Genomic DNA, 57,671 nt, shown 5'->3' with positions numbered 1-57,671 from the left:
TCCTTGGCTTTTAGTGATTTTCATTCGGTACATGCAGGCTACTGATAACGCTCAATGCGCTCGTGCTCTGGCGTGCAGGACCCTTCGCTGGACCGTGAAGGTGACCGCGTAGTAGAGCAACATCGTCGATGCACCCACGTCGCCGACGGCATTGCCGCCGGCCAGCTTGTCGTAGCCCAAGTGCATCGCCGCGGGAACGATCCACAGCAGCACGGTGAGCGCAGTGCCCTGTCTCATGACCGTGCCGTCTTGGGTCCAGATCCGGACCGTCGGCGCTCGCGCGGCTCCGGAGACCGCGGCGAGGACCAGGCTTCCGCCCAGCGCGGATGCGATCGCGGCCGGATGCCCGCGGTGGCTGCGCAGATACTGGCTGAACTCCACGATGCCGACAACCGTGAGGATGAGCGGGACCCGGTGGCCTTCACGGAGCGGGCGGACCGAGACCTGGCGGAAGATCAGCAGAGCGAGTACCGCGGCGCCGATGATGAGGCTGACCATGACGTCTCCTGTGCGGGGTTGGGATTCGCGCGCCGTGAGCGCAAGAGGTCCGCGTAGACGGCTACCGGCAGCACACCAGCGTCCGCGGGAGCGGTCCAACAGAATGTCGTCCCCGGCATCAACGAACAGTTGTCGACCAAGGTGGGCGCGCTATCTGGACTTGACGTTCGGCCTTGACCGCCGGATCGTTGACGCGTGGATTTGGACCTCGCGCAAGTGCGCGCGTTCGCCGCCGTGGCCGAGCACCGCCACTTCGGCCGCGCTGCGGCGGAGCTGAACTTGTCTCAGCAAGCGCTGTCCAAGCGGATTCAGCGGCTTGAGCGGATCATCGGCGAGGTGCTGCTCGAACGTGCGCCAACCGGTGTATCGCTGACCGAGGCGGGGGAGCTGTTCCTCCCGCACGCGCAGCAGTCACTCGCGGCTGCCGACGCCGCCACGGCGGCGATGCGGGGGACCCGCCGCCCGGTCAGAGTGGATACGTGGGGCCAGCCGCACCCGCCGATGACCCGGCTCGCGGAGACGATGGCGGCCATACCAGAGGTCAACATCGAGGTCAGCAACCGGCGGAGCCTACCGCTGGCATTGCGAGCCCTGCTGCACGGCGAGCTCGATCTCGCCTTCGGCCGGGTACACGACCTCGAGCGAGCCTGGCCGCCGGAACTGTCCCGGCAGCTTGTCGAACTGAGCCGGATGGGCGTGCTCCTCAGCGGCCGCAGTCCTCTCGCCGACCGTCAGGCCCTGCGCCCGGCCGACCTGGTCGGGCATCGAGTCTGGGCGCCGGCGCAGGGTAGCTCGCCGGAGTTCGCCGGCTGGTGGCGCCGGGCCGCCGAATTTCTCGACATGGAGCGGGAGACCGGCGGCCGCAACATCGGCCTCGCCCAGGCGATCGCCGACATCAACTCCGATCCGGCCAGGGTGGCCCTGCTGCCGGTCCAGATGGTGCTGACCGAGGAGCCGGGTGTGGCCGCGATCATTCCGCTGACCGATCCAGCCCTCCTGTTCGGTTGGTCGATGATCTGGCGGGCGGGTGAGCGCAACCGCGACGTCATGTACCTGATCCGCAAGCTCGCCGAGATGAGCCGAGGGCGGGCATGGGCGTCGTTCCGCCCTGGGCTCGACTGGTTACCGCAACCCGATCTCGAGGACCTCGACGGGGAGTGAACGCGTGCTTGTGGCATCGAGGTTGTCGTCGAGCTGCGCCCGCGCGGTCGCATCGCGCGGCCGCACCGCCGGCCCGCCCGTCTTCAGGGCTACCAGGATGCGATGGTATGAGCCTTGATATAGTCGAGGTCGAAGTCGTCGCCCAGTCCCGGCTGCGGCGGCAGCGTCACGAAGCCGTCGTCATCCATGGCGTCGACGATCGTGTGCAGGTGCGGCGGAGGCTCGTCGAAGTCGACGTGCGGGTGCAGCAGTCCACGTTCGTACCAGCGGTAGTTGAGGCAGGAGCCCGCCAGCGCGAGGTTGGCGGAGCCGTTGCCGTGGACCTCGCAGTCCATGTTGAACGCTTCGGCCAAGTGCAGCGTCCGCACGGCGGGCGTGATGCCGCCGACGTCGGTCACTCCGGTGCGCAGGATGTCGCAGGCTCCGGTGCTGGCCCACTCGGCGCGGGTGAAGTTCTTTCCCCCGCTGGTCTCCGGCCCGATGACGGGGATCTCGAGTCGGTCGGCGAGCCAGCGGTAGGAGGCGATGGAAGCTTCGTCCATCGGCTCCTCGAACCAGTAGTAGTCGAGCTCTTGCAGGGCGCGCCCCAGCCGGAGCGCTTCGGTGCGCGAGTACCAGTGGTAGGCGTCCAGCATGAGGTCGACGCCCGGGCCGACCGCGTCGCGCACTGCGGCGCAGGCTTCGATGTCCCGGTCGACCGAGGGCGCCCGGGGGATCGGCGGCATCCACGTGTGCAGTTTGACGGCGCGGTAGCCGCGATCGACCAGGGCCCGGGCGAACGCGGCGAAGTCGTCGGGGGTCGCCAGGCCGCCCGGGATCTCGTCGCCGCACATGGTGGACCCGTAGGCGGAGATCCGCTCGCGCGCTCCGCCGAGCAGCTTCCACACCGGCAGCCCCAGGCGGCGGCCGGCGAGGTCCCACAGGGCGCAGTCGGCGAGGCCGAGCGCGCGGTCGGTCAGGCTGCCGCCGGCGCCGCGCTGCCTGCGGGCGAGAGCGGCCCAGAGGCGTTCGCGCGCGAACGGGTCCTGGCCCAGCAACGCGGGCCGGAGGTACCGGTCCAGCACGCTTTCGCGCACGTGGTCCGGCTGGCCGAGTACCCGCCCGGCCGCGCCGTCGGTATCCGTGATGGTCAGCAGGGCTTCGTGGACTTCGTGCGCGCCGCTCGGATGGCGATGGCCGTGGGAGTCGACGGCGGTCTTCGCGACGGTGGTGAAGACCGCCACTTCGATGCTCAAGATGGTCGCGGACAAGGCTTCTCCTCCCGGCCCGGTGTCGGTTCCGGTGTCAGTGCTTCGATTTCCACTGCTTCTCGGCGGTCGTGAGCGCGTCCGCGATGGTCTTGGCGAAGTCGGCTGCGCTCATCCGACCGAGCAGCACCTTCTGGAAGTCCGGTTCGGCCAGGGTCTTGGTGATCTGCGAGTACTGCGGCAGGTAGACCGGCGGCTGCACGATCGTGGTGGACGAGCTGTTGAGCAGGTCGCCGGCCTGCTTGGTGATGCCGGAGCTCTGATACCAGGCGTCCGCGTAGGCCTGGGTGTTGGCCGGGATCTGGCCCACCTGCTGATTCCAGTAGCTGTCCGCGGCGTGCGAGTCGAGGAACTGGATGAACTGCCACGCCGCCGCCTGGTGCGCGCTGTTCTTGAAGATGCCGAAGCCTGAGACCGGGTTGGCCAGGATGGTGTGCCGGCCGCTGGGGCCGACCGGCAGCATCATGCCCGCCACCTTCGTGCCGAGCGCCTTCTTCACCTGGCCGGTGGTGCCGAGGTTGTGGTGCACCATGTCCACTTCGCCGCCGGTGAACTGCGCGACCATTGCCGGATAGGCGTTGTCCACGTCGGCCTCGGGCGTGGTCTTCTTGTACTGCTGCGCGACCATCTGGATGAACGCCACGTTCGCCGGCGAGTCGACCGTGGAGTTGCCGTTCGCGTCGAACATCTGGGTGACGCCGGAGTACGCGTAGGCCTCGGCCAGGATCTGGAAGCCCGAGCCGGACCCGCCGCGGATGGTCCAGCCGTACTGGTCCTTGCCCGGATCGGTGAGCTTGGCCGCGTCCGCGAACAGGTCGCTCCAGGTCGCCGGCGCGCTCAGCCCGGCGGCCTGGAAGCGGTCGGTGCGGTACCAGATGACGTCCTGGTTGCCCGAGGTCGGCATCATGTAGAGATTCCCGCCGCCGCCGGCCGATTTCGCCGTGGCCAGGAACGCCGGGGATATCTGGCCCTTGATCGTGCTGCCCGCGTACGGGGAGTCGAGCGGGATCAGGGCGCCCTGGGCGACGATCGTGCTCATCACGGAGGTGGAGAAGCGGCCGACGTCGGGGGTGACGCCGCCGGCGATGGCCGTGTTGTACTTCTGCGCTACGTCGGCGCTGGGGATTCCGGTGTACTGGACCGTGATGCTCGGGTTCGCGGCTTCGAACTCGGTGATCAGCTTCTGGTAGTAGGGGGTGCTGGTCGGTCCGGCGTTGTCGTCCCAGAACGTCAGCGCGATGTGGCCGCCGGTCTGTTGGGCGGTCGCGCCGGACGAGGAGCCGCAGGCATCGGCGCACAGGAGCGCGGCGGCGACCGCGGCGCCGAGGGCGGCCGAGCGCAGGAGGCGGGTTGATCGGGGCACGGGGTCCTACCTTTCGGGGGGAGGCGGGCGAGGCGGGCGCGGGACCGGCGGGCTCAGCCCTTGACGGCGCCGGCGGACAGGCCCTGCACCAGGAAGCGCTGGACGACGGCGAAGACGAGCACGACGGGGACGGCCGCGACCACGCCGCCCGCGGCCAGCGCGCCGAAGTCGACGGTGTTCTCGCCGATGGTGCTGGACAGGCCGACCGGAATGGTCTGCTTCGTCGGGTCGTCCAGGAACATCAGCGCGAACAGGAAGTTGTTCCAGGCACCGATGAAGGCGAACGAGCCGACCGCGACGATGCCGGGGCGCAGCAGCGGCAGCACGACCGCGAGGAAGGCGCGGATCCGGCCGCAGCCGTCGACCATCGCCGACTCCTCCAGCTCCATCGGCACGTTCCGGATGAAACCGCTCATCAGGATCATCGCCAGCGGCAGCTGGAAGGTGGTCTCGGCGATGATCACGCTCCAGCGCGAGTCGATCAGGCCGAGCGACTTGAAGACGGTGAACAAGGGGATCAGCATCATCGCGCCGGGCACGAACTGCGTGCACAGCAGCATGAGGATGAACGCCTTGCGGCCGGCGAACCGGAAGCGGGCGAGGGCGTAGCCGCCCATGAGCGCGACCACGGTGACGAACAGCAGGGTGATGACGGCGATCAGGACACTGTTGCGGACGAACACCGAGTAGCCCAGCGTGTCCCAGACCGTGACGAAGTTGCGCCGCGTGAGCGGCCAGGGCACCAGCGAGGTCGAGCCGTCGGGCCGCACTGCGAACAGCAGCATCCAGTAGAACGGCACGATCGTGAAGAGCGTGTACGCGGCGAGCGGGACGAACAGGCGCAGCATCCGCCCGTCGGAGCGTCGCCGGCGGGTGGTGCGCACGGCGGCGGCGCTCATCGTTCCTCGCCGAATTTACTCAGCCTCAGATAGACGATGCAGAAGAACAAGAGGATGACGAAAGCCGCGGTTGTGAGGGCGGATCCGTACCCGAAGTCGTACGAATTGCGCGCGGTCTGAGCGACGTAGAGCGGCAGGGTGGTGGTCTGGCCCGCCGGGCCTCCGCCGGTGAGCGTGTAGAGCAGGTCGACGTTGTTGAACTCCCACACTCCGCGGAGCAGGGTGGCGAGCACGACGGCGTCGCGCAGGTGGGGGAGCGTCACGTGGACGAATCGCCGGGTGCGCCCGGCGCCGTCCACGGATGAGGCCTCGTACAGCTCCTTCGGGATGGACTGCAGATCGGCCAGCAGGAGGATCGCGAAGAACGGGACCCCGCGCCACAGCTCGGCCAGGACCGCGGCCCATACGACGGTCGAGGGATCGCTGAGCACCGCGGTGCTCGGGCTGCCGACGCCGAGCCGGGAGAGATAGTGCAGGACGCCGGTCGCGGGGTTGTAGAGCAGCAGCCAGATACTGGTGGTCAGCACGCCGGAGACGGCCCAGGGCGAGAAGACCAGCGCTCGGGCGACGGACCGCCCGACGAAGGTCTCGTTGAGCATCAACGCGAGGGCCAGCCCGAGGGCGAGCTGCAGCGCGACCTCCAGCACGACCCACTTTCCGGTGAAGGCCAGGCTGCTCCAGAACGTCGAGTCGTGCAGCAGGCGGCGGAAGTTGTCCAGCCCGGCGAATCCGTTGTCCCAGGGCTCGGTGGGGTTGTCGTGCCGAAGGCTGTCGTAGAGGACGGTGCCGATCGGGAAGAGCAGGAAGGTGCCGAGCAGCGCCAGGGTGGGGGCGATCAGCGTGTAGGGCGCGAGCCGTCGGCGCAGCAGCCGAGCGCCGCCGCGGCGAGGGCGGCCCGGCTCGTTCGGCGGCGTGTCCGCGGGGGCGGTCGTCATGCCGGTATCGGCAAGAGCCACGGCCGGCTGCCTCCCTTCTCACCGAGCACGCGAACGAACAACATAGCTATGAACAGCGTTCATATATGTGGACACGGTAAGCAGCTCCTGACGGGGTGTCAACCCCTCGCGCCGCGTCCGCGGCGAGATTCGTGGACTGAGACGCTCGCGCCCGCCGGGCTGTTGACGACCGCCGGATGCGTCTCTAACCTCGCAGCCACATGCTCGTCCACGCATATGATCCTTGTTCAGTTACCTGAACATGCGACCGAGGGAGGCACTGAGTGTGACCACCGCGCCATCTTCACCCGCCCGCCGCGGGAGGATTCGCCGCCGCGCCATCGCCGTCCTCGCCGTCTGCGCCACGCTGGCCACGGCCGTCGTGCCCGCCGCTGTGGCCTCCCAACCAGCGGGCTCAGGTCACCTACCGACGGCGCCCCGCGGGGTGCGGATTCCGGCGCTGGCCTTCGACGATCACAGCGTGAGCCTGGTGTGGAACGCGCCGGACGACCGTGCCGATGTCGCCGGCTACCACGTCTACGAAAATGACGCTTACATCGGAACCGCGGGCCAGGACTCGGTTTCCGCGGCGCAGCCTTTCATCGACGCCTTCTACGCGGACCCGGCCGACGGCGGGCAGACCCGCACCCTCCCGCACGCCTACACCGTCGAGGGGCTCAACCCGAGCACGCGCTACCGGTTCACGGTCCGCGCGGTGGACGCGGCCGGGCACGAGTCGGCGGACAGCGCCGTCGTGGTTCAGACGACGACCGCCTCGCCGCGCGTCTTCGACGTGCGCGATTACGGCGCCGTGGGCGACGGCACCACCCTGGACACCAAGGCCATCCAGGCCGCGATCGACGCCGCCACGCCGGGCAGCGAGGTCCTGCTCGCCGACGGGGTGTACAAGAGCGGCGCGCTCTGGCTCAAGAGCGACCTCACCTTCGACGTCGCGACCGGCGCCACGCTGCTGGGCTCCGAGAACGCGGCCGACTACCCCTTCGGCTTCCAGCTGTACGAGTACTCCACCGACCCCCGCTACCACAGCCTGCTGAACGCGCAGACCTGGGACTACGGCTCCCTGCACGACATCCGGATCACCGGCGGCGGCACCATCGACGGAAACGGCTGGGTGCAGCAGGGCCTTGACGCGCAGGGCTTCCCGATCTCGGCGCCCAGCAGCTCCGCCACGGTGAGCACGAACGGCATCCTGGCGAAGTCCGAGGTGGCCGCGGCCACCGCGATCGGCGACGCCGGCGCCTACAGCACCCGCTCGAACCTGATCACGCTGCGCGGTGTGCACAACGCCTACATCGGCGGCATCAACGCGATCGATCCGGCCTTCCACACCATCGCCAGCCTGCACAGCTCCAACGTAACGCTCGCGAACGACCGGCTGACCACGTACAACATCAACAACGGCGACGGCATCGACTTCGCCCACGGCAGCGGCCTGACCATCTTCGGCACCGTCTTCGACACCGGCGACGACGCGGTGAACTTCGCCGCCGGCCTCGGCGCCCAGGCCCCGCCGGACGGTCCGACCGGCGGCGCCTGGATCTTCGACGACTACTTCCGCAACGCCCACGGCGCCGTCGCCTTCGGCAGCCACACCGGAGCCTGGATCCAGAACGTCCTCGCGGAGGATGACGTCATCGACGGCTCCCAGTACGGACTGCGGATGAAGACCGTCCCGCAGAACGGCGGGGGAGTGCGCGAGGTGACCTTCCGCGACAACGCGCTCAGGAACATCACCGTGCAAGCCTTCTCGTTCACTGCAAATTACAACGACCCGAACGCCTTCATCACCGTCGAACCGGCGAGCGACCCGGCGTACTTCACCGAAGTCGACGTCGACCACGTGACCGTGGACGGGGCCGGTACGCAGTCGATCGAGGTGCTCGGACTTCCGGGCGACCAGGACACCCGGCTGCACTTCTCGGACGTGACGTTCCTCAACGCCACGCCCGCGTCGCTGAGCTATCTCAAGGACAGCAGCTTCCAGAACGTCGTGTACCGGAACACGCTCGACCCCTGGCAGATCACGAATTCCAGTGGTCTGGCATTCACCGGCACCACCACGGCGACGACCACGACGCAGGACGCCGGCGGCGTTCCGGTCTGGCCGCGCGGGGCGAGCTTGACCGCCGCGGCGTCCGCCACGTCGGTGGACCTGGCCTGGCCCGCGGCGAGCGACAACGTCGGGATATCGAACTACGGCGCGTACGTCGACGGAGCCCTCGCGGCCACGTATCCGGGGACGGCCACCAGCGGTGAGGTCACCGGCCTCGCTCCGGACCGGGTGCACAGCATCAGGATCACGGCACTCGACGCGACCGGGAACGCCGTCGGCGGACCCGCCACGACGGTGCGCACCACCGGCGCTCCCGACACGACGGCGCCGACGGCTCCGGCCGGGACCACCGCCTTCGCGGCGGTCTCCGGCGACACCGGCGCCACCTGGGCCGAGGTCGCGTGGACCGCGGCGACGGACGATTACGGCATCGGCCGTTACGAGCTCTACCAGGACGGCCGCCTGATAGCCAGGCTCGCGCGCGCCACGTCGCAGTACACGCCGACGGGCCTGTCGCCCGGCACCGCCTACACCTTCCGTCTCAAGGCCGTCGACACCTCTGGCAACGCGGCCTGGTACCCGGTCACGGTGACGCTCACCACCGCGCCCGCGGTCACGATCAATCCCATTCCCACGGCCTGTTGCGTCACGTGAGGTCGGGGACACACCCGTGACCCCTTGGCCACCCCGGCCTATACTCACCAGATGTTGACCGTGCGTGACGTGCTCGGGCTCGACCTGGTCGCGTCCTTCGGCCCGGAGGCGGTCGCGGGGGCTGCGGGTCTGGACCGGCCGGTGCGCTGGGTGCACGTGGCAGAGGCGCTGGACGTCGGTGTGATGCTCTCCGGCGGCGAGATCGTGCTGACCACCGGCCTGCTGCTGGCGGACGATCCGAAGGCACAGGTCGGCTACGTCGAGGCGATGCACGGGGCCGACGTCGCCGCCGTCGTGCTCGGCCTGGGCCGCGCGTTCTCCACCACACCGCCCACGATGCGCCGCGCTGCCGAGCAGCGCGGCGTGCCGCTGATCGTGCTGCACCGGCCCGCGCCCTTCGCCAGGTTCACCGAGGAGGTGAACGCGCGGCTGCTCAACGAGCGCTTCGCCGCCGTGGACCTGTCCGACCGGCTGCGCTCGGCGCTGGCCGCGCTGAACCTCTCCGGCGCCTCACTGCAAGGCCTGCTCGACGAGGTCGCGGCGTTCGCGGGCTGCCCGGTCATGTTGGTGAACCTGGCGCAGCGGGTGCTGGCCACGGCCGGAGACCGTGGCGCACTCGGCGAGCTGATGCGTGACTGGGGACGGGTGTCCCGGCAGGTCGCCGCACTCGCCGTGCCTTCCGCGCAGGCCCCGGCAGCCTCGCCCACCTCAAGGGCGGGCGCCGGGGCGACGACGGCCGGTCCGGACGGCTGGATCATCGCGCCGCTCCAGGCACGGGGCACGCAGTGGGCCAGGCTGCTGCTTTTCGGCTACCCGGGCACGCCGGCCGAGGGCCGGATGATCGCCGACCGCGCGGCCGAGGCGCTCGCCGTGCACCGGCTCGTCGGCGGCGGCGTGCACCTCGCGCACGATGGGCTCGAGGGCGAAGCGGCGCAGGCCATACTCGCCGACCTGGCGTCCGGCTCCGTGCGCCCGGACCAGCTCCTTCCCCGTGTCCGCGCCCTCGGCCTGCCGGTGAACCGCCGCACCTTCGTCCCGCTGATCATCAGGTCGCTGACCGGTGGCGGCGAAGCAATGGACCTGCTCTTCCGCCGCGCGCTCGCCGAGGAGGGCCTCGCCGGACTGGCCGGCTGGTACGCCGCCGACGACCTGGCCGTGCTCGTCAGCCTGCCGCGTGATCAGAACACGAGCACGGCAGTGGATCGACTGGTGCTCAAGGCCGGCGAGCACGCCGCGGGACGGGGCCGCAAGTTCGTGGTCGGCGCCGGGGCGGACTGCGCCACCCTGGACGAATTGCCGCGCTCGTTCGCCGAGGCGCTGCACGTCGCCGACGCCGCGATGGCAGATCCGCCCGCCGGTCCGGTCGCCCGGCTACGGGACGTGCGCCTGCGTGGCCTCGTCCGTCTGCTGCGCGACGAACCCGAACTCCAGGCCTTCATCGAACGCGAACTCGGCCTGCTCTTCGCCGAGACGGAGCTCCTGGACGTGCTGCGCAGTTACCTGCGTTCCGGCCGCAACAAGTCCCTCGCCGCGCAGGAGCACCACTTCTCGCGCCCCGCGCTCTACCGCAGGCTGCACAGCATCGAGACGCTGCTCGGCGTGGATCTCGACGACTGGGACCAGATCGTCTCACTCTACGTGGCGATCCTGGCCTACGACGCCCAGCAGACTTCCGGCGCCGGTCAGGAGGAGTAAGCCTTCGGCGGAGCCAGCTTGGTCAGCGCGATGTAGAGCACGAACGCCGCCCCGAGGCCGACCGCCCAGCCGTAGTCGGCCAGCGGCTGCAGGAACGGGATCAGGCCCTTTGCGGGGAACGGGCCCTGCTTCACCCCGTCGACCACCGACGAGTACGAACCGCCGACCGCGAGCAGGCCGCCGACCACGAACGACACGACCGCGCGCCAGTTCCAGCCCCCGTTGTACCAGTACCTGCCCGAGGGTCGGTAGAGCTCATCGAGTGCGAGCCGGGTGCGGCGCAGCACCCAGTAGTCCGCGATGAGAATGCCCGCGACCGTGCCGAGCAGGCCGCCGACGGTGCCCAGCCAGGTGAAGATGTACGTGTTCGGGTTCGAGTACAGCTTCCACGGCAGGATCACCACGCCGATCACGCCGGTGATCAGCGCGCCGGTGCGGAAACCGACCAGCTTCGGCAGCAGGTTGGAGAAGTCGTAGGCCGGACTGACCACGTTCGCGGCGATGTTCACCGAGAGCGTCGCGATCAGTACGACGAAGAGGCCGATCAGCGTGCCCGCGACGTTGTCCAGTCTGGTCAGCAGCTGGACCGGATCCCAGATCGGCGTACCGAACAGGGCCTGCGATCCGGAGGTGACCAGGACCGCGAGCAGCGAGAAGAGCGTCATCGTGGTCGGCAGGCCGAGCGCCTGGCCACGCGCCTGGGCGCGCTGGCTGCCGCCGAAGCGGGTGAAGTCCGGGATGTTCAGCGAGAGCGTGGACCAGAACCCGATCATGCCCATCAGCGAGGGGAAGAAGATCTTCCAGAAGCCCGAGCCCCAGCCCAGCTTCGAGGGCTGGCTCAGCAGCGGGCCCATCCCGCCCGCCTTGATGCCGACCCAGGCGAGCAGGCCGATCGCGCCGACGAGCACGAGCGGCGCGGCCCAGTTCTCGAAGCGCCGTAGCGTGTCCATGCCGCGCACGATCACGATGACCTGGATGATCCAGAACACCGCGAATGAGAGCCACTCGGTCCACGGCTGGCCGCCGACCACGCTCGCGTCGGCCCACCAGTGGCCGAAGGCCTTGCCGCCCAGTGCGAAGATGGCGCCGCCGCCGATCCAGGTCTGGATGCCGAACCACACGCACGCCACCAGCGCGCGGATGACCGCCGGCAGGTTGGCGCCGCGCAGGCCGAACGAGGCACGCGCGAACACCGGGAAGGGGATGCCGTAGCGGGTGCCCGCGTGTCCGTTGAGGATCACCGGAGCGAGCACGATCAGGTTGGCGAGGGCGATGGTGAGCACGGACTGCTTCCAGTCCATGCCGAGCGCGACCAGCCCGGAGGCGAGCGTCCAGGTCGCGATGTTGTGCGACATGCCGACCCAGAGCGCGAGGAAGTTGTACGTGTTCCAGCGGCGCTTGGCGACGGGGACCGGTATCAGGTCGGGATTGGCGAAGCGGGCGTCGTCCAGCACGACTCCCTCGGCCAGGTCTATTCGGCCTTGTTCACCCGGGGTAGCGGTGGGCGGGGCGGTTGCGGACATGGGGAGGGCCACCTCGTCTCTAAGAGTTCTGATCAGCTCAGTGCCGGTATCACTTCGTCCGCGTAGCGCTCGACGACCTCGTCGATGGCGTCGTGCATGGCATAGATCGCTACCTGGTCCACGCCGAGCGACTTGAGCTGCTCGAGTTTCTCGACGTGTGCCTCGACCGGACCGACGAGGCAGAACCGCTGGACGATCTCGTCCGGCACGAACGCCGTGTCCGGGTTCCCGGCGCGGCCGTGATGGGAGTAGTCGTACTTCTCCCGGGCCTTGATATAGGCGGTCAGCTCGACCGGAACCATGTCGGAGGTCTCGCCGTAGCGGGAGACGAGGTCGGCGACGTGGTTGCCGACCATGCCGCCGAACCACCGGCACTGGTCGAGGGCGTGCGCGTACGTCTCGGGACCCCCGTCGCTCACGTAGGCGGGCGCCGCGACGCAGATCTTGACGCTCGCCGGATCGCGGCCCGCGTCCGCGGCGGCCTGGCGCACGGCCTTGATCATCCACTCCGTCAGGAACGGATCGGCCAGTTGGAGGATGTAGCCGTCGGCCTGGCGGCCCGTCAGTTCCAGCGCTTTCGGGCCGTAGGCGGCCATCCAGATCGGCAGGCTGCCGTCCCCGACCCACGGGATGCGCATGCTGGTGCCGCCGAACTCGGCCTCGCGTCCCTCGGCGAGGTCCTTGATGACACGCATCGCCTCGCCGAGTTGCGCGAGCGTGGCGGGCCTGCGGCCGGCGACGCGCATCGCCGAGTCACCCCGGCCGATTCCGCAGATCGTCCGATTGCCGTACATCTCGTTGAGTGTCGCGAAGGTCGAGGCGGTGACCTCCCAGGTGCGCGTGCCCGGGTTGGTCACCATCGGCCCGACGACCAGCCGCTCGGTGTGCTGCAGGACGCGGCTGTAGATGACGAACGGCTCCTGCCACAGCACGGCCGAGTCGAAGGTCCAGCCGTGGGTGAACCCGAGCCGTTCGGCTCGCACCATCCGGTCCACGAGCAGCTTGGCGGGCGGGTCGTTCTGCAGCACCAGACCGAAATCCATGTTCGTTCCCTCCGTGACGTCAGGTCAGGTACTGGCAGGTCGAGCGCGACGTGTAGCGGCCGTGGCCGGTCTGCCCGAGGAACTTCTCGTCGTCGATGACCACCCGGCCTCGGCTGAGCACGGTCTTGGAGTGTCCGGCGACGGTCTTCCCCTCGTACGCGGAGTAGTCCACGTTCATGTGGTGTGTGGCGGCGGACATCGTGTAGGAGCCGCGCGGGTCGTAGAGCACGATGTCGGCATCCGCGCCGGGCGCGATCGTCCCCTTCTTCGGGTAGAGCCCGAACATCCGGGCCGGGGTCGCGCAGGCGAGCTCGATCCAGCGGCGGCGGCTGATGTGGCCGTCGACGACCGCCTGATGCAGCAGATCCATGCGGTTCTCGACGCCGGGCATTCCGTTGGGGATCTTGGAGAAGTCGCCGCGGCCGAGTTCCTTCTGCCCGACGAAGCAGAACGGGCAGTGGTCGGTGGAGATGACGGACAGGTCGTCTCCGCGCAGCGCCCGCCACAGCGACTCCTGGTGCTCGTCCGGCCGCAGCGGCGTGGAGCAGACGTACTTCGCGCCCTCGAAGCCGGGCTTCGCGAGGTCGTCGGTCGAACAGAACAGATACTGCGGACAGGTCTCGCCGAACACGTTGAGCCCCAAGTCACGAGCCCTGGTCAGCTCGGCCACGGCTTCCGCCGCCGAGACGTGCACGACGTACAGCGGCGCGCCCGCGACCCGGGCGAGCTGAATCGCGCGGTAGGTGGCCTCGGATTCGAGCAGGGCCTTGCGGACCTCGCCGTGGTAGCGAGGATCGGTCTTGCCCTGCGCGAGCGCCTGCTCGACGAGCACGTCGATCGCGATGCCGTTCTCGGCGTGCATCATGATCAGGCCGCCGTTCTCGGCGCCGCGCTGCATGGCGCGCAGGATCTTGCCGTCGTCGCTGTAGAAGACGCCGGGGTAGGCCATGAACAGCTTGAAGCTGGACACGCCTTCGTCGACGAGGGCGTCCATCTCCTTGAGCGAGTCCTCGGTGACGTCGGCCATGATCATGTGGAAGGCGTAGTCGATGGCGCACTGGCCCTCGGCCTTCGCGTGCCAGGTGTCCAGCCCCTCGCGCAGCGACTTGCCGACGGACTGGACCGCGAAGTCCACGATCGTCGTCGTGCCGCCCCATGCCGCGGCGCGCGATCCGGTCTCGAAGGTGTCGGACGCAGCCGTGCCGCCGAACGGCAGCTCCATGTGCGTGTGCGCGTCGACACCGCCCGGAATGACGTACAGCCCGGCCGCATCGAGCACCGTGTCGGCGGTCCAGCCCTCGGCCACCGCGCTACCCGTCGCCGCGACCGCGGCCACTTTCTCGTCCTCGATCAGCACATCCGCGTTCAGCTCGTCCGACGCGGTGATGACCAGGCCGTTCTTTATCAATGTACGCATGATCGGATCAGGCCTCCGTCAGCGGCCCGTAGGCCTCCGGGCGCCGGTCGCGGTAGAAGGCCCATTGCCGGCGCACCTCCTCGATCAGACCCATGTCGAGATCGCGCACGACGAGCTCCTCGACCTTGTCCGAGGCCACGTCGCCGACGAACTGCCCGCGCGGGTCCACGAAGTAGCTGCTGCCGTAGAAGTCGTTGTCGCCGTACTCCTCGACACCGACGCGGTTGATCGCGGCCACGAAGTACTCGTTGGCCACGGCCGCAGAGGGCTGCTCCAGCTGCCACAGGTACGCCGAGAGTCCACGGCTCGTGGCGGAGGGGTTGTAGACGATCTCCGCGCCGTGCAGGCCGAGCGCGCGCCAGCCCTCGGGGAAGTGACGGTCGTAGCAGATATAGACGCCGACCCGGCCGACCGCGGTGTCGAACACCGGCCAACCGAGGTTCCCCGGCTTGAAGTAGTACTTCTCCCAGAAACCCTTGACCTGCGGAATGTGGTGCTTGCGGTACTTGCCGAGGTAGCTGCCGTCCGCGTCGATCACGGCCGCGGTGTTGTAGTAGAACCCTGCCGACTCGAGCTCGTAGAGCGGCAGCACGATGACGATGCCGAGTTCCTTGGCCAGCGCCTGGAACCGCTTCGTCGTCGGGCCGTCCGGGATCGCCTCGGCCCACTTGTGGTGCTCCGCCTCTTGCACCTGGCAGAAGTACGGAGCGTTGAACACCTCCTGGAAGCCGATGATCTGCGCCCCCTGCGCGGCCGCCTCCCGCGCCGCCTTCTCGTGTGCCGAGATCATCGTCTCGACCTCACCGGTCCACGTCGTCTGGAACAGGGCTGCTCGTATCACTCGGCTCATCGCGTCAGCACTCCTTGGAACTCGGGAGCGGGCTTTGGAATGCTTGAACCATAGGAGAGCGTCGAAGGCGTATCGAGTGCCGCGCTGTAACGCCCTGAGCTCTCGGCCGTTCCACGATGTCACGACCGGTGCCCGCATGATTACCTGTGTCACCGGCGGGAAAACCGCCATCGTGGCCGCCGCGTCGGACAGCGCTGCGGCCTGGGAGTGTGACTCAGCTCCCTTGTTTGAGGCGCTCCGTCCGGGCTCCCGGAAGCATCTTCGTCAGTGGTGGCGATCCGCGTCTCGCGCGGCCCTGAGGCCTCGGGCCCGTCGCGATCGAGGGAGGGTTCTGATCAAGCCGGCCGGCTGGCCCGCTGAGCTGGCCGGTTGCGGTCGTGCGGGGCCGTGTGGCGCGGCTGGTTGTCGCACCTGACAGGTGTAGCGCGCTCGGGGTGTGGGAGACTGCCGGGCCATGAGCGCTGAGCGTCCCGCCAGTATCCCGCAGGGCCTGGTGGTGGAGTTGTCTCGAGCCAAGGTGAAGCCCGGTGCCGAGGCTGAGGCCGACCGGTGGATGCGGATGCTCAACGACCGGCTCGACGAGTGTGTCGCGACACTCGATAGCGAACGGATGGCGATCGAGATCGTGTTCCGTCTGCGCGAGGACGGTGCGGAGTACCTGTACTGGGTGACGGTCAAGGGGCAGGACGGTGCGGGGCTGGATACCGACCGGCCGATCGATCGCGATCATGTCGAGGCGGCCCTGCGGGTGAAGGAGCCGGGCTGGGTGGAGGCGCAGCCGCAGGTTCTGATGCTTCCGGATCCGGTGCGCGAGGCGGTGCTGGCGTGGGCGCTGCGCGGTACCGAGGAGACTGCTGCGGCCCCGCCATCGGATGGATGACCAGTCCAGATCGCGGTCCGTGTACACGAAGATGCCGCCCGCGTCGGCACCTCGCCATGCCCTCGAACCAACCACACCAACCAGCCACGACAAGCCGACTCAGAGCGCTAACTCACACGTCTACTGAAAGACGGAGGCTAGGACTGGAGCGCCAAGACGCCGCGCTCGCCCTCCCGACCGTCCGAGTGGGCTGACACGTCGATCGCCGCCGTCTGTGAGTGCGGGATAGGCGTTGAGTCGTTACCGGTATGACTCCTGTACTTTCCGAATCAGGTCGGCGCTCGCATCCTGCCCAAGCGCCTTCGACTCGAGTCGTTGGAAGACGGCGTTGTAGGTCTCACGTCTCAGCGCGTCGTCGTGGCTGATCACGTCATCTTCAGCGCCTTCGAGAAAGACGACGTCGTTATCCTCGTCGGCGAGTTGCAGGAGGACGACCGATCCGCTCAACGCGGGGTGTGCGCCTGCGGTGTACGGAAGAACGCGCACGGTGGTCTGCGGGGACTGCATGCACTGGAGCAGGTGGCCGAGTTGTTCGGTCATCACCGCTGGCCCCCCGACCTGCAGGTGGAGTGCTGCTTCGGCAACGATGAAGTGAGTGACGACTTCATTGTCTTCGCGAAGCAGAGCCTGCCGTTTGACGAGCAGATCCACGAGGCGGTCGCGCTTGGCCTGGTCCACTATGGTTTCGGCGCGCAGGGCGCGCGCGTAGCCATCCGTCTGCAATAGCGCCGTGATGATCGTCGGGCTGAAAGCACGGATCGATCTAGCACCTGCCTCATGGGAGAGCAGCTCGGCGAACTGGGGACGGATCAACTCGTGGAACTCGTACCACCAAGGCTTCCTCCGACTTGCGCGGGCTGCGGCGACCAGGCCGGCAACCGTGTTCGCATCGTCGACTCCGTACAGCGAAAGCATCGCCTTGAGATCAGTGATCGAGATGGTGTTGGTGCCGTTCTCGATGCGAATGACCTTGGATAGCGACCAGTCCAGTTGGTCGGCGACGTCCTGCTGCGTCCGGCCGGCTTGTGCCCGTGCATCCTTCAGTCCGTTACGCACCTGCCGACGGTGCAGTCCTGGGTCGTCCTTGAGCACCATTCGCGCCATCCTCTGCCCGTTTATCAGAGTGCCATGTGTCAGATCGCTCATGGCTGAAGGCCATATTACTACCAGCCAGTAGCTATCTGCTGCATGCGCTCATCCATGTGGCATCACCATGCTAGCCTGGATCCTCGGCAGCCGAGACTGGCCTCCCCACAGTCAACCACTGCCGGCCTGTGCAGGGGCTTTTCCGTACCCACAGCGCACGTCCACGGGATAGCGAAGTCAGTTGGCACAGCTCCGAAGGGGCGCTTGATGTCGCCGATGCGGGACAGTTGGAAAAACTTCATACCCCAAAGCGCCGCAGCCGGGAACCAGGTTGCGGCGCCCGGCGCATCGGCCGCTGGTACTGGCGGACGCCCCTGGGCCGATATGGCGACGATCTTGAAAGCCATCAAGAGCGACGAGGAGAAGTCCCGTGTGCTTGAGCTCTGGAAGGCAGCGGCAGAACACGAGGTCAAGCTGATACAGGCCCGGAACGAGGCGGATGCAAGGCTCATCAGGGTCGCCGGCCAGGTGCTCGCCCAGGTTCTCCGGATGCTCGCCCTGGTTCTCGCGGTCGGTGCGGCGGCGAGCCTGGCGGTTCTGTACATCGTCCACAGCAGCCACGTGAGCCTGAACCTCAAGTCCTCCGGCCCGTGGGTGCAGCTCGGCGGCTACGGATGCTCGGCTGTGCTCGTCTGCTACGGGTGCTTCAGAGCCCTCTACAAGCGGCTCGCCAAGGGTCGATCGTCACAGAGCGCTAACCCCTGATACCGCGGGCGCCTGAGCGGTGCTGCTGTGCCCGGCGCCGCTCGAGGCGCAGCGTGGCCGGCACCGCCAGCACTCCTCCGAGAGCCGCCAGCACAAGAGTGGCGAAGAACCACACTCCGCCTGGCGATTGCGGCTGAACCAGCGCTGCGACAGCCAAGCCGCCGACCGTGGCCATCCCGCCGACGCAGATGGAGTAGGCGGCGAATCGTGGCCCTCCGTCGGTCGAATCGCTTCCCGCGATCTCGCCACGAGGCTGTTCGGCGGGCACGAGCGTTTCGAGTGGAACAGTCTTCTGGGATACATGCGCCGACCGAGCTGGACGGCTCGCGGGTTGGCCGTTTAACCGCGCCTCCACGGGAATGCTCACTGTCCGTCACCCCACCTCTCCGCTGGGCAGCCTTGTCGACGTCACGCCGACACTGGATGCGGTCAGACGTACGGCATCGAACTCGCCGAGCAGGGCACCGCAGAGGAACTGGGTCCATTCGCTCAGGGTGAAGTACAACGGCGCGCGTTCGGGATCCTTCGAGTCGCGCACCTGGATCCGTCCATCACTGAAACGAACCTCGACGCAATTATCGCTACTATTGCAAAGCGATGACTTCCGCCACGCTTCACGCTCCGCTGTCCGCTCTCCCACCCCGAGCTCCCTAAAGGTGCTAACGCGGGCTCCATTCCTGATGCCCCACCTTGGCAGAATCCTCATTTGCAAATGCAATGTGCTGGACTTAGGTTGTTCGTGGTTCAGCCAAGTTTCCAGAGACTCAGTATACGAGCATCGACTGCCCGCCACCAGAGGGTTATTGTGATCCGCGCCACGGTTGCGTGGCCGCCAGTTCTGGCGGTGACTACTCCAGGTCCCTTGCCGCGCTCTCACACCACTACCGTACCCGATGCGGTGTCAAGCACGCTCCCATGTCCCGAAAAAAGGAGCATGAGCCGGTAGCGCACCCTGGCGTACGCCTCATGAGCGTCTCTGAGTCTGGCGTGAAGCCACAGCTCAGCGTACCCGAAAACCATGCCCAGTCGAAGCTGAAGCGTACGTCGATTGAAATCATGCCAGTGACAATTGGCGTTGCCGAGTTAAGTAGTTTACATAAACAATGTATAAATCTCGGCCTCTTCCGTCGGGGCGGTATCGGCAACCCTGGTCCGCACGTGCGCATGCAATTTGCATATTCACATGCGGAGGCAATTACGACTGGTGTGCATCTCTTCGCGGCTTCGATCTTCTTCGATCATCCTGGAACTCAAGCGAGTAAATCAACGGAGGTCCCATCTGCTGACATCACATCGGGTCGAGATCGCTGGCCTGATCGCCTTGGGTATCAGGGTCAAGGTCGACAGAGGAAGGCTGCAGCGGTCCGATATTCGAGCATGCCGGCGGCGGGCGGCGTCCGTCATCCAAGCACTGCTGGCGGCGCCGAAACCGCCGAAGCCGGCGGGGCCACGACTCCTGTACGCGTCGCGGCCCCGCCGACCTCCTATCCCGGACCCCTCATGTTCCCCGCAGGACCATCAGGGTCCTACATCAGGCGTGCCGGGCTCACAGCCCCGGGTAGGAGGGGAAGCTGCAGCTCGGCACGCTCCCGCTACCGGAGACGCTGCTCACGCTCACGCCGGTGCCCGAGGCCGTGATGTTCGAGTCGTACGTCTTGATGCCGGCGTACTGGGCCGAGGTGGTCGTCTTGTCGAGCTTGATGTTCTCCAGCGTCAGGTTGAGCGGATCGGCGGAGCTGTATCCGTCGAGCAGCGAACTCGCTCCGGAGACCGAGTTGGTCGCGACCACGCCGTTCAGCGTGATCCCGGCGAAGTTCGGGATCGCCGAGCCGTTGCCGCTGGAGTAGTTCGGGTCGATGTCGATCAGGGCTTTGATGCCAGTCATGCAGATGTTCTGGTAGGTGACGCCGGTGACGGTGCCGCCGGCGCTGGAGTCGGACTTGACCCGGATGCCGTTGTCGCTGGTGCTGGTGATGCCACCGCTGTCGGTGCCGGCCAGGGTGTCGTTCAGGAACGTCACCGAGTTGACGCCGCCGGCGGTCTGGCTGCCGATGGACAGGCCGTGGGTGCCGTAGCAGTGCGAGTTCTCCACGGTGATGTGCGAGGCCGCGGAGCCGGAGTCGGACTTGACCGCGATGCAGTCGTCGCCGTCCTGGATGTAGCTGTCGTCGATCAGGACGTTGCTGGTGTTCTCCGGGTCGATGCCGTCGGTGTTGCGGGAGTTGGCCGGGGTCTTGATCCGCACGCCCCACACCGTCATCCCGCTGCCGTTCTTGAACAGTACGTGGTACATCGGCGAGTTGAGCAGGTCGATGTCGTAGAGCGTCAGGTTGCTTGCGCCGTCGCTCTCCACCAGCTTGGGGTTGTTCTGGCTGCCGCCGCTCTTCGCGGCCGTCGCCAGCGCCCACCAGGTCTCGCTGGTGTTGAGCATGTCCTGCCCGCCGCGCCCGTCGATGGCGCCCTGGCTTCCGGAGGAGCTCTGGGTGCCCATGATTCCGCCACCGCTGCCGGACATCGTGATGAAGGGCTTGCAGCCGTTGTCGCTGGAGGCGATCGTGCCACAGGTGGCGCCGCCGGAGATCTGGTAGCTGGCCGGGTTGCGCGACGCGTACAGGGTCACGCCGGAGTCGACCAGTAGGACCTCGTTGGCACCGATGCTGAGCGGACCGCTGAGGAACGCGGCGTTGCTCCCGCTCGCCTTCAACTCGACCGCCTTACCCGAGCCCGCGCAGCTGTTGAGCGCCGACTGGATCCGCGAAGTGTCCGGCGGCGCAGATTCGGCGCTGCTGCTGAACAACTCGTTGCTCGTGGACAGCGTCGCGCTGAGCGAGGTGCAAGTGGACGGAATGGAGGGCTGCCCGGAGCCCGACGACGAGGACGACGACGGGGATGGGGAAGCCGACGCGGACGGGCTCGCCGACGCGGACGGGCGCGCCGACGGCGAAGCGGACGCGCTCGGGGTGCTGGACCCGCTCGACGCCGTGGTGTTGCAGGCCGCGCCGTTGAGCGTGAACGAGGTCGGGCTCGGGTTCGTACCGCTGGTGTAGGCGCCGTTGAAGCCGATCGAGGTGCTGGCGCCGGTGGCCAGCGCGCCGTTGTAGCTCTCGGACGTCACGGTCACGTTCGAACCGCTCTGGGTGAAGGTGCCGTTCCAACCGGAACTCACCGTCTGCCCGCCGCTGAAGCTGAAGGCGAGCGTCCACGTGGTGATCGCGGCGCCCTCGTTGGTGATGGAGATGTTCGTGCTGAAGCCGCCGGGCCAGCTGCTGGTGACCGCGTACGAGACCTGGCATGCAGGGCTCGCGGCCTGCGCGCTGGGCATCGTGAGCGCCGCCACGCCGGTGCCGAGCAGCGCGGTGACGGCCGCGACTGAGAACACGGCGAGGCGTCGGTGCGGCAGGTGTGACGGGTGCGGGGATCGCGCGACTGGTGATCGCATCGCGTTCCTTTGCGTCGAAGGGATTCGTCGGCCGTCACCCTCAAAACGGCTGGCCGCAATGTAGGCGGCCTGCGCCAGTCGGGCAACGAACCGCGTAGAGCCGGGCGCGCACCGCGGTCCGCCGAGGCTGCGTCAGGTCCGAAACACCCGGCCAGGAAGGCGTTGTGAGCGTGAACACAGAGACTGCCTCCATCGAAAATTTCACCCCTGCCTCGGTCTTCCGCCATCGCGGCCCACACATCAGGACTCATCTTGCTCAGCTTGTCGGGTGGGCCGGCGGGGCTGAGAACGGATCATCGAGTACGCATACCCAGCCTGACATGCGGGAGGGGTGGCAGCGCCCTACCGCTGGTCAAGTGCGACCGTGCCTTGTGGCGATGCAGGGCTTTGTCGGCTGCCTCCGCCGTGCTTTCAGCGCGCGCTGAGGACACCGTCGACTGCCCGGTTCCGTGCCGGTGACGAACCGCGATCTCGTTGCTCAGCGCCCTCCCATTCCTCGGCAATCATCCGACCGCCAGTCAACGCCGTCATCCAACCCGCCGGCCGACAGCGGGGGAGTGGCGACCCGGGTCCTGGCCGGAAGCCGGGTGTTCCGGTGCGTCGCCGGCTACTACAACCGCAGGAGGCTTTGCTTGGCTGGAGGAGATCAATCTCAAGGTCGAGGCAGCGCCCTACGGCGGCTTTCCGTGGACGGTCCTTCCGGGCGCTGTGTTCGAGTCCTGGCCCAACGGCCACAACGGTTACGGCGCGGGCGTTGTCATTCGCAGACCCGTGGCGTCGACCGCGGGGACGCCGCGGGTGTAAGGGCTCTGGGACGCCGTACGCGTTGAATCTTTCACCGTGTCCGCGCTGCTGACCAGTGCGTCGCACCAGGGGCCGTTGCCGCCGTGCGGCCGGGTTTTTAACATCCCACTTGGCACGTATCCGATTCGGAGCGTTATGGGAGGCCACGTTGCGTTTTGTCATCTTCCGCCGGGCGGCGGTCGCCCTACTCGCGGTATCCGGGGCGGTGACGGCCGGCGTCCTGCCCGCGGTGAGCGCGGGGGCAGCCACGTCCGGCCCGGTCTGCAGCTACCAGGTGAACAGCGACTGGGGAACCGGATTCACCGTCCAGGTCTCGATTACGAACAACGGCCCGGCGCTCTCGGGGTGGACGCTGCAGTACGCCTACGCGGGCAATCAGCAGCTGACGAACGGGTGGAACGGGACCTGGTCCGAGTCCGGGCAGAGCGTCACCGTGACGAACGCGTCATGGAACGGCACGCTGGCCACCGGCGCGTCCACGACGGCCGGAGCGCAGTTCTCCTACCGCGGCACCAACACCCCGCCGCAGGTCGTGACCCTCAACGGGACCGCCTGCTACGGCGCCGCCACCGCATCGCCCTCCGCGTCTGGATCCGCGTCTGCATCCGCATCGCCCTCCGCGTCTGGATCCGCACCACCCTCCGGGTCGGCATCCGCCTCCGCATCCGCGTCCCCGCCGCCGCCGGGCACCCCGATGGCGACGATCACGAGTCCGGCGTCCGGCAGCGTGATCCCGGTCGGCTCGAGCGTGACGGTCTCGGCCACTGCGAGCATCGTCGGAGGTGTCGGACTCGTCGACTCCGTGACGTTCTACGCGACCGACTACTGCTCGAAAGCGGCCGTGGAGCTGGGCGTGGCGAGCGCGGCGCCGTACAGCGTGCAGTGGATGAACGTGCCCTCGGGCCCGTTCGGCATCAGCGCGGTGGTCGCCACCAGCCGGGGCCTGAGCGCCATGTCGCCCGCCATCCCGATGAGCACCACCGGCGGAACCACCCCGCCCTGCGGGGCGGCCGAGCCGAACGGCAACCCGGCCGTGGCGATCGTCGCCCCGAGCCCGAACACGATCGTGAACAGCGACACCACGGTCTCGCTGACGGCCGTGGCCAGCTCCGAGAGCGGATACCCGATCGACTCGATCACCTTCTACGCGGTCGACACCTGCGGCACCACGACCACGACCGTCCTCGGCTCGGTGACCAGCGCACCGTACACGCTGCATTGGGTCGACCCCACGCCCGGAAACTACACGCTGACCGCGGTCGTCAACGCCGGCAGCGCCCCGGTGACCTCGGCCCCTGTCCAAATCGCCGCCGGGCCGAACGGCTTCCCGCCCCCCTGCCCCACCTTCCCCTCGGCATCCTCGTCCCCGTCGCCCTAAGGCGCTGACTTCTGACCTCAGACCTCTGACCCGTGCGGCCGGACGCGCCCCCGCGTCCGGCCACACGGCAATTGCCGCAGCGCCCGGCCGAGCCGCCCGAGCTCGTCAGGGGGCTCAGGCTGTGAATCAATACTCTTCTGGGTGCTTCCTGATCCCGGCGCACAGTGCCCAGATGATGAAGATGTCGATGGCGATCAACACGACGGCCCATACGGGGTAATAGGGCAGCCAGAGGAAGTTGGCGATCAATCCGAGCCCGGTGAGGCCGATGCCGATGACGCGCGCCCACATGGCCCCGCTGAAAAGGCCCAGACCCGTCAGGGCGATGAGGAAGCCCAGGATGAGGTGGATCCAGCCCCAGCTGGTGAGGCTCAGCGTATAGGCGTAGTTGCGCGTGACGACGAGCAGGTCGTCCTTGGCGATGGCGGTGATCCCCTGGAATACCGCCATGACGCCGCCGAAGAACATCAGGACCGCGGCGAAGATCGTCCAACCTGTGGCGAACGGCCGCAGGGAGGTGTCGGTGCTCCTCGGCGGCCCGGTGGCGTTGCTGGTCATGCTCGAACTCCTTCGCCTCGAATCGGGCAGTATGACCGGAACATTCCACTTCCAGGTTCACACGGCGGGAACGGGGCCGCACTCGCGCCGCGCCACGACGCGTGTCTCCCGGCCGAAGAAGAGCCACATCAGGAGCACGCCCGCCGGCATGAGCCACCGCTGGTGAAACGCCGGGCCAGGCAGGCGCTGCTGGCTTCGGCAACGCGTCAAAGCAGGATGTCGACCTGACAACGTCTTACAGCGATGTGTCGGCCGCGTTCGACCAGTTCGCCGAGTACCCAGGCGACACCTGGCCCGTGATCGAGTTTCGTACGCTGGGGAATGCGTCAACTTCGTGCGCCGTTCCCGGCGCCTGACACGCAGAATGTGAGCGCTTCTTCCCAGCTCAAGGCATGCAGGAACCTGCGAGGTGGGCTTCCTTCGCCGGCATTGTCCGGATCAGGTGTTGGAGGTCGCCATCCGGCTTGCCGCCCGATCGGCCTACTGACCGTCGGCTCTGCACGCCCTTGGCCTCTCAGCCCGCCTCAACTACTCGCCGGGCTCCCTCGCTCGCCCCACAGGTCCATTACTTACTTTAGTCGTGATCATGCTGGAGCGCACCCGCTTGCTCGGCCTTGCCGCTCTGGCTGCGGCCTGCGGCATCCGCATCGTCGTGGATCTCGCCGCGTCGAGTGCCCGGTGTCAGGTCGAGTGTCCGGTGTCAGACTGGGAGGGTGCGTGCATGGAATCGCATGCGGCCGGATGTCGATCCGGACTGCGCGCGCGATCCGATCATTCGCTCGACGAACCAAGGCCTGCTCATCGGGCGGGTTCAGGGGTGACGAGCCGGCATTCGTCTACCCCTGACCACGCTGCGGCAGGTGGATGTGGATCTGCGCGAGCATGCCCGTGCCGGATACGCACACGGTGCCGGGCTGATCCCGGAGCACCGTGTCCAGTCGGCTGAGGGTGATTGCGTCGACGGCTGCCTCGGCGTCGGCCGGCTGGAGGACCAGGCCGTCGGACAGGGCCACCAGGACGAGCACGCAGCCGGTGTCTACAGGGATCCGGCACGGTGCGGCGGCGTCCACCGGGATCGCGCGCATCGTTCCGGTCGTCTGTCCCCGGCGGGTCATCAGGTTCAGATCCCGGGTCGGGCCGGCGGGGATGCGCCCGACGGTCGCGGCGTCTCCGGGAAAGGCGAGTGGGGAGAACGGGGCGAGCCGGTGCTCGGCACCGTTGACGTCGAGGATCATCGCGGCGCCGTCGATCAGCATGATCCGTCGATCGACCCCGGGGAACGCGGAGAACGGCCCGTCGTTTTCGACCTCTGCGATGCTGACCCGCCAGGCGAAGTCGGCGAGGCTCGCCCCGGCCGGGCCGTCGGCGATCTCGCGGGTGCGGCCGCCGCCGTTCTTCCATGGCGTGACGCTGAGATCAGCCCAGCGAAGCACTCTTGTCGCGCCCACGTCGCCTCCTGGTCTTCGCACGGTCGGCCGCGCCGACACCGGCCGCAACCACGGGGAATCCGGAAGGAGCTGATTCCGGTCAACTTCTCAGTTGACTGAGGATCATCGAGGCCCGGGCCTCGGCGGCGTTCTCGTCGACGCCGAGGTACCCGGGGCAGGGTACGTCATCGCGCTCGGCCCCGGCGGTCGCCGCCTTGAGCGCGGCGGCGACCTCGGCGGCGAGCTCGGGCAGTTGCGCGGCGCCGAGTCGGTGCGCGCGGTACTCGAGCAGTTCGCCGAAGCGGAACAGGACCTGCTCGTTCAGATCGAAGTGGTAGTCGGCGTATCCGGCGAGCGCACCGCCGATCCCGTCGATCTCGCCGCGTGCCTCGCCGCGGCGCAGCTCGACACCCTCGACCACGCCGCTCAGGCTGCGGCGGGCGTTGGGCCGGGCGAGGTACGGGCAGACCACGGCGGCGTAGAGCATGCAGGCGCGGTGCCCGCCCGGCTCGGTGGTCGGGGCGGCGTTGCCATAGCCGACGCCGTTTCGCAGAGCCCTGGCGATCGCCTGGGCTTCGAGGTCTGCGACGACCCGGTACACCGAGCCCGGGTCCAGCGGCGTGCCGCAGATCGAGCACAGCCGCTCGGCCGCGCAGATCAGGATTCGGGCCATCGAGGTCAGCGCGAAGGCGGGTACGCCGTCGTTCCACGGCGTGATGGCGAGCACCGGATAGCCTCGCGCGTCGCGGGGGCGGGCGGCGAGGGCGGGCGGCATCGGCACCTGGTCGAGGTCCACGGCGAATATTCAAGCACAACCGTTATCCAGCTGTCGCCGATCTGTGGCAACCGCGCGAAATCCAGGCCCGTCTTCAGGTCGTGTCACGTCGGTCGCGCGGCCGGGAGACCGCGCACTTCGAAGGGGGAACAATGTCCAGGGCCTTCCACCGCCACAGGATCCTGCTGTGCACGGTCTTCGCCGCCTCGCTGGCCTGCGCGGCCTGCGGCGGAAGTCCGGCGCCGAGGAGCACGGCTTCAGCCGGCGCCTCGGGTGCGTCGGGCGCGCCGAGCACCACCGCGTCGGCCAGCGCGAGCGCCACGACGCAGATCTCTTACTCCTCGACGGTGCCGACGATCAGCAACGGTACCAACAGTGTCTTGATCAACGGTCGGACGGTAACCTTCCCGACCACCGTGACCGACGCGGTCTGGTCGCCCAACGGCGACCGCCTCGCCTTCGTCGACGCGCAGGGGAACATCTGCGTCTCCCGCCCCGACGGCACTGAAATCAAGGTACTGACTCCTGCTGTGTCCGGCGTCACCCGCTCCGGTCCGACCTGGGAGGACGGCGGCGGCGAGGTCGTCTACTCGCGCACCGGGGGCGATGGGATCGCAAAGCTCTACGAAGTGGCCGGCAGCGGCCAGGACGTCGACGCGCACGGCAATCCGACCGAGACGCAGGTCTTCGAGACGAGCACCGACGGCGGACGCGACACCGCTCCCAGTGCGGTCTTCGACGCCGCGGAGACCTGGTACTCCCAGGTCGCCGGAGCAGGGCCGCGAAGCGTGCTCGTCTACCAGCACGGCACCGCCTCCGGCGCCGAAGTCCTGATCACGGACCGGAACATCAGGAACATCCAAGGGTTCAACAAGCTGGTGACCGGGAGCCAGCCGGCGCTCGCCCCGAACGGCGAGCGGACCGCGTACGTCGACGGCAACGGCCAGATCGACCTCGTCTCGCTCCACGGAAACGGACCGAGCAAGCCGGTCCGGCTCACCGTGGGCCTCAGCGGCGTCACGCACCTGGCCTGGTCCCCGGACGGTTCGACCCTCGCCTTCGGCACGTCCACCGGCGTCGACTCGATCCCGGTACCGGCGAACGCCGTGTCCTCCAGCGAGCAGCCGGTGACGCAGGTCTCCGCGACGCCCGGCGTCCCGACGTACCAACCGCTGCCGGCCACCGTCGTCGCACGCATCAGCGGCCAGGATCCGACCGCGCTCTCGATCGCGCAGTCGCAGGCGCGGTTTACGACACCGAAGGACTTCGGCAGCACGATGAACGGCCCCGCGGCATTCAAGGTCTACATCGCTCCCGCCGACCCGACGCAGAGCGAGTACGACCTCGCCGCGAGCCTCTCGACGGACATCTTCAGCGGGCCGGTTCTGCTCACCGCGTCCGGCCACGGGCTCGACGCGCGGGTGTCCGCCGAGATCAAGCGGCTGCTCGGCACACCGAACCCGGATTCCTTCGTCGAGACCTCGGCGCCGCAGACGATCACGATCGTCGGCGGGACGGACGGCGTCTCCGCCGCGGCGGAGCGGCAGTTGCGCGCGCTGGGCTACCCGGTGGTCCGCGACGACCCGAGCAACGTGATCGCCGGCACGCCGAAGCCCGAACACGCCAACGGCCATAACGTCGTCCTCGCCGACGAGCACGACCCTGCCGCCGTCGCGATCGGCGCCGCCGTGGCCCGGCTCAACAACGCGAAACTCATGTTCACCGACGGCTCGACGCTGCCTCCCGCGGTCGCCGCGTACCTCAACGCGGACACCGTCGCCGATCCCACGCCCGGGGAGGATTACGGCCACGCTCAGATCGACGCCGTCGGAAACGGGGCCACCCAGGCGATCGGGACCTGGAAGCAGGTTCCGTACACCCAGGTGACGACGGTCACGGCCACCTCGGCCGAGGATCTGTCGGGCAAGGCCGCGGCACTCTTGTCGGACGGACCGCTCGGCATCGACCTCATCAGGTCCGGAAACCTCACCGACTCGCTCTCGGCGCTCGACCAGACGGTCTACACCTCCGACTGGCCGCTGATCGTCGACCCGACGAGCGGTCTGGCCGGCACCGAAGCCTCCTGGCTCGGCGCGCAGGGCGGTTCCGTCGCAGAGATCTGGGTCGACGGCTCCGCCGACCTGCCGGACTCCGTCGTCGGCCAGGTCACCAGCTCGCTCGGCGCGCTCTCCACGAACGCGGTCGGCAACCCGGTCAGTAGCGTCGTCAGCTGGACGCCCCCGCAGTAGACCCGCGCGATCCCTCGCTGCGCTCCGCCTCGGCGGAGCGCAGCAGCACCCTGGACACGTCCTTCCGGAGTATGGCGGTCACGCAGGATCAGCGAGACTCGCCAGACGTGTGCCCCGTCAGTAGTGCCCGTTAGAGTCGCACACAACTTCTCGGCGCGACACAGGGACGACAACCATGGCCATACCTGCCCCCGACTTCCACCGCTTGTTCACTGTCGGATCCGTATATACGCATCCACAGGGCCACACCGCCACGGTCGCGAAGTTGGAGACCTCCAAGCTGGTGATGCCCACCGGTCAACTGGCTGCTTGTGATCCTTTCGTATACCTGCCTGACGACGTCGCGCCGTTCCGCACCGCTGTCCTGCCGGGGGCCTACACGGTGGCGGTATCCGTAGTCGAGATCGAACACAAGGACGCTCCCGCGACCGAGGAGCCGCACTACCGGGTAGCTGCGGCAAGAGTCCTGGTAACCGGCGAAGAGGTCGCCTCCTGGGAGTTGGCGCTCACGGGGGATCAGGACCTGCACGATCTCGGACCTGATGAGTTCTTCGGCTATGGAGTCGATGCAGGCACGGGGTGCTTTGTCGACGCATCCGCGGCAGGATCGTTCGGCCCGTTCGATGGTACTGACGACGATGTGCTGCTGGACGCGTTCTACGGACCGCAGAGCGGAAACCCGCTGGTGGTCACCTTGATCGACCCGTCGAGCCAGGCCACCCTGGTTGCCTTCGCCTCCGGCTGGGGCGACGGCGCTTACCCCACGTGGGTAGGACGCGACGATGACGGGCGCGTCGCTGCGTTCGTCACCGACTTCCATGTCGTTCCCAGCGGGGACGAAACCGAGTAATGCGGTGTCGCCCGTGCTCACCGTAGTCGCCGCCGATGGGATGACGCCGAACGGCTCCCTGATCGACGACGCCGAGCGCACGGTGGCCTCCGCCGCGGGTCCCGTACTGGTCAAGGCGCCGCGGATCAACGACAAGCGCGTCTAGCCGGAGACCGGCGATCGACGCCGGTTTGCCTCAGCGACCTGTCCGGCTGCGACTACGTGCATGTGTGGGCCGACGGCGTGCACCTGAAGGTCCGGCTGGAGGAGGCGAAGGCGTGCGTGCTGGTGCTGCTCGAGGTCTGCGCCGACGGGCGCAAGGAGCTGATAACCCTCGATACCGGCTACCGGGAGTCGGGCGAGTCGTGGGCGAACCTGCTGTGCGATGCCGCCCGGCGCGGGATGCGCGCCCCGGTGCTCGCGGTCGCCGACGGGGCCCTCGGGTTCTGGAAGGGCCTGAACGTCACATCAGATCTGTCTGTGGCCAGTTCCAACCCCCACTGGCGGCCGGTTGGTCGGGAGTTATCCGGCCGCGGCAGCGACACGTTGTGCAACGATGGTGATGAAACCGATGCCGTTCCAGTCGTCATACCTGCCTACGTGCGTACCAAGCTTCGAACACCGGCCCACGAGGATGTTGCTGGAGGATGGATCCGTGATCGGTGACCGGTGGGGCGTGAGCGACGCCGAGATCTTGCGCTCCTACCCGTGCGACGACTTCGTCACTTCACCCGCGCTGCAGGCGTGGCGGGGCGTCCGCGTCGCGGCGCCCGCCGAAGCGGTGTGGCCGTGGGTCACACAAGCGAGCCTTGCGCCGTATTCGTACGACTGGATCGACAACCTTTGTCGCCGCTCACCTCGCGAGCTGGTGGGACTCCCAGAGCCTCAAGTCGGAGAACGGTTCACGACCGCTGGCGGGCGCCAGCTGGGTCAGATCGTCTCTGTTAGCCCAGTGAATCAGCTGACGGGCAGCATTATGGGCGCCTTCATGTCCTACGTCCTCGTGCCCCAGGATCACGACACGACGCGCCTGCTGCTCAAGGTCGTCATGCGAACAAGCCGCTGGGCGGCCCCCGGGCTGTCCGTGGGCGATCTGATCATGGCTCGACGGCAGTTGCTGAACCTGAAACGGCTCGCCGAGCGGCATCAACACTGAGCTGCTGATTTGGGTAGGCGGCTTGCCGCCGAGAAGCCGAGTTGAACCGGTATAAGAACGCTGTCGCTGGCGCCCGACAGCGAACAGTGGCTTGTGGCGGTCGGTGCGAATGGCCGTGGCTGGGACCAAATCTGGTCGGATCAACTGGCCGGCCACGCGGAATTCTCGCTGGCCACTGACACCTGAACAAAGGTCCCCGCATGCCGCAAGAGCTCCTGATACGAGACGCCACGGTACAGCATCAGTTTGACCCACCGTCCTGCCGCTTGACGTACTATTCCACGGTCAAGCGACGGTCGCAGACGCGGAAGAGGCCCCGTCCGATTTCTCGAACAGGGCCTCTCACCTGCAACTTCACCGTCGGGCTGACAGGATTTGCGTCTGCGACCCCCGGCCTGCCCGCGGCCGGTCCGCGAGTCGGCGGCTGGAGACCGGGTCCACGGATCGCGCGCACCTCAGTAGAACGCTTTAACGACGGGTGTCGGACAACGGGCCCGTTCAGGACCACGGGTCTGTTCACTACGATGAACCGGATCGAGTTGAAGGGCCGTCAAGAGGCGCTGGTTCAAAAGGTGGCGTCTGCCACCGGCGCGGAGGAGATCAGGATTACTCGGAGCGTTTCGACTCCGCCCGGCGCATGACGGAGCGCGGCGGCCTTCCGGTCGCCGCGCTCGGTCTGGCCTAGCCGCAGAGGGTGGGCTCGTCGGTGTCGTACGTCCTTACGCCGTCTCCGCCGCCGAAGTCCACGCACTCGTGCGGCGCGTAGGTGTAGACCGGTCCGGCGTAGTAGCTGTAGGAGCCGCCGTCCCAGGCGCCGTTGTCCGCGTTGCCGCCCCAGGAGCCGTTGGGGCCGAAGAGGTAGACGTAGGTGCTGGTCGGAGTGCCGACGAACGCGGTCTTGATGTTCACCGCGCAGTCGGTGGATCCGTTGTAGGAGACGTAGATGATCGAGTTGGACAACGGAACCTCGGCCACCGGGTAGTAGCCGGACCCGCAGATCGCGGCCGCCTGCGACTGGGAGGCCGCCTGCGCCGGTCCGGCTGCTGCCACGAGCGCGCCGGTCAGGATCGCGGCCGTGGCGAGACCCGCGGCGGAGGTGTGCTTGAATCGTGTCTTCATGTCAGGCTCCTTCTAGCCGCACAGAACGGGGCCGGTGTTGTAGTAGTCGGAGACCGACGTCTCGCCGGCCGCGTTGATGCACTCGTGCGGGGCGTACACGTACACCGGGCCGGCGTACGTGGTGAACTGGCCGTCGTCCATCCCGTCCCCCTGGTTGCCGCCGTATCCGGTGCCGGGCCGGCCGTCCAGCCCGATGTAGGCCTTCGTCCAGGTCGGGGTGCCGACGTTCACGGTCTTCATCAGGACCGCGCAGTCGGTGGATCCGTTGTAGGACACGTAGATGATCCCGCCGGGCAGGCTGTAGCTCGCGTCGGCCCAGAAGCCCGATCCGCAGATGGACGCTGCCGTGGACGCGCTCGCGGCCTGCGCCGGTCCGGCGGCGGCGACGAGCGCCGTCGCCGCGAACGTACCCGCGAGTGCGAGCGCCTTGGCGCGCTTACTGATCTTCATTTCCGTTCCCCCTTTCTTCAGCCGCAACTGTGCTTGGCGTAGTCGTACGCTTGCGCGATCAGTCGACCGCTCGGATCCCACATGTCGACTTCCTCCCAGACGCAGGAGCCGACTCCGTACTCGCTGACCGGTCCGGCGTAGTAGCTCCAGTTGCCGGGGTCATCATTGCTTCCGTAGTTCGTCCAGATGGTCAGGTCCATCCGAGTCGCCTGGCCGACGAACACGTTCTTGTAGGCGACCTCGCAGTTGGTCGTCCCGTTCCAGTAGGTGTCGACGTACGCGACGACGACGTTCGTGTACGCGCCCGTGTCCCCGTAGAACGGCGTGGGACCCCACACCAGGGTCCCCGAGCACGGCGAACTCGCCGCGCTCGCCCCGCCGGCGCCCGTCACCCCGAGGGCACCCGTCGCGCCGACGACCAGTGCGGCCGAGAGTGCGGCGCGCGTGGCCCGGCCCGTGATCCTTCCCAATTCCATCCCCTCCTCAGGACTCTGTTTCTCTGTCGGTGCCGCGTCGCGGTCCTGACGAGGCATAAAGCTGACACAGTCCGCTGACGCGGTGATACCGTGTCGCTATCGTGGGAGGGACGGGGGCGGGAATGCTGCGATTCGGGCTGCTCGGACCCTTGTTGATCACGCATCATAATGTTGCGATACCAGTGATCGGCGAGCGGCGGCGGGTGCTGCTGGCCCAACTGCTGCTGGAGGCCGGCACGCCGGTCTCCACGGACCGGCTGATCGGCGCGCTGTGGTCCGGCACACCGCCGCGGCTGGCCAAGCAGGCTCTGCACAACCAGGTCAAACGGCTGCGCGACGCGCTCGGCGAGCCGGCCGGCCGGCGGCTCGCGACCGGCGCGGACGGGTACCTGTTCGAAGCCACCGAAGATGAGCTCGACATCCTCCGGTTCGCCGCCCTGGAGAGCGCCGGGCGCGCCGCGGCCGACGCGGGGGACTGGGCCGCGGCGGCCGGGGCATTCGCCGACGCGCTGGCGCTCTACCGGGCGCAGCCGCTGGCGGACGTGCCCGAGCGTCCCGTGTTCGTCGACGCGGCCGAGTACTGGCGCGCCCGCCGTTTCCAGGCCACGCGCCGTCACCTGGACGCACTGCGACGACTCGGCCGCCACGACGAACTGCCGGATCCGCTGACCGAGCTGATCCGCGAGCATCCGCTGGACGAGGGCCTGCGCGGTCAACTGATGCTCGCTCTCTTCCTCGGGAACCGCCAAGCCGAGGCGCTTGCCGTCTACGAACAGACCCGGCGGCTCCTCGTCGACGAGCTCGGTATCGAGCCCGGCCCGCAGCTACGCCGCCTGCACAGCAGAATCCTGCGCTCGGACCAGACGCTGGCGCCGCCGCGCGAGTCCGCGGGACCACGGCCGTCCGGCGGCGCCGACGCGGTCGGCCCCAACGTGCCCCGGCAGCTGCCCGCGACCATCCGGCACTTCGTCGGCCGCGCGGAGCACCTGCACGCCCTCAGCGCGGCGGCCGAAGCGACGGACGGGCACGAGGGCGCGGCCACCGTGCTGAGCGTCGAGGGGACGGCCGGCGTCGGCAAGACGGCCCTCGCCGTGCACTGGGCCCACCGCGTCGCGGACCGGTTCCCAGACGGGCAGCTGTACGCCGATCTGCGCGGTTTCTACCCGGGCGCTCCGCCCGCGGCTCCGGCCGAGGCACTGCACCGCTTTCTGACCGCGCTCGGCGTGCCGCCGCAACGGATTCCGGCCGCGCTGGAGGACCAGGCGGCGCTGTACCGCTCCGCCGCCGCCGGCCGCCGCCTGCTCATCCTGCTGGACAACGCGCACGACGCCGAGCAGGTCAGGCCCCTGCTTCCGGCCTCGGCCGGCTGCGTGGCGCTGGTCACCAGCCGGGTCCGGCTGGTCGGCCTGGTCGCCTCGGCGGGCGCCGTGCCGCTCGCGCTCGACCGGCTCTCGGCCACGGAGTCCGCGGATCTGCTGGCCCGGCGGCTCGGCCCGGAACGCGCGGGGGACCGGGCGGCGCTCGCTTCCGTCGCCGACCTGTGCGCCCGCTTGCCGCTCGCCCTCAACATCCTCGCCGCCAGGGCACTGACCGAACCCACCCGGCCGCTCGCCGAGTACACGGCCGAGCTCACCGAGGAGGGCGCGCGCGGCCGCCTCGACGCGCTCAACGCCGGAGACGCGGCCACCGACGTGCGCACCGTGTTCTCCTGGTCCTACGCCCGGCTCGACGAAGCGGCGGCACGGTTGTTCCGGCTGCTCGCCGCGCATCCCGGCCCCGACCTGTCCACCCGGGCCGCGGCGAGCCTCGCGGGACTCGAAGCGGGCACGGCACGCGGGCTGCTCGACCGGCTGGTGGGAGCGCACCTGCTCACCCGGCTGCCCGGCCCTCGCTTCGCGTTCCACGATCTGCTGCGCACCTACGCGGTGGAACTCGCCGAGGCGGACCCGGAGCAGACGCGAGCCGCGACCGAGCGGGCTCAGGACCACTACCTGCACGCCGCGATCCGGGCCGCGCTGCTCGTCTCTCCGCTCCGGATTCCCCTTTCCGACGACGGCTCGCCGACCCCGAGCGCACCCGAGGAGATCCCGGGCGAGGCGGAGGCACGCGCCTGGTTCGACGCGGAGCACACGGTGCTGGCCGGATTGATCGGCCAGGCCGGCCGGCTCGGCCTCGACCGGCACGCCTGGCGGCTGGCCTGGTGTGTGGCAGAGCACTGGGACCGGCGTGGGCGGTATGCCGAGATCGCGGACACCCAGCGGATCGCGCTGGCCGCCACCGAACGGCTCGGCGACCGGACCGCTCAGGCGCTGGCGCGCGGGGCGCTCGGCCGGGCCCTGGTGCAATCCGGCGAGCTGGAAGCAGGGCACGAGCAACTGAACCTGAGCCTGGCGGTCCAGCAGGAGGACGGCGACGAATCAGGGCAGGCGCTCACCCACCAAGCGCTCGCGCACATGTATGCGCGCCGCGCCGAGCACGTCGAAGTGCTGCGCCACGGCGAACACTCCCTCCGGCTGTTCCGGGGCGCCGGAAACGACCTCGGCGTGGGCGTCGCGCTCAACGTCGTCGGCTGGGCGCACTCACAACTCGGCGCGTACCACCTCGCGCTGGACTATTGCCGCGAGGGCGTCGAGTTGGCCAGGGAACTCGGCCACCGCTTGGGCGAGGCCGCGACCCTCGACAGCCTTGGCGAGGTCGAGCACCACCTCGGCGACTACGCGGCCGCCGCGGCGCATTTCCGCGAATCCGTCGATCTGCGCCTCGAGCTGAGCCAGCCCCAGGCCGCCGCCGCCAGTTTGACCCGCCTCGGCGAGACCCTTCTCGCCGGCGGCGATCCCGTTTCCGCACGCCGCGCCTGGGCCGAAGCTCTGGCGCTCCTCGACGGAATCGAACACTCCGACGCCGCGGATCTGCGCGTTCGTCTCCGCGCATTGCGCGACGGGTGATCACGCTCACCCACGCACGCCGCGCCGACCGTGTACTTCGGTATGTCCCCTGAGAAGCGCCCGGACGACGGCGATGGCCCCCGGTTCGTTTGGGAGGGCGCCCAGCCTGCGGCGTCGCCCGCCCGCGATCCCCGGATGCCCGGGCAATCCGGTGCCGGTGCCGGTGCCGGTGCCGGTGGCCGGCGGGTGGTTTCGCGCCAAACCCAGGGTGCCTCTGTATCTGTCGAGCGTCTCGGGTCGTAGGCTTGGGTGGTGGCGGGTCCGGGCCGTGACTTGTCCGAAGAGCCGGCTGTCGGAGTTGAGCCGGCCGCGCTGGATTCGAGTGTCGCCTCCGTGTGTCCGCCCGGGCCCGCTGCTCGTGTTTTGCGTCGTTCGTCTGCCGTCATCACGCGCCAGACGTGGTCGGCCAGTTGTCGCTTCAATGCGTGTGGATGGTTCGAGGTGAACGGCTGTGGCTGAGAGGCATGGCTGAGGTAGTTTCGCAGGGTGCTTGAGCTGGGTGAGGTCGATGTCGGGGGTCTACGCCTGGCGTACCGGGCCCGTGGTCGCCAGGACGCCGCGCCGATGGTGTTGTTGCATGGGCTGGGCTTGGACAGCTCGAACTGGGATAGGGTCGCCGCCGGGTTCGCCGCCAGTCATCGCGTCTTCGCGCTCGACCTGCGTGGACATGGCGCCAGCGACTGGCCCGGCACGTATTCGGTGGAGTTCATGCGTGACGACGTGCTGGGGTTCCTCGACGCGCTCGGGTTGGGCCCGGTCACGCTGATCGGGCACTCGCTGGGCGGATCAGTGGCGATGGTGTTCGCCGAGGAGTACCCCGACCGGATAGCCCGGCTGGTCCTCGAAGACGCCCCGCCTCCGTTCGCGGTGGGTGATCGAGTGCCGATCCGTCCCCGCCCGGACGGGCCCTTGTCCTTTGACTGGCCGGCCGTCGAGGCCGTTGTCGGTCAACTCAACGATCCGGACCCTGCCTGGTGGGAGAAGGCCGGCAGCATGACGACCCCGACGTTGGTCCTCTCCGGTGGTCCGCGGAGCCCTACTTCCCCCGAACAGGTCGCTCAGGTCGTGGCCCGTCTGCCGTGTTGCGCCCTGGCGACCATACCGGTCGGCCACCATGTCCATCGTGAACGACCGGTCGAATTCATCGCGGCCGTGCGCGACTTTCTAAAGTGGCGACCCTGACTGATGCGGCTGGGGGATCAGCTGGAAGTAAAGCGCCAGCTCGCGCACACGAACCAGTCCGGCGCGGCGCGGCCGGGGTGACTCTGCCGGCGAGGCCGCGGGGAAAATCGCTTCGCAAGCCGCTGGGTGGTGTATTACAGTCATGAGCAGGACGTATGACACTGCTCGCCTCGCTGGCCTTGACTGGCGGCCTCGAGTCTGCGACTGTATTACACATACCCGGAGCGGTGTAATACAGCGGCATCGGGGGCCGGATGATCGACCACGAGAGGAGCGGTGCCGCTGTGTCCGAGGAGCAGCACTACCGGGAGCACCGCCTCGCCGATCTCGAGGTGATCGACATCTTGTGGCCGGACTGGGCGATCGAGCACATCCAAACGCGTACCGCCCGCCACCCGGGCCGGGACGAACTGGATCTCTACCCCGAGTGGGCCACTGAGGCCGCGCTCGAAGAGTATCGGCGATTCAGCATCAGCGCCGCGAAGGACCTGCGCGTCATCGGCTGGAGCCGGAACGCGCCGGCGGCTTCGTGGAGCACCATGAGTGGCAGAGTGTTACGTGTCGTCATCAAACCTGTGGACATCGACGAGGGCCTGTGGCGTGGGGTCACGGCGATGCCCGCGAGCGAGAACGCAGCCGCGTGGTACTGGAGACAGCGTGGCGGCTTCAGTGCGGCCTGAGGACGAGGGTATCTGTGTAATGCAAATACAGGCGGGCGCACTGCCACAGATTCGGAGCGCAGCATGACGGACAAGGCACTAACGGGGAACAATGATAATGGGGAAGAAGAGCGTCTACGGGAGCTGCTGCATGCCGAGGCTGCGGCGGCCCTGGACGACGATCTCGACGACGAGGCGTCCACCGGGGCGGTCGATCCCGCTCCCGACGCCGGGCGCCGCGCCGCGACGGCGCTTCGGCCACGCTCTCAGGTGTACTCGATCCGTGTTCCGGTCGAAAGGCTGGAGCAGGTGCGACGGCTCGCCGCGGAGCGCGGCGTCGCGCCCACGGTGATGCTGCGCGAGTGGGTGCTGAACCGATTAGACCTCGAAACCGGCGCGGCCGGCGGACAGGAGCCGCCCGAGGCGGACGGACCCGCGGCGGGTTCGCAGGACGCGGCTTCGGCCGAGCCCGAAGCGGCCGAGAACTCGCCGGCACCGGTGGAATCCAGACGTGCTCCCGCACCGAGTGCCGGCTCCGGCCGAGTGCCGAACGCGGTCGCGCGGGCTGCCGAGCGCAACGATCTGGAGGAGATGCTGCTCGGTCTCTCCAGAATCGCCGGACGTTATCCGCAGCAGCTCGGCTCGCTCTTCGGCGCGCGCGCACCATGGCAGGACGCGGATGCCCTGCTGGTGCAGAGGGCCTTACTCGCCTCGGGCTTCGCACAGCCCGGCACACCGCCGGGCCATGAGACCGATCTACTACGGCCTAACGCGGGGGCGTTTGGCGAGAGCATGCCGGGCAGTGCGTTCCGTCCGGCACCCAACCGATATCTCCAGCAGGGTTTGAGCGCATTGCAGTCCACGGTCGCGGTGGTCCAATCGCGGGAGCATTCCGGCGTGGAACTGGGCAGCCTCTATCTGGCGGCCGACGACGAGCTGTGGAATCCGTGATGGAGCCGAACGCGGTGCCGACCAGAAGGGCGGGTGCAGGGATGTCGAAGAACGGCGATGGGGCGGGGGAGAAGGAGTCGGCAGACGTCTCGAGCGTCGACCCGGCGGAAGCGCTGCTGCGGCAGGTGGTCGCGCTTCGCTCGACGATCGCCATCGACGAGCAGTTGGCCCAGCTGATGCGGCTGGTCGACTCCGCCACCTGGTCCGTGCCCATCCCCATGACGCTGATCCTGAGCGGAATGATTCTTCGCGGCGTATTGGTGCCGAGCGAGGTGGCCGCAGCGTTCCTCGACGGAGCGCTCAGCAAAGCCGCCCGGTCGGCGGCCGAGTCGCTGAGTCAGCAGACTGATTCAACGGGAGATGATGAGGACGGGTCGCAGGAAGCGGCGGATGTGCGGGCCCAGCAGGTGCGGGGCTTCGAGCAGCGGATGAGCCGGCAGCCGTTCAGCGCGGCGCAGGCCCGTCTACGCCGGCGCAACGCCGACGCGCTGATGGCCCTCGGGACGTGGCACACCGCCTCACACGAGTCCGGCCAGGTCAACGTACTCGACTTCCCGGGAAGCGTCGCCAGCCCGATATCCAAGGCCCGGAGCGTCATCCCCTATGCCTCGGGGCAGCCGGCTCTCACTCTCGCCGAGGCGAAAGTGCTGGCGGCGGGAGATTGGATCCCGCTGCCGGCCCCGGTCCGGGTCGCCCTCGGGCACATCAGCGCCTGGACGGTGGACGAGGTCTGACAGGAGCAACCGGAAGAGCGCAGCACCCACGCACGGAAGGCGCCGTCCGCCGCGTTCGCGGCCTTCGGCGCCACCGCCGGCGCCATGTGTACCTGTGAGAGGCCGAGCGCGGTCTCGGTGCGTTGATCCTCGACGCCCCGGGCCGGGAGCCTGTGCGGCCTTGGAGGTGGAGAGAGGCGGGTGCCGTCGTGGCCGGGAACGCAGATATCGAAGTCGACGTCGAACAGCTACGCCGAGGTCTGGCGGCGCTGGAGCGCAGCCTGCAGGCGCTGCGCGAGCTCAGCCGACCGCACCGGCCGGGCGAATACCGCGGTCTGGACAACGTCGGGGTTCTGGGCGCCGTGCACGAGAACGAGACGGTCGCCATGTTCGACCAGCGCATGCGGCGGCTGATAGCGACCCTGGAGGCGCTGGTCCAGGAGCATCTGGCGCTGCTGCGCCACACCATGCGGACGGGCGGGGCCTGCGTGGGCCGGTACCAGGAGAACGAGCAGGCCCTGGTCGACATGTTCAAGCAGTTGGGCGAGCACTGACGGCGCCAGCCCGGACAGTGCGCGATGCCGGACGCGGTCCGGCGGAGAGGGGAGTGCCGTCGTGTGGAACCCTGCTTACAGCGCTGCCGAGCCGGTCGACCCGTCCGACCCGGCCAAGGCGGTCATCGACGAGGTGAAGGACCTCGGCGAGCGGCTCGACCCCGCCCCGGCGACGGACGTGGCGGCCCACCTGAAGCGGATCACCGCGGGAATGTCCGAGCTCATCGACACCTATGTGCAGGTGGCCGAGGAAGCCGAATCGACATGGAACTCGCCGAGCGGGCGGATGTACGTCTCGGCGCTGCGCGTGCTGATCACGCAAGCGCAGCGGGTGGAGTCGGTCGCCGACGAGGCGGCGGGGACGGCGCTCAACGCGGCGGGCCTCGCCGAGCAGATGAAGAACCACGCACTCGAGGTGCCGGACTGGGTGGCCGGGGACGAGCTCGCGAACGCCGAGAGCGCGAGCGCCGCGATCGACTTCCGAGGCGAGATGGAAGAGGATCTGCGCTATCTGGCGGAAAGGCTCGACGGTTCCGTCGACGCCGCCGGGGGACTGCGCAACGTCGCCGCACACGACGAGCTCCTGCGCGACCCCTACGCGGCCGCCCCCCGCGATCCGCTGGCGGACACCCTTCAGCTCGCCCGGGTGGTCGTCGTCCCGCACACGCAGAGCGCGTCGCAGGTCCCGCGGACACGGCGCGTCGTGGCGCCGCGACCAGCGCGTCCCGCGCGGCCGATGCATCCGGTGAACGGGGTGCTCGAAGAGTCCGCCGACGGCGGATGGAAAGGCACGGCGCAGGCGCACGTTCCGGAACTGGCCACGATGTGGCTGGCCCCGCCCGCTGAGGGCGTGGATCCACCGGCGCAGCCGCTGGCCGGCGACGATGTCCGACGCATCGATCTGACGGCGCCGAACGCGCCGAGGATCGTCTCCGCGTTCGGAGACCGTCCACCTGCCTTCAGGCGCCGTCGCCGTTGACTGCCGATCCCTTGCCGCGCCCCGCGCGCCAGGCGCGGCGGAACCCGACCGATGACCGTCCGCTCCGGCGCCGGTTCCGCGCCGGAGCGGGGCTCGGGTCACCGCGAATCGGTCACCAGCAGCAGTTCGGTCAGTTCGGTGTTCGGCCCGGCTCCGATGTCGACGGTGACCCGGTAGATCCCCGGCTCGCCCACGCTGTGGCGGGCCCACAGCAGCCTCCCGCCATCGGGCGTTTCGCCGCGGCGCAGGGGCAGCTCGCGCGGTCGATCCTCCTCGACGGAGCCGATCGTCGCCTGCACCGCCGAAGGTGAGCGGTCCGTGTGGATTTCGAGCGTCCAGGGCTGCCCGACCTGCGCCTGGTCGGGCAGCACGATACCGATCCCGTCACGCCCGCTCGCCATCGGGCCCAACGGCTCTTGGTCCGTGAGCACCGACTTGACGTGATCCAAAGCCATTTCATGCCGGGTCAGCGCGCTGTGCCGGGCAGGAATATAGGCCGAGGGACGGGTCGGACCGGGATGCGCGGCGTCCCGCGGGACCGTGCCGTCGCCACGCCGGTCGAACCGGAGCGGGATGCCCGTGCCGAGGTCGCGCCGCAGCAGGCCGTCCGATCCGTGCCGGTGCCCGTGTAGGTGAAGCGTCAGCCTGCCGCCCTCGAGTGCGATGCTGGTCGGCGTCGGATGGGCGATTCCGATGGCCGGGCTGTGCCCGGGCAGCGCCCGCGCGGTGTCGTGCGCGTTGCTGCGCCGTGCCAAGGCCAGGCGGGCCTGCTCGAGGTCGCCGCCCAGCGCCGCTACGTGCTCAGGGGTCAGCCGCAGCACGTCGGTCCCGGTATCAAGGCACGGGTAGATCGGCAGCAGGTCGTAGACGCCTGGCGCCGACACCGCCAGCGTCCGCAGCCTTTGCGTGGGCAGCGCCGCCACCTTGTGCTCGCCGGCGAGCATCGCGGCTGCCAGTACCGAGCCCGCGAAGGGCGTGCCCAGAGTGATCACGCTGCGGGTGTCCGCGGCCAGGCGCGTGTCGGTGTGCAGAGCGTCGGAGACGATCAACCCGCCCATGGAGTGGGCGACGAACACGAGCCGCGGGGGGTCGAGGCCGACGAGTTCGGGGCGGTCCGCGCACGAGCGCCGCCAGTCCCGCAGGTGCGTGTGAGCCGCCTCGACCAGCAGGTCCGCGTTGTGGGCGACCGACAGCCGCCAGTCGTAAGGGAAGTCCAGGACCGCGCCGGGCAGTGTCACTTCGACGGCGGCCTTGCGTAAGAGGTCGTAGGGTTCGATGCCGTTGAACAGCGGTCCGCCGACCGGCAGGGTCAGCGGTTCGGTGGCGGCGACGCGCCCGGCCAGCCCTTTGCGTTCGTCATCGGTGACTTTCAGCCGCTCGAACACGCGTCCGGTGGTCCAGGCGTCCGCGAGCGCCCGGCCGCTCAGGCCCCAGAGTTTCTCGTCGGTGTACGCGTCGCGCAGCACGCTGCCCATGATCCCGGGCAGCAGCACGACCGCGTCGTGCGTGAAGACGGGTTGGATCGGCGGGTTCGCAGTCCACGGCTGGGATGCCCGCACGGTATCGATTTGAGAGTACTGGCTCCCCGCACCGGTCATGGCGAGTAAGAATACCGATTGTGCTGACAGCAGGTACGGGAAACGGCGCGGGCGCCGACACGGTCGGGACCGCGGCCGGGCGACGCAGGGTTCTGACCATTGCGGCGGCCGACTACCCGGAGGAGGACGAGGAGTTCGGCAAGGCCGTTCGACGCCAGATCGACATGCTCGAGACCTGGTGGGGCGGTCCGGCGGTGCCGGGCGGTGAATTCGAGGTCGAGCATGCCTCGCCCGTGCTCTCGCGTCGCGACGTCGAGGACTTCCTGCACTTCAGCGATCTGCGCGAATCACAGCCGCAGGATGTGCTGTTCGTCTTCGTAGCCGGCCACGGGATGACGACGGAATCCCGCCGGCACTACCTCGTCCTGCCGCGAAGCGAGCGCCGGCGCTTGCTGGCGACCGGTTTTCCGACCGCGGAGGTGGCCCGCGCGGCTCTGGGCTCGCACGCCGAGCACATTCTGATCATCGTCAACACTTGCGAGTCCGGTGGCATCGTGGAGGCGCTGGACGATGTGTGGTCCGAGCTCGGGCCCGGGCGCCGCCGCGATACGGTACTCGCGGTGCTGTCCACGGCCGACTTCGACGAGGAAATACCCATCGGGGCCTTCGGCGCGATGCTGGAACGCCTGCACCAGAGGCTGACCAGCGTCTCGGAGATCACCAGCGAGTACCTCAGCCTCGACACCTTCATGAACGAGATGAACTCCGTCGTCGACGCCGAGCCCGCCGGCGGGCTGCGCCGGCTGCGCAGGGTGCGCGAGGCGAATGCCCACAAACCGCACTTCGCGCTGCCCAACCCGCGGTACAGGGCCGCTGAGGAACTGGTCCAGCCGCCGCGCCGCCAGGTGGCGGTGCCGCAGCGGGAGATGAGCTTCTGGATCGAACGCGCTTCGGGAGCGCCGAGCGCCGACGGGCACTGGTACTTCTCCGGGCGCCGGGAGCTGAACCGTCAGGTGGCGCAGTTCCTCTCGGAGGATCCCGAGACCGCCGTCGCCGGGGCGCTGATCGTCACCGGAACCGCCGGCAGCGGAAAGTCAGCGGTACTCGCGCGTGCGGTCACCTTCGCGGATCCCTCGTTCCTCGCCGACGAGCGGTACCGGGCCGCTGTCGAGCTCTCCCCGCCGGATACGGTTGCGCCCAGCGAGAGCGTGCAGGCCGCGATCCGGGCCACCAACCGCACCTCGCGACAGGTCCTCACCCTGCTTCTGGAGGCTCTCGGCGGATTCGTGGCCGATCCGGCGGCCGGGGCCGACTCGGTCCAGGACCTGCTCGACTCCGTCGAGCGGACTCTCGCCGCTCGGCCGACCGTGACGACGATCGTGATAGACGCAGTGGACGAAGCCGACAGTCCTTATCTGCTCGCCACACAGGTGATCAACCGACTCGCCCGGCTGAGTCATCCGCCCCGACTGGTTCTCGGTGTGCGCAGCCCGCGGCCGACGCTTCCGCTCGGGACCGATCCGTCCGCGACGACGCGTGGCGGCATCGGCGATGAGAATCAGCTGCTTGCGTTGCTCCGCCGCGTCACGACCGTCGACGGCCGGACGCCTCTCGTTCTGCGGACGGACGGCGCGCACACAGAAGACGACATCGTCGAATACGTGCAAGCGATGCTCGAAGGCACCACGGCCGCGGGTCCCGAGACGGCACGAGCCCTGCTGGGTGCGATCACCGACAAGGCCTCGTTCCTTGAGGCGGGCATCGCCGCGAATCAGTTGTGTGCGGCGCCGGACGCGCTCGCGCTCTTCCTCGATCCGCGATGGCAGACGGATCTGGGGTCCGGCACCGTCGGCCTGCTGCGTCAGGACCTCATCGATTCAGCCCGCCCCGAACTGCAGCCGGACGTCGCCCTCGCGCTGTTGCGCGCGACGGCCTTCGCCCTCGGCGCAGGTGTCCCGCGCGCCGATCTCTGGCCGGCCATCGCCGAGGCCGTGGCCGACCGGCCCCTGCCGGACGCCGAATCAGCGATCGAAGCGCTGCTCAGCGGGCGGCTGGCCGGCTACCTGAGCACCGACGTGGAAGCCGAACGCGTCGTCTACCGCCCGCTTCACAAGGACTTGGCCCGCATCCTGCGGGAGCAGCCCGGTCTCCTGCGGATCCCGATGGAGCAAGCGTGACCTCTCCCAGTCCGGCCGAAGCCGGAAAGGCAGACTCGGACGAGGCGGTCCACCACCGGATCGCCGACCGGCTCGCCGCGATGGCCGCGACGGCGAACACCGATACACCGCCGCATCCGTATGTCCGGCATCATCTCGTCCAGCACGCGGCGCTCGGGCACGTGCTCGACGACACGCACCTGTCCGCGGACTTCCTGCCTTGGGAGGAGTCAGGCGGCGTGCGCGGGCAGCTCGGCCTGCCGGTCAGCGAGCGTGCGGACCGCCGCCGACTGGCCGCCTGGGCCGGGATCGAACCCTTCCTGACCGGAGACCACCGGTCGCGGGCGAGCAGCCTTGATCAGGCCCTCGCGGCGGCCGGAGCCGACCACGGCGGCAGTGGTTCCGCGATCGTCCCGCTCGCGACGCACTGGAAGCCCGCCAACCACGACATCCTCTCCCACGAGCCGAGCCCGATCACGAAGATCGAGGATGTCCCGGGCCCGGACGGCAGGCCTCTGCTCGCGGTCTGCGGCGAGGACGGCACGGTGAAGATGTGGGACCCGGCCACCGGTGCCCTGACCGGACAGCCCATAGCCGCGCACGCCGGACCGGTTACGGCGGTGGTCTCCTTCCGGGGACCGAGCGGCCGGTGGCTGCTGGCCACCGGCGGCGCGGACGGGTCCGTGTGCGCCTGGGAGCCGGCCACCAGCACGCCACTCGGCCCGGAACCGGGCCGGCTGCCCGGCGCCGTCACCGCGATGGCGGCGTTTCGAGGGCCCGGCAACGCTTGGGTCGTCGCGGCGAGCGGCGGAGGCTCGCTGCAGTTCCACGCCCCCTTCACCGGCGTGCCCGTGCGTATCGGGCTGGCGAGGTTCTACACGGGCACGGTCACCGCGATGACCACGTTCGGTTCCCCCGACCGGTATCTGGCCACCGGCGACGACGAGGGCACGGTGAAGATCTGGAATCTCGCGAACCAGAGCTTCGTCTGCCAGGTGGCGGCGTGCTCGGCCGCGATCCGCGCACTCGCCGCTCTCCCCGATCCGGAGGGCGAACTGCTGGTGATCGGCGGTGAGGACGGAAAGGTGGTGGTGGCGGACCCGCGGACGCGGGCGCTGCGCGCGCCGATCGTCACGAACGGCGGCCCCATCAGGGCTATGACCGTCTTTCCGGGCCCCGCCGGCACGAGCCTGCTTGCGACCAGCAACGACGGCATGGTCCGGCTTTGGGCCCCGCTCGCCGAGAAGCACCGGATCCGTTCTCGGCAGCGCGACACCAGCAAGATCATGGCGATGGCGGCGTTCCCCGGTAGGGACGGAAGATGGCTGATCGCCACCGGTGGAGGTGACGGGACGGTACGCGTCTGGGACCCGCAAGCCGTCCGGTCCGGCGCGCGCACGACCCCGTCCCCTGCAGGCGCCGAGACGGTGGGCCCGGTCAAGAGGCTGGCCGCGGTGCCGACCGGCGACGGCCGATGGCTGCTCGCCAGCAGCGGGGCCGGCCAGGAGGTACACATCTGGGACCCGGCCACGGGAGAGCACCGGCGCTGGCTGGCCCCGCACGCGGACCTGGTCAACGCGATGGCTGTACTGCCGCGGCCGGATGGTCGCGGGTGGCTGCTCACCGGCAGTAACGACCGCGCGGTGCGTGCCTGGGATCCGGTCAGCGGCGTAGCGACCGCCGAGCGCGCCGGCTTCGCCGACGGCTGGATCAGTGCCCTGACTGCGGTCCCGGGCCGCGACGGGCGCTGGTTGGCGGCGGTCGGCAGCAACCGCACGGTGGCCATCTGGGATCCGGACACCGGCGCGGTCAGCCGCCTGCCGGAAGACCTCGGATTCGTCAAATCGATGACCGCCCTCCCCGACGCGGAGGGCCGCTGGCTGCTGGCCATCGGCACGGAACTAGCCGTGCGGCTGTGGGATCCCGTGACCGTGGAGCGTGTGGGTACGGCCGCCGCGCAAGCCGGCATGCTCACGACGATGGCGGCCTTCCCCGGACCGGACCACCGCTGGCTCGTGGCGATCGGCTGCAATGACGGCGCTGTCCGCATCCTGGACCTGATCGGCGGCACGCCGCCACGCGAGTTGTGCGGCCATTCGGGCCCTGTCAGCGCGCTCGCGGCCTTCCCCGGCCCGGACGGACGATGGCTGCTGGCGACGGGCGGCGGCGACCGCACGGTGCGCGTCTGGGACCCCGTGGCGGAGATCAATCTGCTCACCGTCACGACGGGGGCTCCGGTGCACGCCGTCACGGCGTGCACGGAGACCGTCGATTTCAGCGCGCAGATCGCCTACGGCGGACCGGCCGGATTCGCCGCCTTCCGACTGCCGAACGGCTCTGTCTGAGGGGTCTTCCGCGCGAGGGATGTTCCACTCACTTCAACTGCGGGCGGAGTGCGGCGAGGACGGCCGTGACGGTGCCGCTTTCGAGTGCGGTCACGATGTTCGGGACGTTGACGGCGACCGCGGTCACCTGGGCGGCTACCGTCCGGTCTCTCCGGTGCAAGCTGATCGTCTCAGATCGCCGGTCGCTGTCCGCGGCGTAGGGGAGATAGCAGCGGCCAGACGCCTCGGGCTGGCCGGCGGCGACGGCCTCGGCGAACTGGTGCTCGCCGTAGTCTCCTCGTCGTCGAGCGCGACCGCGTCCTCCCTCATCTCGGCAATGGATCGGCCGATCCCTGCCGTGGTCACGTCCACGAGCCCGCGAAAGCCCGGACGATACCCGCGCCGGGCCCGGAGAGTCGGGGCGGCGATGTACAGTTCATCGCTGACGGTCCCGGTGCCGTAGGCATCCACGAACGGTCAATAGTCAGCCGGGAATCCGAGCCCCACCTCGCCGGCGGCCTCGTCCCACGGAACTGCTGCCCCGCTGATGCGAGGCGGCTCCATCAGCTCCGTGATCCGTGCAACTACGTCACCCACCCACTCCTCCAACCCGCAACGACACGGCCGCAACGGTACGCCCAACCACCGACCATTCCGGCCGCCCAAAGGAAACTCGCATCACGCCCTCTCGCTGGGCGTTTGAGCATGTCATGTCATGACGCAGTGGACAGATCGGATGGGCGGTGTGTCCGATCCAGACCACGTTCACCGGTCGAGCCTGTGTACGTCCCGCGGCCCATCGTCGACCTTCGTCACGTCCCGTGTCCGGGTCGCGCTGTGAAAGGATGCCGATCCGGAGGGGAGGCGAGCGTCATGGGAATCGACTACAGCTTCGAGATCTTCGTGCCCGCCGGTAACGTCGCGCGGGCGCTGACCCTGCTCGCCGAGCTCGCACCGCAGTGCGACCGCGACCGGCTGCCGTTGCGGGTTGACCTTCCGGGCGGTGAGCGGCTTTCCCTTCCGTTCACCTCCGGGTTCGAGCATCGTCCGATCGACGCGTCCTCGGCCGACGTGCTCGACCTCGAGACGTGGATCATGTTCGGTGCCGACGACGCGGTCCGCGAGCACCGCAATCCCGCGGCCGAGATCGACGAACTGGGCCGGGTGGAGGTTGGCTACATCTACCTCACCGTCACGTTCGCGCGCGCAAGGCACGCCCGTTTCGCCTCGTTGGACTTCACGGCGGCCGCCACGTCGATGAGCCTGATGTTCCAGCAGTCCGAGAGCGTCCGGAAGACGTTCACCGACCTCACCGTGGCCAGTGGCGGTGTGTGCTGCCTGCTCGATACGCAGACCGAGGTCCACGACATCTGCTGGCTCAACGGTGAGCCGATGCGTGAGACGGTTCCCGGGCCCCGCTTCGTGGGCTTTCACGACCTCGTCGCCGCCTGGCCCGACCCTCCTGGCTAGGGTAATTCCGGGCCGGGCTCCCGACGGCGATAGTCAGCCAGTCAGAGCCGTCGAACACGATCAGCACGTTCACGATCGCGAGGATGGGCACCGCACCGCCGCGTTGGCCCAGGCGAGCTCGAGGGCGAGCGCGACCAGACCGAGCGTCTGCACGAGGGCGCCTGCGCCGAGCAGGACCGAAAGGTTGGCGCTGCTCAACGACAGCCGGCTTTGCAACCGTGCCAGGTCGTCGGATTCCCACCAGGTGAAACAGATGGTCAGCAGAGCCACGGCTTATAGTCCCGCGCCCAAGCGAGGCGGGCTTGGAACGGGCACGGATCGGGCGTTCGGCCCGACGGCAACTATGCGCGTGCCGTTCCAACGGTAGTCGGCCGTGAAAGCACCGGATGGGCAGCAGATGCCGTCTTTGGGAAGATAACGCGGGATGTCTACGATGACGTCGGTGCCATCCTGCTCCACGAACCGGACAAGTTGCGGGTCCGCGTTATCGATCCATGCGACGTACTTCGCGCCCTCGAAGAAGGCGATCCCGCCGCAATGGCCGTCCGCCGAGCCGGTGCACATTGCGGCCAGGGCGTGAAGCGCTCCTGTGCGCTGGCTCGCGGGCGGCCCGACGACGACCGTCAGATAGTGCCCGGCGAGCTCGCCGGCTGCCGCCGAGTAGTCGAATTCCCCCGCGGCTCCAGCGGATGAGGTTGTCGGCGGAAGCTGGGTGAGTCCCAGATTGGGCGTGGCCACAGAAGTCTTCGAGGCCTGGCTGCTCGTGGACGTGCACCCTGTGGCGGCAACGGTGGTGGGGAGTACGAACAGCCAGAGCCCGAAGCTTCTCAGAGCCATGTGACGTCGACCACTCGCCCGTCTGGGCAAACGATACTGGTCCCGGTCAGCCGCAGGGTTGATCGGTGACCTCCGCCCCCACGCCCACGGTCTCGCCGGCCTGCAGATCACGTGAAACCACGGAGCAGATCTCGCGAGCCCACTGTTCGGGGTCTGCCGAGAACTGGAGGGGGGCACCGATCGGCGAGTCGAGCTCATCAGCGGAATACTCCATCGTTATTTGAAACCTGGTCCCGGTAGGGTCGGCTGCGAGCTGAGTGATCTGAAGCTGCGGCGGCACCCTCAGCGTGTTCTCGTTTCCGGGCGTCGTCTCCAGATAGAGAGCCGTTTCCGCCCCGCCGGCTACGGCCCCATCATCGAGTACTGCGAGAAATTGATCATCGGCAGCCAGGTCCGAAAGCGCCGGGCTCAGGCTTCCCTTGGAAACGAGCCCCGACAGTACGTTCCCATCGATGGTGGAGACGGATATGTATCGGCCGTCCGGGCTGAGTCGCCAATGGTCGATTCCACCCGGGACGGGTCCGATCGTCGCTACTTCTTTTACCGGCGACAAACTCCACAGCTCGATGTCGTCTGTTGCCGGGTTCATGAGCGCGACCGAGCTTGCGCCGCCGGTCGATGTCGTCGAGAAGGCGCTGCCGAGGGGAAGCGAGGAGGCGTACGGGTCTCTGACGCCGGGCCCGATCCTGGTGTGATCGAGGAGGTTCCACCGCTCGAACACCCCACCCGTCTCTGTGATCAGGGTTCCATCGGGTGCGAATTCGAAGCCGTCGACGGTCGTGTTCGGCGCAGGTGTGCCGGCAGAGGAGCCCACCGGAAGGTAGGTGACGGCCGCTCCGGTTTGTTGCTCGGTCACCTCCAGTTGCGGCCAGAGTGAGGCCGGACCCGGAGCCTGTGGATCGAAGCCCACCTCGATATGCCCGTTCGGGCTTAAGAGGGGTCGGACTGTGGAAGTCTCCGGACTCGGAATCTGCGAGGCGGGGTCGTGTGTCTGAAGGTAACCGGCGAACTTGTCCGTGGCCGCCACAATCCGCGTGCCGTCGCTCGATGCGGCGACGACATCGGCACCGGAAGACCATGAGCCCGTCGAGAACGTCGACTTGACCGCGCCGTCGCGCAGGTCCACGACTTTGCCGACTCCCGGGACGTTGTAGTTGCTCACGCCACCGGCGTTCTCGGGAGATTCGGTCTGGACGAGCGTGGAGTCCGTCAGCCAGCGTGCTTCGCTCGTATCCGTACAAGGCAGCGTGGATGCCACGTGCGGTATCGGTGCGCCGGTGCTGGGGTCGGTGAACCTCCAGTGGCCGGCGCTGCAGGCCGCGATCGCATCACCGTGTCCGGACACGATGGAGCCTGTGAGGGAGTTCAGCGCCGACTCGATCGTTGCGCCCGTGCGCGGATCCCACGAATAGAGTGATCCGCCCCCGCCCGTACCCTCTACCGCGTACAGGTCACCGCTCAGCGCGCCGAATCCGATCTGCGCGTAGCCGCCGATCGCATCTTCCGGGGTTGGCATGACGCGCTCGGTTCCGGCGGGAAGGGCAAGGGTGCGCAGGGTCTCCGAGCCGTCTGAGTAAGCCAGCAGGGTGCTGGACGGATTCCACGCCAGTACACCCGCGTTCTGGAAAGGGCCCACCGCCGGGTAGGGGAGGGTGAATGTCGCTCGGCGGGTGGCCGTGCTCCAGATCTTCATCGCTCCGTTCGTCATGATGGTGGCGAGCCATCTGCCGTCGGGTGAGATCTGCGCACGTGCGACGTCCGGCAGCGTCCACGCGGAGACGGGCGAAGCCGAATTCGGTCCCGTGTCATACATCGCGGCCTGGTTCTCGCCGGTGACCGATACCCAGCGGGCGTCCGAGTCCGCCGAGAACGTCTCCAGCGCTCCGTCAGCGTAGCTGTCCAAGATTTCGGAGTAGGGCGAGATCCCTGCGTATGCGTCGAACAGCGCTTGGATCGATTCCGGTGTGGCGGAGTCACGGTACGCAGCCACCGACAGCAGGGCGGCCGTATCACTGGATAGCGACGGGTGGTCCTCCACGTAGGTGGCGATGATCTGCGAATCCCTCGTGCGCTGCGCGGCCCCTACCGTGTGAAGAACGTGTGGCACGAGGATGCCGGCGCTGATCGAGACGCCGGCCACCAAAGCGGCCGTGATCCTGTTCCGCAGGGCGGCTCGGCTGATCACGCGGCTCTTTTTCGCAGCCTCCTGCCAAGTGTCGGCTCCGATGATCTCCGGGCCTTCGGTGCGCCGGGCCCGCTGAGCCTCCGCGGTGTTCGCACGCGGCACCACCACGCGGGTCATCTTCCCGGCGGCTTCGATCTTCTGGCGGTAGCCGCCCACCGGGATCATCCGACCGCCGTCGTCGACTCCGCCCACGATGGCCGTCCTGGCTCTGATCCGGCGGATCACAAAGGCGTTGACGAACGGCGCGCTGGTACGGCAGGCCTCGTTGACCGCGACTGTGAAGGCGCCGGTCAGAGAGATGTCATAGACCCGGTCGATGGGCCCGGCCGGATCGGTGAGGCGCCACAGCACTGTGCCCCGGGCCAGCCGGCCGCCCTGGCTCCACGCGGTGCGCAGGCCCGAGAGGAAACCGGCGTCGCCGCTGAACAGAGCCATGGACCACAGATCGGGCACGAGCGCGGGGGGCAACTCCCGCCGCATGCGGATCTGGAGGGTGGCGCACTGGCCGTCTTCCCCCTTGTCGAGGAGCGTCTCGATCGCGGCCGATCCACGGCTCCTGCTTCGACGTGCGGGCGATCTGCCTTCGTTCCGGGCCGGATCGCCCAGCTCGGCCGCCCAGAGGACGGCCGCGAAGCCGAGCGGTTCGTCCGCGAGCAGTTCGGCCAGCAGGCTGAGTCTGCGGGAGTGCACAGAGCCCCATTCCACGCGCCGCAGATCCGTCCCGACCGGCAAGAATATGTGCGCGTGGTCGAACCAGACCAAGGCGGTGGCGGCGTGCCCGAGTACTTCCGACTCGTCGTCGATGAGCGCCAGGCCGAGGGAGGCCAGCGCGCGCATCGCGTTGAGCTGACATTCCGCAGTGCCGTTGTACGGTCCTATGGCAATGCTCTCACCCATGGCGCCGGATCGCCCTTTGAACAACTCGTGCAGCGGCGTCGTGGCGTGGCACATCGCCTTGAGCGCCGTGATATCGCGTTCGACGACGCAGGCGACGATGAACGTGAGGAGGAGTTGCTCGGCGCCGGTGAGCGCCTGATACATCACCAGTTCGCTCTCAAGGAACTCCATCTCCTCGGTGAGCAGGCTTCGCACGTCCTCCACCGTGTAGCCCGAACCGGTGGACTCGTGGGTCGCGGTCATCGCCAGCCTTCGCTTTCCGCTGCGGCCACGGCCATGCTGACCGGGTGGTGGTCGACAAGCGCCGCGGCCGCGGTCCGCCAAACGGATTTGCCGGCGTTGTCCGCGGCCCATAGCGACGGACGCAGTACCTCGGGCGTATGCTCGGCGAGCTCGCGGGCCCCGACCGGCCCGAGGTCGGCCTGGACCGTGAACCGCTCCGGCGCGGACAGGCTCATCACTCCGGAGAGCCGGCGCGCTCTGACTTCCAAGGCCACCCAGTACCAGGCGGCGCCCTCGTCTGTGATGATCCGCACCGGCTGGAAGACCGCCGCCTCGTAGGACGCGAGCAGTTGCGCACGCAGATCGTCAGCGGGAACGGCGTAGTCGATGGCGACGCTGAGCGTCCCGGCTTGGTTCACCTGAGCGGTCACCCGCAGCCGGCTGTCGTCCGCGAACTGCCGGCTCTCGAACCGGACGCCGCTGCTAGCCGCGAACTTCGTCATCTCGCGGGTGAGCCTCGCGGAGAAGAAGACCGCGGCGGTGTCCGTCAGCCGCGCCGAGGTCACTGTGGCGATGTGGGTCAGGAACGGGTTGGCCTCGCCGATCAGCGCCAGGGCTCGCACGAACGCCCGCGCGGTGCTCGGCGGCAGCCTCCGGACGTCACAGAGGTAAAGGCCCTGGCAGAGGGCGGTGGCGCCGACGCGGATCAGCCCCTGGTCCGCTTCGGCGAGGCCGAGGTGAAGCTGCTCGAGCGGACCCGTAACCTGGGTGATGGCGGGAGTGAACAGGTGGCCGAGCGCGCGCACCGGTGCCGGCGGATCGCCTCGGAGCAGCCCGACGACCGACCGGCAGACCGACTCGACATCGTGCCAGGGCAGGATGTGAAAGAGCTCCGGCGGTGGATCTCCCTCGTGCGCGAGCCGGGACAAGAGCAGATAGCGGATCTCAGATGCCTGATCCGCGAGCTCCGCGAGCTCGGACTCGCTGAGGTTCGGCTGCGGCCATTGCCGCTCGATGTCGGCGATCAGGGCCACCGCCTGCTCATCGGCCGGAAGTGGCGCCCCGTAATTGTCGAGCTCGACGACAGTTTCCCCTGACTCGGGCGCGTACAGGCCCAGCGCCTGGTAGGCACGGCCGTCCCGATCGGCCACCAGGCAGCTGCGCCTTTCCCAGCCCTGGCCGAAACGAGGAAGCCAGCGCGCGTCCGCACGTTCCGCTCCGTCGTTCACGGGCCCGGGCGTCGGCGGGTCCGTGGGAAGAGTACGCGCGATCCAGTCACTCAGCGGACGGTGTGCGGCCTTCATGAGGCATCTCCCAGCAGCGCGCGCACCAGATCGACCGCGGCCGGGCCGAGACGACCGGCGAGTCGCAACTGCAGTTCGGGCGAAGCGTCGACGACGTACTCCGCGCGGAGTTCGCAGAGCTCGCGCCAGGCGGCAGCGGTCAGTCGCTCCGCCCAATTGCCGGGCACCGTGGACACCCACGCCGACATCGACGTCAGGTCGAGGTCATGTGACCCTTCCCAGCGCAACAGGAACTTGATCGCGCGCAGAATGACCACCGCCTGCTGCTCAGCCTCAGCAGGCCGACGCCGGCTCAGGAGCCTGCGCGGGACGTCGGTCAGATCGGCGAGGCCGCCGACCGGGTCGAGCACATCAGCGCGCCGTGGATCGTAGTAGATGCTGTTGATCGTGAGATCTCGGCATTCGGCGTCCTGCGCTATGTCACTGCAGCTGACCGGGAACGGCCAGCCGTTCATGTTCAGCGCACGGTACTCGTACAAACGGTCGCCGCCGGCCCGTACCTCGGCCGAGCACACCAGCGAGTCAGGGCTCACCTTTTCCCGGGACTCCATACCCAGCCGCGTGCGCGCGCACCGGGCGATCTGCGAGAAGTGGCCGGCCGGCGCCGTTCCGGCGAGATCCATGTCGCCGACCTCGCCGTCGCCGGAGATCGTGTCGCGTGTCGCGCCACCGACAAGCCAGACCTCGTGCTGAGCGCCGTCGATCGCGTTGACGAGCTCGTCGAGGACGGCAGTCCACGGTCGCCCCGGCGACCGCAGCAGCGCCGTCATCCTCCTCGGCAGGGCCTCGTCGATCGCGGCCGCCTTCCGCACGTGCTTTTGCGCCAACCGCAGCACCGGCGCCGACGCGAGTTCGAGGGCGTCTGCGGCGCTCCGCGGCACCGGGCGGTTCGGCGGCGCCGCACAGTCCTGGTCCTTGCGCAGCAGCAGGAGATCGTTGGACGCATCCGGAAAAGGTGAGGGGTGGAAGGCGAATCCCGCGACTTCGCCTTCGGCCAGGATGTCGCCGCTGAGGACGGGCCCGCACGGCTCCCTTGAGTACGGCACTGCTCCTCCACAGAACACGCAACGTGAGACCGGATGCGCCGCACCCGCAGGGCGGAATCCGTTCACGAGCAGGAAGAAGACCGCCGAAGGGTGGCTGGCGGTAGACGCCGATGGCAGGCGAGTCCTCTAACGTAGCACGCGTACTAAGGCGATGTGCGGGTTTTGATTCGCCCGTCCATCCTCGCCGCCCAAGAGTCTTCCACCACGCGGCTGACTCGATAAGCATCGGATACCTGATGGTCGGTCACCTCGGGGATCAGCACATTGAGTGTGCCCTACTCGAACAGCCCACCGGCGCGCAGCGCAAACCGTCGGTGGCAGAAGCAGAGGGCGCCTGGGGCGGGCCGTGGAGGACGACTCCGATCAGGTTCCCCAGACCAGGCACGCTCAAGAGGATTCTGCGTGCGCCCAACGCCGCTGTCTCACAGCAGGCCACCGCACCGAGCGTTCCCGTATTCGGACGCGCTGTCACTGGCGCTGCTCATGCGGCGACCGCTCTCAGCGCGGCGGCTGGTCCATCAGTTCCGACGCGGAGTGGGCTTCCAAGCGTTAGGACGAGCTTTCTTCAGGCACGCTCGCAGGGGAGGAGGAGGCGACCGTGGCGGGCGGGCTGGCTGGCGGCGTCGGGCTCGCCGAGGGGGAAGCCGGAGCAGAGGCGGGAGCGGAGGCCGAGGCCGGGGCGGATTGCCGGACCGTGGCGGGCGGCGTCGAGCTGTTGGTGGTGCGCGGCGCGGCCACGGTGGCCGAGGCGGCCCCGGCGGGCAGGTGGACGGGCGCGGTGTGCCAGGTGGCCCGGCTGGTCTGCGGCATGGTCAGTCGGCCGTTCGTCCAGGTGTGCGAGGCGGGCTGCACAGACTGGACGGCGGCGGCGGCGCTGCTCGGGTCGCTCACCACGCTTGGCGCGACCGGGAAGACGGTGCCGGGGCCGGAGTGCAGGGAGACGGTGAGGGCGGCCGCGGTGATCGTGACGACGATGGCGGCTGCGGTGCCCCCGACGATGGTCGTCCTCGAGAGCTGAAGGCGGTCCCGCAGCGTGGCCTCGTCGCGCCACCGCGCGGCCAGATCGGTGGCCGTGGGCGACTCCATCTCCCCGGTCTTCTCAAGCTCCTCGCGGCCGGGGTCGTTCTCGGTGACCATCTCAGCCCGCCGATCCGGCTGTGGCGATCGGCTGCGCCCTGATCGCGGTGTGCCACGCGGCGAAAGCGGCCGGGTCGCTCTCGAGCGTCCAGTCCACCTGCTTGCCGTGAGCCGTGCCGTAGTCGAAGTAGGCGAACGCGCTCAGGCGCGGGTCACCGGCCACGCCCTCGATCTCCCGCTCGGTCGGGCCGTGGAGCGTCGTGTACGCCCCCTGGCCCTGGTATCCGGTCCAGTAGCCGATTATCCCGGCCCGGTCCACGCAGCGGGCGCCCGGCCGGTAGGGGGCGAGGGAGATGTTCGGCAGAGGATTGATCACGTTCGGGGACCACACCCACGCCACGTTATCGGCGCCCTGGGCGGTAGACACGCTATGGAGGTGGCGCCACGCCGCAGCGAATTGGCCGGCGGTGGCGTACTGGGCGCCGCCCGCGCCCCACGGGTGCCAGTTGTTGCCTTTGAACTCGTGGTCGAAGTCGAGCGGGACCGGGACGCCGTCCGCCCGCGCCTGGTCGGCCTGTCACCGCAGTAGTAGTCCGTACATGCATCGCGGATCGCGGGAGCTTGTGACGCGGCCTGGCGTGCTTTCGAGCCTGTACCTTCGGTGCAGTGACTTAGAGGGCTGGCAGGTCGGCAGCATCGCCTGTGGCATGCGGGTGCTTGCTGGCGCCGACCTCGTGGAGGAGGCATCCGTGGACGCTGCTGCGCTTGTTGCACCCGAGCGCTTGTGGTCTGCGAAGGATGTGCTCGTTAGGCCAAGCCCCATACCTGCGACGTCAGGGGTGTATGGCTGGCACTTCCGGCAGTCCCCATGCGCAGAGCTCCCGCGCGGTCAGCTGCTCTACGTGGGCATCGCGCCGCGTCACATGAAGACGCGTACGAGTACCCAGAACCTCCGGAAGCGGGTCCGCTACCACTTCCGCGGCAACGCGGCCGGCTCCACACTGCGACTCACGCTGGGATGCTTGCTCGGACTCGAGTTGCGGCGCGTGGGCAGCGGCGGACGTATGACTTTCTGTGCGGCCGGGGAGGCCCGTCTGAGCCAGTGGATGGCAGAGAATGCCCAGGTCTGCTGGTTCGAAGACCCGGAGCCGTGGACGGCGGAAAGTGAGCTGATCGCCCAGCTCGACTTGCCGCTCAACCTGGACCAGAACAGCCACAACGGCTTCCACCCACAGCTGAAAGAACTTCGCGCCCAGGCGCGCCAGCGTGCAAGAGACCTCCCAGTCAGCCATTGAAGGCGCGGAGTGGGGGAGAACCCGAGTTACCGCCGACGGGACGGGCTTCGTTGAAGAAAGCCCTGCTCACCCGTGCGCGTCTCCCTTCGCAGCGATTCAATGGGAGATTTCAGGGCCCTGCCTCGCGCACTGCGGAAGGTGGCCGAGGCGAGGCCAGATCGGACCGGCTCAGCGCGCCTGTCCCTCGACCTTCGCCGCGCTCACGCCGAATGATGAATCGCTGGTGAATCACAGGGACTCACGGGAAATCAACTACATCGTCGAGCCTTCGACCTGCGCGCAGCGCGGCGACCGTCGTGCACGCAGGTGAGTGATCCATGCACGGTGCGTGGAGGCGGCCGCCGCGTGGCCAGTATGGGCACGGTGCGAGCCGGCCGGTGCACTGCCGTACGCCGGGGGAGCGGATGACGTCCTGCGGCGTGGTGTAGCAGGGATCTTCGTATGGGCCCTGATCAGGGGGCGGCCATCGCGCGACTCTCCAAGTAGATGAAGACTCGATTCTGTGAAGGGCGCGCGATGGCCCTGTCCCAATCTGGCCTACTTCGCTTCGGCTCTCGGAGGCACTACGCTCGGCCGATGGCCTCGAG

47 protein-coding genes and 3 pseudogenes (1 of these 50 cut by a window edge) are annotated in these 57,671 nt (G+C 68.6%); 23 read left to right on the top strand and 27 right to left on the bottom strand.

Annotated elements, in window-relative coordinates; genetic code table 11:
* Positions 1-51: 51 nt before the first annotated feature.
* Positions 52-498 (bottom strand): hypothetical protein, encoded by a 447-nt coding sequence (locus ACTRO_RS16525; protein WP_034264007.1) that lies wholly within the window; start codon positions 496-498, stop codon positions 52-54.
* 195 nt (positions 499-693) lie between these two features.
* Here ACTRO_RS16525 and ACTRO_RS16520 point away from each other — a divergent pair, with 195 nt between their 5' ends.
* Positions 694-1,659 (top strand): LysR family transcriptional regulator, encoded by a 966-nt coding sequence (locus ACTRO_RS16520; protein WP_034264006.1) that lies wholly within the window; start codon positions 694-696, stop codon positions 1,657-1,659.
* Positions 1,660-1,748: 89 nt separating this feature from the next.
* Here the strand turns inward: ACTRO_RS16520 and ACTRO_RS16515 are convergent, their stop codons facing one another.
* The 4 genes from ACTRO_RS16515 to ACTRO_RS16500 are packed head-to-tail and all read right to left on the bottom strand — an operon-like array spanning position 1,749 to position 6,103.
* Positions 1,749-2,909 (bottom strand): enolase C-terminal domain-like protein, encoded by a 1,161-nt coding sequence (locus ACTRO_RS16515; RefSeq protein WP_034264004.1) that lies wholly within the window; start codon positions 2,907-2,909, stop codon positions 1,749-1,751.
* A gap of 34 nt (positions 2,910-2,943) precedes the next feature.
* Positions 2,944-4,269 (bottom strand): ABC transporter substrate-binding protein, encoded by a 1,326-nt coding sequence (locus ACTRO_RS16510; protein WP_034264003.1) that lies wholly within the window; start codon positions 4,267-4,269, stop codon positions 2,944-2,946.
* A 53-nt stretch (positions 4,270-4,322) separates the two neighbouring features.
* On the bottom strand, positions 4,323-5,168 hold the full coding sequence (locus tag ACTRO_RS16505; protein WP_034264001.1) for a carbohydrate ABC transporter permease: 846 nt from the start codon (positions 5,166-5,168) through the stop codon (positions 4,323-4,325).
* Positions 5,165-6,103: an ABC transporter permease subunit gene (locus ACTRO_RS16500; protein WP_034264000.1), complete on the bottom strand. Its 939-nt coding sequence runs from the start codon at positions 6,101-6,103 to the stop codon at positions 5,165-5,167. Before ACTRO_RS16500 ends, ACTRO_RS16505 begins: the two co-directional genes overlap by 4 nt.
* A gap of 286 nt (positions 6,104-6,389) precedes the next feature.
* Here ACTRO_RS16500 and ACTRO_RS16495 point away from each other — a divergent pair, with 286 nt between their 5' ends.
* Both ACTRO_RS16495 and ACTRO_RS16490 read left to right on the top strand, forming a co-directional pair.
* Entirely contained in the window at positions 6,390-8,831 is a 2,442-nt protein-coding gene (locus tag ACTRO_RS16495; RefSeq protein WP_169739909.1) for a fibronectin type III domain-containing protein, read from the top strand.
* Between the two features lie 51 nt (positions 8,832-8,882).
* The gene (locus tag ACTRO_RS16490; protein ID WP_051452406.1) at positions 8,883-10,526 is read left to right on the top strand and encodes a PucR family transcriptional regulator; all 1,644 of its coding nucleotides are present in this window, start codon (positions 8,883-8,885) and stop codon (positions 10,524-10,526) included.
* Here ACTRO_RS16490 and ACTRO_RS16485 read toward each other — a convergent pair.
* From ACTRO_RS16485 to ACTRO_RS16470, 4 genes are read right to left on the bottom strand one after another with little or no spacing between them, the layout of a single operon-like run.
* Positions 10,514-12,049 carry an NCS1 family nucleobase:cation symporter-1 gene (locus tag ACTRO_RS16485; RefSeq protein ID WP_034263997.1) on the bottom strand — a complete coding sequence of 512 codons (1,536 nt, stop codon included), beginning with the start codon at positions 12,047-12,049 and terminating at the stop codon, positions 10,514-10,516. The genes ACTRO_RS16490 and ACTRO_RS16485 overlap by 13 nt on opposite strands.
* Before the next feature lie 32 nt (positions 12,050-12,081).
* Entirely contained in the window at positions 12,082-13,092 is a 1,011-nt protein-coding gene (locus tag ACTRO_RS16480; RefSeq protein ID WP_034263996.1) for a TIGR03842 family LLM class F420-dependent oxidoreductase, read from the bottom strand.
* A gap of 19 nt (positions 13,093-13,111) precedes the next feature.
* Positions 13,112-14,509, bottom strand: coding sequence for a dihydropyrimidinase (hydA, locus tag ACTRO_RS16475; RefSeq protein ID WP_034263995.1), 1,398 nt, complete (start codon positions 14,507-14,509; stop codon positions 13,112-13,114).
* A 7-nt stretch (positions 14,510-14,516) separates the two neighbouring features.
* Entirely contained in the window at positions 14,517-15,359 is an 843-nt protein-coding gene (locus tag ACTRO_RS16470) for a nitrilase-related carbon-nitrogen hydrolase (protein ID WP_034263993.1), read from the bottom strand.
* Positions 15,360-15,813: 454 nt separating this feature from the next.
* Between ACTRO_RS16470 and ACTRO_RS16465 the strand changes: the two genes are divergently transcribed.
* Entirely contained in the window at positions 15,814-16,239 is a 426-nt protein-coding gene (locus tag ACTRO_RS16465; protein ID WP_051450940.1) for a DUF6176 family protein, read from the top strand.
* Positions 16,240-16,479: 240 nt separating this feature from the next.
* Here ACTRO_RS16465 and ACTRO_RS16460 read toward each other — a convergent pair whose 3' ends face one another.
* The gene (locus ACTRO_RS16460) at positions 16,480-17,334 is read right to left on the bottom strand and encodes a helix-turn-helix domain-containing protein (protein ID WP_034263991.1); all 855 of its coding nucleotides are present in this window, start codon (positions 17,332-17,334) and stop codon (positions 16,480-16,482) included.
* Between the two features lie 375 nt (positions 17,335-17,709).
* Here ACTRO_RS16460 and ACTRO_RS16455 point away from each other — a divergent pair, with 375 nt between their 5' ends.
* Positions 17,710-18,090 carry a hypothetical protein gene (locus ACTRO_RS16455; RefSeq protein ID WP_034263989.1) on the top strand — a complete coding sequence of 127 codons (381 nt, stop codon included), beginning with the start codon at positions 17,710-17,712 and terminating at the stop codon, positions 18,088-18,090.
* A 373-nt stretch (positions 18,091-18,463) separates the two neighbouring features.
* On the opposite strand, the gene ACTRO_RS45750 is transcribed toward ACTRO_RS16455, so the two are convergent.
* Both ACTRO_RS45750 and ACTRO_RS16445 read right to left on the bottom strand, forming a co-directional pair.
* Positions 18,464-18,796, bottom strand: a complete 333-nt coding sequence (locus ACTRO_RS45750; protein ID WP_084316312.1) for a DUF397 domain-containing protein — start codon at positions 18,794-18,796, stop codon at positions 18,464-18,466.
* Positions 18,797-19,636: 840 nt separating this feature from the next.
* Positions 19,637-21,529 carry a glycosyl hydrolase family 28 protein gene (locus tag ACTRO_RS16445; RefSeq protein ID WP_084316311.1) on the bottom strand — a complete coding sequence of 631 codons (1,893 nt, stop codon included), beginning with the start codon at positions 21,527-21,529 and terminating at the stop codon, positions 19,637-19,639.
* Positions 21,530-22,481: 952 nt separating this feature from the next.
* On the opposite strand from ACTRO_RS16445, the gene ACTRO_RS43435 reads away from it, so the two are divergent.
* The gene (locus ACTRO_RS43435) at positions 22,482-23,711 is read left to right on the top strand and encodes a cellulose binding domain-containing protein (RefSeq protein ID WP_051450938.1); all 1,230 of its coding nucleotides are present in this window, start codon (positions 22,482-22,484) and stop codon (positions 23,709-23,711) included.
* Positions 23,712-23,837: 126 nt separating this feature from the next.
* Here ACTRO_RS43435 and ACTRO_RS16435 read toward each other — a convergent pair whose 3' ends face one another.
* The 4 genes from ACTRO_RS16435 to ACTRO_RS48125 form a co-directional block, all read right to left on the bottom strand.
* Positions 23,838-24,269 (bottom strand): DUF7144 family membrane protein, encoded by a 432-nt coding sequence (locus ACTRO_RS16435; RefSeq protein ID WP_034263988.1) that lies wholly within the window; start codon positions 24,267-24,269, stop codon positions 23,838-23,840.
* Positions 24,270-25,105: 836 nt separating this feature from the next.
* Positions 25,106-25,717, bottom strand: a complete 612-nt coding sequence (locus tag ACTRO_RS16430) for a HutD/Ves family protein (RefSeq protein WP_063628012.1) — start codon at positions 25,715-25,717, stop codon at positions 25,106-25,108.
* 79 nt (positions 25,718-25,796) lie between these two features.
* Positions 25,797-26,492 carry a hypothetical protein gene (locus tag ACTRO_RS16425; RefSeq protein WP_063628011.1) on the bottom strand — a complete coding sequence of 232 codons (696 nt, stop codon included), beginning with the start codon at positions 26,490-26,492 and terminating at the stop codon, positions 25,797-25,799.
* Positions 26,493-26,565: 73 nt separating this feature from the next.
* Positions 26,566-26,793 carry a hypothetical protein gene (locus ACTRO_RS48125; protein ID WP_034263986.1) on the bottom strand — a complete coding sequence of 76 codons (228 nt, stop codon included), beginning with the start codon at positions 26,791-26,793 and terminating at the stop codon, positions 26,566-26,568.
* A gap of 58 nt (positions 26,794-26,851) precedes the next feature.
* Between ACTRO_RS48125 and ACTRO_RS16410 the strand changes: the two genes are divergently transcribed.
* The 5 genes and pseudogenes from ACTRO_RS16410 (at position 26,852) to ACTRO_RS16395 (ending at position 30,705) form a co-directional block, all read left to right on the top strand.
* Positions 26,852-28,720: a PD40 domain-containing protein gene (locus tag ACTRO_RS16410; RefSeq protein ID WP_169739908.1), complete on the top strand. Its 1,869-nt coding sequence runs from the start codon at positions 26,852-26,854 to the stop codon at positions 28,718-28,720.
* A gap of 265 nt (positions 28,721-28,985) precedes the next feature.
* Entirely contained in the window at positions 28,986-29,570 is a 585-nt protein-coding gene (locus ACTRO_RS16405; RefSeq protein ID WP_211244284.1) for a DUF4241 domain-containing protein, read from the top strand.
* Between the two features lie 13 nt (positions 29,571-29,583).
* Positions 29,584-29,715: a hypothetical protein gene (locus ACTRO_RS51435; protein ID WP_425394860.1), complete on the top strand. Its 132-nt coding sequence runs from the start codon at positions 29,584-29,586 to the stop codon at positions 29,713-29,715.
* Positions 29,697-30,008, top strand: a pseudogene (locus ACTRO_RS49675) (transposase); the annotation flags it as partial. The gene ACTRO_RS51435 and the pseudogene ACTRO_RS49675, both read left to right, overlap by 19 nt.
* A gap of 196 nt (positions 30,009-30,204) precedes the next feature.
* A complete protein-coding gene (locus tag ACTRO_RS16395) occupies positions 30,205-30,705 on the top strand; it encodes a hypothetical protein (protein WP_034263979.1) in 501 nt (166 codons plus the stop codon).
* Positions 30,706-31,386: 681 nt separating this feature from the next.
* On the opposite strand, the gene ACTRO_RS16390 is transcribed toward ACTRO_RS16395, so the two are convergent.
* From ACTRO_RS16390 to ACTRO_RS16380, 3 genes are read right to left on the bottom strand one after another with little or no spacing between them, the layout of a single operon-like run.
* Complete coding sequence (locus ACTRO_RS16390) at positions 31,387-31,824, bottom strand: hypothetical protein (protein ID WP_034263977.1); 438 nt, start codon at positions 31,822-31,824, stop codon at positions 31,387-31,389.
* Between the two features lie 12 nt (positions 31,825-31,836).
* On the bottom strand, positions 31,837-32,274 hold the full coding sequence (locus ACTRO_RS16385; protein ID WP_034263975.1) for a hypothetical protein: 438 nt from the start codon (positions 32,272-32,274) through the stop codon (positions 31,837-31,839).
* A gap of 17 nt (positions 32,275-32,291) precedes the next feature.
* On the bottom strand, positions 32,292-32,744 hold the full coding sequence (locus ACTRO_RS16380; RefSeq protein WP_157436283.1) for a hypothetical protein: 453 nt from the start codon (positions 32,742-32,744) through the stop codon (positions 32,292-32,294).
* Between the two features lie 188 nt (positions 32,745-32,932).
* Between ACTRO_RS16380 and ACTRO_RS16375 the strand changes: the two genes are divergently transcribed.
* The 7 genes from ACTRO_RS16375 to ACTRO_RS16345 all read left to right on the top strand — a co-directional run bounded on the left by ACTRO_RS16375 (position 32,933) and on the right by ACTRO_RS16345 (position 40,733).
* Positions 32,933-35,695, top strand: a complete 2,763-nt coding sequence (locus tag ACTRO_RS16375; protein WP_051450936.1) for an AfsR/SARP family transcriptional regulator — start codon at positions 32,933-32,935, stop codon at positions 35,693-35,695.
* Positions 35,696-36,181: 486 nt separating this feature from the next.
* Positions 36,182-36,877 (top strand): alpha/beta fold hydrolase, encoded by a 696-nt coding sequence (locus tag ACTRO_RS16370; RefSeq protein WP_034263970.1) that lies wholly within the window; start codon positions 36,182-36,184, stop codon positions 36,875-36,877.
* Positions 36,878-37,161: 284 nt separating this feature from the next.
* The gene (locus ACTRO_RS16365; protein ID WP_157436282.1) at positions 37,162-37,557 is read left to right on the top strand and encodes a hypothetical protein; all 396 of its coding nucleotides are present in this window, start codon (positions 37,162-37,164) and stop codon (positions 37,555-37,557) included.
* A gap of 63 nt (positions 37,558-37,620) precedes the next feature.
* On the top strand, positions 37,621-38,487 hold the full coding sequence (locus ACTRO_RS16360) for a hypothetical protein (protein WP_034263967.1): 867 nt from the start codon (positions 37,621-37,623) through the stop codon (positions 38,485-38,487).
* Between the two features lie 41 nt (positions 38,488-38,528).
* The gene (locus tag ACTRO_RS16355; RefSeq protein WP_034263965.1) at positions 38,529-39,221 is read left to right on the top strand and encodes a hypothetical protein; all 693 of its coding nucleotides are present in this window, start codon (positions 38,529-38,531) and stop codon (positions 39,219-39,221) included.
* 188 nt (positions 39,222-39,409) lie between these two features.
* Positions 39,410-39,754, top strand: coding sequence for a hypothetical protein (locus tag ACTRO_RS16350; RefSeq protein ID WP_034263963.1), 345 nt, complete (start codon positions 39,410-39,412; stop codon positions 39,752-39,754).
* A 61-nt stretch (positions 39,755-39,815) separates the two neighbouring features.
* Positions 39,816-40,733, top strand: a complete 918-nt coding sequence (locus ACTRO_RS16345; protein WP_034263961.1) for a hypothetical protein — start codon at positions 39,816-39,818, stop codon at positions 40,731-40,733.
* Positions 40,734-40,831: 98 nt separating this feature from the next.
* On the opposite strand, the gene ACTRO_RS16340 is transcribed toward ACTRO_RS16345, so the two are convergent.
* A complete protein-coding gene (locus tag ACTRO_RS16340; protein ID WP_051450935.1) occupies positions 40,832-42,292 on the bottom strand; it encodes a lipase/acyltransferase domain-containing protein in 1,461 nt (486 codons plus the stop codon).
* On the opposite strand from ACTRO_RS16340, the gene ACTRO_RS16335 reads away from it, so the two are divergent.
* The 3 genes from ACTRO_RS16335 to ACTRO_RS16325 all read left to right on the top strand — a co-directional run bounded on the left by ACTRO_RS16335 (position 42,283) and on the right by ACTRO_RS16325 (position 48,221).
* Entirely contained in the window at positions 42,283-44,448 is a 2,166-nt protein-coding gene (locus ACTRO_RS16335) for an ATP-binding protein (RefSeq protein ID WP_084316308.1), read from the top strand. The genes ACTRO_RS16340 and ACTRO_RS16335 overlap by 10 nt on opposite strands.
* Entirely contained in the window at positions 44,445-46,772 is a 2,328-nt protein-coding gene (locus ACTRO_RS16330; RefSeq protein WP_034263959.1) for a WD40 repeat domain-containing protein, read from the top strand. The genes ACTRO_RS16335 and ACTRO_RS16330 overlap by 4 nt, the downstream gene beginning before the upstream one ends.
* A gap of 852 nt (positions 46,773-47,624) precedes the next feature.
* A complete protein-coding gene (locus ACTRO_RS16325; protein ID WP_034263958.1) occupies positions 47,625-48,221 on the top strand; it encodes a hypothetical protein in 597 nt (198 codons plus the stop codon).
* A gap of 69 nt (positions 48,222-48,290) precedes the next feature.
* Here ACTRO_RS16325 and ACTRO_RS16320 read toward each other — a convergent pair whose 3' ends face one another.
* The 7 genes and pseudogenes from ACTRO_RS16320 to ACTRO_RS43425 all read right to left on the bottom strand — a co-directional run.
* The gene (locus ACTRO_RS16320) at positions 48,291-48,491 is read right to left on the bottom strand and encodes a hypothetical protein (protein ID WP_034263957.1); all 201 of its coding nucleotides are present in this window, start codon (positions 48,489-48,491) and stop codon (positions 48,291-48,293) included.
* A 3-nt stretch (positions 48,492-48,494) separates the two neighbouring features.
* Positions 48,495-48,959 (bottom strand): LppP/LprE family lipoprotein, encoded by a 465-nt coding sequence (locus ACTRO_RS48120; RefSeq protein WP_169739907.1) that lies wholly within the window; start codon positions 48,957-48,959, stop codon positions 48,495-48,497.
* A 145-nt stretch (positions 48,960-49,104) separates the two neighbouring features.
* The gene (locus ACTRO_RS48115) at positions 49,105-52,383 is read right to left on the bottom strand and encodes a WD40 repeat domain-containing protein (RefSeq protein ID WP_034263956.1); all 3,279 of its coding nucleotides are present in this window, start codon (positions 52,381-52,383) and stop codon (positions 49,105-49,107) included.
* Positions 52,380-53,513 (bottom strand): hypothetical protein, encoded by a 1,134-nt coding sequence (locus tag ACTRO_RS16305; RefSeq protein WP_034263954.1) that lies wholly within the window; start codon positions 53,511-53,513, stop codon positions 52,380-52,382. Before ACTRO_RS16305 ends, ACTRO_RS48115 begins: the two co-directional genes overlap by 4 nt.
* 149 nt (positions 53,514-53,662) lie before the next feature.
* Positions 53,663-54,502 (bottom strand): tRNA nucleotidyltransferase/poly(A) polymerase family protein, encoded by an 840-nt coding sequence (locus ACTRO_RS16300; protein WP_157436280.1) that lies wholly within the window; start codon positions 54,500-54,502, stop codon positions 53,663-53,665.
* A gap of 759 nt (positions 54,503-55,261) precedes the next feature.
* On the bottom strand, positions 55,262-55,849 hold the full coding sequence (locus ACTRO_RS16295; RefSeq protein ID WP_034263949.1) for a hypothetical protein: 588 nt from the start codon (positions 55,847-55,849) through the stop codon (positions 55,262-55,264).
* Between the two features lies 1 nt (position 55,850).
* Positions 55,851-56,342: pseudogene (locus ACTRO_RS43425) on the bottom strand (glycosyl hydrolase); the annotation flags it as partial.
* A gap of 46 nt (positions 56,343-56,388) precedes the next feature.
* Between ACTRO_RS43425 and ACTRO_RS51620 the strand changes: the two are divergent.
* Positions 56,389-57,084 carry a GIY-YIG nuclease family protein gene (locus ACTRO_RS51620; protein ID WP_483758479.1) on the top strand — a complete coding sequence of 232 codons (696 nt, stop codon included), beginning with the start codon at positions 56,389-56,391 and terminating at the stop codon, positions 57,082-57,084.
* 530 nt (positions 57,085-57,614) lie between these two features.
* Positions 57,615-57,671 (top strand): annotated as a pseudogene (locus tag ACTRO_RS51430) (transposase) (its annotated part continues 207 nt past the right edge of the window); the annotation flags it as partial.

The sequence above is a fragment of the Actinospica robiniae DSM 44927 genome (assembly GCF_000504285.1).
GTDB classification, from domain to species: domain Bacteria; phylum Actinomycetota; class Actinomycetes; order Streptomycetales; family Catenulisporaceae; genus Actinospica; species Actinospica robiniae.
Note: the sequence above shows the minus strand (reverse complement) of the source record. Positions and strands in the feature narration are given on the sequence as shown.

Coding starts and splice junctions, on each gene's coding strand:
- ACTRO_RS16525 (WP_034264007.1), bottom strand. CDS start 498: ATGGTCAGCCTCATCATCGGCGCCGCGGTACTCGCTCTGCTGATCTTC.
- ACTRO_RS16505 (WP_034264001.1), bottom strand. CDS start 5,168: ATGAGCGCCGCCGCCGTGCGCACCACCCGCCGGCGACGCTCCGACGGG.
- ACTRO_RS16500 (WP_034264000.1), bottom strand. CDS start 6,103: ATGACGACCGCCCCCGCGGACACGCCGCCGAACGAGCCGGGCCGCCCT.
- ACTRO_RS16490 (WP_051452406.1), top strand. CDS start 8,883: ATGTTGACCGTGCGTGACGTGCTCGGGCTCGACCTGGTCGCGTCCTTC.
- ACTRO_RS16485 (WP_034263997.1), bottom strand. CDS start 12,049: ATGTCCGCAACCGCCCCGCCCACCGCTACCCCGGGTGAACAAGGCCGA.
- ACTRO_RS16480 (WP_034263996.1), bottom strand. CDS start 13,092: ATGGATTTCGGTCTGGTGCTGCAGAACGACCCGCCCGCCAAGCTGCTC.
- hydA (WP_034263995.1), bottom strand. CDS start 14,509: ATGCGTACATTGATAAAGAACGGCCTGGTCATCACCGCGTCGGACGAG.
- ACTRO_RS16470 (WP_034263993.1), bottom strand. CDS start 15,359: ATGAGCCGAGTGATACGAGCAGCCCTGTTCCAGACGACGTGGACCGGT.
- ACTRO_RS16465 (WP_051450940.1), top strand. CDS start 15,814: ATGAGCGCTGAGCGTCCCGCCAGTATCCCGCAGGGCCTGGTGGTGGAG.
- ACTRO_RS16460 (WP_034263991.1), bottom strand. CDS start 17,334: ATGGTGCTCAAGGACGACCCAGGACTGCACCGTCGGCAGGTGCGTAAC.
- ACTRO_RS16455 (WP_034263989.1), top strand. CDS start 17,710: ATGGCGACGATCTTGAAAGCCATCAAGAGCGACGAGGAGAAGTCCCGT.
- ACTRO_RS45750 (WP_084316312.1), bottom strand. CDS start 18,796: ATGAGGATTCTGCCAAGGTGGGGCATCAGGAATGGAGCCCGCGTTAGC.
- ACTRO_RS16445 (WP_084316311.1), bottom strand. CDS start 21,529: ATGCGATCACCAGTCGCGCGATCCCCGCACCCGTCACACCTGCCGCAC.
- ACTRO_RS16435 (WP_034263988.1), bottom strand. CDS start 24,269: ATGACCAGCAACGCCACCGGGCCGCCGAGGAGCACCGACACCTCCCTG.
- ACTRO_RS16390 (WP_034263977.1), bottom strand. CDS start 31,824: ATGAAGACACGATTCAAGCACACCTCCGCCGCGGGTCTCGCCACGGCC.
- ACTRO_RS16385 (WP_034263975.1), bottom strand. CDS start 32,274: ATGAAGATCAGTAAGCGCGCCAAGGCGCTCGCACTCGCGGGTACGTTC.
- ACTRO_RS16360 (WP_034263967.1), top strand. CDS start 37,621: ATGACGGACAAGGCACTAACGGGGAACAATGATAATGGGGAAGAAGAG.
- ACTRO_RS16355 (WP_034263965.1), top strand. CDS start 38,529: ATGTCGAAGAACGGCGATGGGGCGGGGGAGAAGGAGTCGGCAGACGTC.
- ACTRO_RS16335 (WP_084316308.1), top strand. CDS start 42,283: ATGCCCGCACGGTATCGATTTGAGAGTACTGGCTCCCCGCACCGGTCA.
- ACTRO_RS16325 (WP_034263958.1), top strand. CDS start 47,625: ATGGGAATCGACTACAGCTTCGAGATCTTCGTGCCCGCCGGTAACGTC.
- ACTRO_RS48115 (WP_034263956.1), bottom strand. CDS start 52,383: ATGACCGCGACCCACGAGTCCACCGGTTCGGGCTACACGGTGGAGGAC.
- ACTRO_RS16295 (WP_034263949.1), bottom strand. CDS start 55,849: ATGGTCACCGAGAACGACCCCGGCCGCGAGGAGCTTGAGAAGACCGGG.
- ACTRO_RS51620 (WP_483758479.1), top strand. CDS start 56,389: ATGCATCGCGGATCGCGGGAGCTTGTGACGCGGCCTGGCGTGCTTTCG.